Source organism: Streptomyces sp. NPDC088147, from assembly GCF_044741565.1.
GTDB lineage: Bacteria > Actinomycetota > Actinomycetes > Streptomycetales > Streptomycetaceae > Streptomyces.
Map to the genome: position 1 here is coordinate 1 of NZ_JBIUSY010000004.1, position 57,671 is coordinate 57,671.

Annotated in this window: 43 protein-coding genes and 1 tRNA gene (1 of these 44 running past the window's edge); 14 read left to right on the forward strand and 30 right to left on the reverse strand. The window is 69.9% G+C overall.

From position 1 onward, the window contains the following. The first annotated feature begins 223 nt into the window (after positions 1–223). On the forward strand, positions 224–1,303 hold the full coding sequence (locus tag ACIOGX_RS15215) for a C40 family peptidase (RefSeq protein ID WP_401913453.1): 1,080 nt from the start codon (positions 224–226) through the stop codon (positions 1,301–1,303). 330 nt (positions 1,304–1,633) lie between these two features. Further along, positions 1,634–2,740 carry a winged helix DNA-binding domain-containing protein gene (locus tag ACIOGX_RS15220; RefSeq protein ID WP_401913455.1) on the forward strand — a complete coding sequence of 369 codons (1,107 nt, stop codon included), beginning with the start codon at positions 1,634–1,636 and terminating at the stop codon, positions 2,738–2,740. A gap of 466 nt (positions 2,741–3,206) precedes the next feature. Here ACIOGX_RS15220 and ACIOGX_RS15225 read toward each other — a convergent pair whose 3' ends face one another. The 5 genes from ACIOGX_RS15225 to ACIOGX_RS15245 form a co-directional block, all read right to left on the reverse strand. After that, positions 3,207–3,437 carry a hypothetical protein gene (locus ACIOGX_RS15225; protein WP_401913458.1) on the reverse strand — a complete coding sequence of 77 codons (231 nt, stop codon included), beginning with the start codon at positions 3,435–3,437 and terminating at the stop codon, positions 3,207–3,209. A 78-nt stretch (positions 3,438–3,515) separates the two neighbouring features. After that, on the reverse strand, positions 3,516–7,409 hold the full coding sequence (locus ACIOGX_RS15230; protein ID WP_401913461.1) for a hypothetical protein: 3,894 nt from the start codon (positions 7,407–7,409) through the stop codon (positions 3,516–3,518). Then, a complete protein-coding gene (locus ACIOGX_RS15235; RefSeq protein WP_401913464.1) occupies positions 7,406–7,831 on the reverse strand; it encodes a hypothetical protein in 426 nt (141 codons plus the stop codon). Before ACIOGX_RS15235 ends, ACIOGX_RS15230 begins: the two co-directional genes overlap by 4 nt. A gap of 22 nt (positions 7,832–7,853) precedes the next feature. Next, positions 7,854–10,073, reverse strand: a complete 2,220-nt coding sequence (locus tag ACIOGX_RS15240; protein ID WP_401913467.1) for a PQQ-binding-like beta-propeller repeat protein — start codon at positions 10,071–10,073, stop codon at positions 7,854–7,856. A gap of 10 nt (positions 10,074–10,083) precedes the next feature. Then, positions 10,084–10,686, reverse strand: coding sequence for a toll/interleukin-1 receptor domain-containing protein (locus tag ACIOGX_RS15245; RefSeq protein ID WP_401913470.1), 603 nt, complete (start codon positions 10,684–10,686; stop codon positions 10,084–10,086). A gap of 124 nt (positions 10,687–10,810) precedes the next feature. Between ACIOGX_RS15245 and ACIOGX_RS15250 the strand changes: the two genes are divergently transcribed. Further along, a complete protein-coding gene (locus ACIOGX_RS15250; protein ID WP_401913473.1) occupies positions 10,811–11,983 on the forward strand; it encodes a multiprotein-bridging factor 1 family protein in 1,173 nt (390 codons plus the stop codon). A gap of 880 nt (positions 11,984–12,863) precedes the next feature. Here ACIOGX_RS15250 and ACIOGX_RS15255 read toward each other — a convergent pair. The 6 genes from ACIOGX_RS15255 to sucC form a co-directional block, all read right to left on the reverse strand. Further along, positions 12,864–13,013: a hypothetical protein gene (locus tag ACIOGX_RS15255; protein ID WP_401913476.1), complete on the reverse strand. Its 150-nt coding sequence runs from the start codon at positions 13,011–13,013 to the stop codon at positions 12,864–12,866. Between the two features lie 19 nt (positions 13,014–13,032). Further along, positions 13,033–13,197, reverse strand: a complete 165-nt coding sequence (locus ACIOGX_RS15260; RefSeq protein WP_401913479.1) for a hypothetical protein — start codon at positions 13,195–13,197, stop codon at positions 13,033–13,035. A gap of 156 nt (positions 13,198–13,353) precedes the next feature. Then, positions 13,354–13,441: transfer RNA gene (locus ACIOGX_RS15265), tRNA-Leu, on the reverse strand. 269 nt (positions 13,442–13,710) lie between these two features. Then, positions 13,711–15,267: an aldehyde dehydrogenase family protein gene (locus tag ACIOGX_RS15270; protein ID WP_401766642.1), complete on the reverse strand. Its 1,557-nt coding sequence runs from the start codon at positions 15,265–15,267 to the stop codon at positions 13,711–13,713. Positions 15,268–15,360: 93 nt separating this feature from the next. Then, positions 15,361–16,296 carry a succinate--CoA ligase subunit alpha gene (gene sucD / locus ACIOGX_RS15275; RefSeq protein WP_356509987.1) on the reverse strand — a complete coding sequence of 312 codons (936 nt, stop codon included), beginning with the start codon at positions 16,294–16,296 and terminating at the stop codon, positions 15,361–15,363. A 36-nt stretch (positions 16,297–16,332) separates the two neighbouring features. Next, a complete protein-coding gene (sucC, locus tag ACIOGX_RS15280; protein ID WP_401913482.1) occupies positions 16,333–17,466 on the reverse strand; it encodes an ADP-forming succinate--CoA ligase subunit beta in 1,134 nt (377 codons plus the stop codon). Positions 17,467–17,682: 216 nt separating this feature from the next. Here sucC and frc point away from each other — a divergent pair, with 216 nt between their 5' ends. From frc to ACIOGX_RS15300, 4 genes are all read left to right on the forward strand, one after another. Beyond that, positions 17,683–18,948: a formyl-CoA transferase gene (gene frc, locus ACIOGX_RS15285; protein ID WP_356509991.1), complete on the forward strand. Its 1,266-nt coding sequence runs from the start codon at positions 17,683–17,685 to the stop codon at positions 18,946–18,948. Between the two features lie 2 nt (positions 18,949–18,950). Further along, a complete protein-coding gene (locus ACIOGX_RS15290; protein WP_401913485.1) occupies positions 18,951–21,089 on the forward strand; it encodes an acetate--CoA ligase family protein in 2,139 nt (712 codons plus the stop codon). A gap of 240 nt (positions 21,090–21,329) precedes the next feature. Beyond that, positions 21,330–22,718, forward strand: coding sequence for an OFA family MFS transporter (locus ACIOGX_RS15295; protein ID WP_356509994.1), 1,389 nt, complete (start codon positions 21,330–21,332; stop codon positions 22,716–22,718). Continuing rightward, positions 22,718–24,118: an OFA family MFS transporter gene (locus ACIOGX_RS15300; RefSeq protein ID WP_356509995.1), complete on the forward strand. Its 1,401-nt coding sequence runs from the start codon at positions 22,718–22,720 to the stop codon at positions 24,116–24,118. Before ACIOGX_RS15295 ends, ACIOGX_RS15300 begins: the two co-directional genes overlap by 1 nt. 129 nt (positions 24,119–24,247) lie before the next feature. On the opposite strand, the gene ACIOGX_RS15305 is transcribed toward ACIOGX_RS15300, so the two are convergent. The 18 genes from ACIOGX_RS15305 to ACIOGX_RS15390 all read right to left on the reverse strand — a co-directional run bounded on the left by ACIOGX_RS15305 (position 24,248) and on the right by ACIOGX_RS15390 (position 47,817). Next, complete coding sequence (locus tag ACIOGX_RS15305) at positions 24,248–25,297, reverse strand: sugar phosphate isomerase/epimerase family protein (RefSeq protein ID WP_401766630.1); 1,050 nt, start codon at positions 25,295–25,297, stop codon at positions 24,248–24,250. Between the two features lie 16 nt (positions 25,298–25,313). Next, complete coding sequence (locus ACIOGX_RS15310; protein WP_356509999.1) at positions 25,314–26,720, reverse strand: nucleotide pyrophosphatase/phosphodiesterase family protein; 1,407 nt, start codon at positions 26,718–26,720, stop codon at positions 25,314–25,316. Continuing rightward, complete coding sequence (gene eboE, locus ACIOGX_RS15315) at positions 26,717–27,886, reverse strand: metabolite traffic protein EboE (protein ID WP_356510001.1); 1,170 nt, start codon at positions 27,884–27,886, stop codon at positions 26,717–26,719. The genes ACIOGX_RS15310 and eboE overlap by 4 nt, the downstream gene beginning before the upstream one ends. Positions 27,887–27,890: 4 nt before the next feature. Then, positions 27,891–28,739, reverse strand: a complete 849-nt coding sequence (locus tag ACIOGX_RS15320) for a TatD family hydrolase (protein ID WP_356510003.1) — start codon at positions 28,737–28,739, stop codon at positions 27,891–27,893. Then, positions 28,739–29,338, reverse strand: coding sequence for an EboA domain-containing protein (locus ACIOGX_RS15325; RefSeq protein WP_356510005.1), 600 nt, complete (start codon positions 29,336–29,338; stop codon positions 28,739–28,741). The genes ACIOGX_RS15320 and ACIOGX_RS15325 overlap by 1 nt, the downstream gene beginning before the upstream one ends. Then, positions 29,338–30,180: a sugar phosphate isomerase/epimerase family protein gene (locus tag ACIOGX_RS15330; protein ID WP_356510007.1), complete on the reverse strand. Its 843-nt coding sequence runs from the start codon at positions 30,178–30,180 to the stop codon at positions 29,338–29,340. The genes ACIOGX_RS15325 and ACIOGX_RS15330 overlap by 1 nt, the downstream gene beginning before the upstream one ends. Further along, complete coding sequence (locus tag ACIOGX_RS15335) at positions 30,177–31,331, reverse strand: SCO3242 family prenyltransferase (protein ID WP_401914200.1); 1,155 nt, start codon at positions 31,329–31,331, stop codon at positions 30,177–30,179. The genes ACIOGX_RS15330 and ACIOGX_RS15335 overlap by 4 nt, the downstream gene beginning before the upstream one ends. 14 nt (positions 31,332–31,345) lie before the next feature. Then, the gene (locus ACIOGX_RS15340; protein ID WP_356510009.1) at positions 31,346–32,497 is read right to left on the reverse strand and encodes an inositol-3-phosphate synthase; all 1,152 of its coding nucleotides are present in this window, start codon (positions 32,495–32,497) and stop codon (positions 31,346–31,348) included. A 123-nt stretch (positions 32,498–32,620) separates the two neighbouring features. Beyond that, complete coding sequence (locus ACIOGX_RS15345) at positions 32,621–36,307, reverse strand: ThuA domain-containing protein (protein WP_356510011.1); 3,687 nt, start codon at positions 36,305–36,307, stop codon at positions 32,621–32,623. Between the two features lie 366 nt (positions 36,308–36,673). Next, entirely contained in the window at positions 36,674–37,678 is a 1,005-nt protein-coding gene (locus ACIOGX_RS15350) for a sugar phosphate isomerase/epimerase family protein (protein WP_356510013.1), read from the reverse strand. Positions 37,679–37,703: 25 nt separating this feature from the next. Beyond that, a complete protein-coding gene (locus tag ACIOGX_RS15355; RefSeq protein ID WP_356510015.1) occupies positions 37,704–38,915 on the reverse strand; it encodes a Gfo/Idh/MocA family oxidoreductase in 1,212 nt (403 codons plus the stop codon). Positions 38,916–38,965: 50 nt separating this feature from the next. Continuing rightward, complete coding sequence (locus ACIOGX_RS15360; RefSeq protein ID WP_356510017.1) at positions 38,966–40,003, reverse strand: substrate-binding domain-containing protein; 1,038 nt, start codon at positions 40,001–40,003, stop codon at positions 38,966–38,968. A gap of 56 nt (positions 40,004–40,059) precedes the next feature. Beyond that, a complete protein-coding gene (locus ACIOGX_RS15365) occupies positions 40,060–41,136 on the reverse strand; it encodes an ABC transporter permease (RefSeq protein WP_356510019.1) in 1,077 nt (358 codons plus the stop codon). Then, entirely contained in the window at positions 41,133–42,674 is a 1,542-nt protein-coding gene (locus ACIOGX_RS15370; RefSeq protein WP_356510021.1) for a sugar ABC transporter ATP-binding protein, read from the reverse strand. The genes ACIOGX_RS15365 and ACIOGX_RS15370 overlap by 4 nt, the downstream gene beginning before the upstream one ends. Before the next feature lie 414 nt (positions 42,675–43,088). Continuing rightward, on the reverse strand, positions 43,089–44,270 hold the full coding sequence (locus ACIOGX_RS15375) for an ROK family transcriptional regulator (protein ID WP_356510023.1): 1,182 nt from the start codon (positions 44,268–44,270) through the stop codon (positions 43,089–43,091). A gap of 207 nt (positions 44,271–44,477) precedes the next feature. Next, complete coding sequence (locus tag ACIOGX_RS15380) at positions 44,478–45,155, reverse strand: GntR family transcriptional regulator (protein ID WP_030350461.1); 678 nt, start codon at positions 45,153–45,155, stop codon at positions 44,478–44,480. Positions 45,156–45,270: 115 nt separating this feature from the next. Next, entirely contained in the window at positions 45,271–46,218 is a 948-nt protein-coding gene (locus ACIOGX_RS15385; protein WP_356510025.1) for a beta-ketoacyl-ACP synthase III, read from the reverse strand. 219 nt (positions 46,219–46,437) lie between these two features. Further along, positions 46,438–47,817 (reverse strand): OFA family MFS transporter, encoded by a 1,380-nt coding sequence (locus ACIOGX_RS15390; protein ID WP_401913499.1) that lies wholly within the window; start codon positions 47,815–47,817, stop codon positions 46,438–46,440. Between the two features lie 207 nt (positions 47,818–48,024). Between ACIOGX_RS15390 and ACIOGX_RS15395 the strand changes: the two genes are divergently transcribed. From ACIOGX_RS15395 to fdhD, 5 genes are all read left to right on the forward strand, one after another. Continuing rightward, the gene (locus tag ACIOGX_RS15395) at positions 48,025–49,002 is read left to right on the forward strand and encodes a 2-dehydropantoate 2-reductase (protein ID WP_356510029.1); all 978 of its coding nucleotides are present in this window, start codon (positions 48,025–48,027) and stop codon (positions 49,000–49,002) included. A 128-nt stretch (positions 49,003–49,130) separates the two neighbouring features. Further along, positions 49,131–51,056, forward strand: a complete 1,926-nt coding sequence (locus ACIOGX_RS15400; RefSeq protein ID WP_401913502.1) for a molybdopterin oxidoreductase family protein — start codon at positions 49,131–49,133, stop codon at positions 51,054–51,056. Between the two features lie 6 nt (positions 51,057–51,062). Then, positions 51,063–52,952, forward strand: coding sequence for an NAD(P)H-dependent oxidoreductase subunit E (locus ACIOGX_RS15405; RefSeq protein WP_356510033.1), 1,890 nt, complete (start codon positions 51,063–51,065; stop codon positions 52,950–52,952). Further along, a complete protein-coding gene (locus ACIOGX_RS15410; RefSeq protein WP_129768049.1) occupies positions 52,949–53,806 on the forward strand; it encodes a 2Fe-2S iron-sulfur cluster-binding protein in 858 nt (285 codons plus the stop codon). Before ACIOGX_RS15405 ends, ACIOGX_RS15410 begins: the two co-directional genes overlap by 4 nt. Before the next feature lie 42 nt (positions 53,807–53,848). Beyond that, positions 53,849–54,688, forward strand: coding sequence for a formate dehydrogenase accessory sulfurtransferase FdhD (gene fdhD, locus ACIOGX_RS15415; protein ID WP_356510035.1), 840 nt, complete (start codon positions 53,849–53,851; stop codon positions 54,686–54,688). A 198-nt stretch (positions 54,689–54,886) separates the two neighbouring features. Here the strand turns inward: fdhD and ACIOGX_RS15420 are convergent, their stop codons facing one another. Next, positions 54,887–55,954, reverse strand: a complete 1,068-nt coding sequence (locus ACIOGX_RS15420; RefSeq protein WP_401913507.1) for a bile acid:sodium symporter family protein — start codon at positions 55,952–55,954, stop codon at positions 54,887–54,889. A 126-nt stretch (positions 55,955–56,080) separates the two neighbouring features. Between ACIOGX_RS15420 and ACIOGX_RS15425 the strand changes: the two genes are divergently transcribed. Then, a complete protein-coding gene (locus ACIOGX_RS15425) occupies positions 56,081–56,962 on the forward strand; it encodes a LysR substrate-binding domain-containing protein (protein ID WP_129768052.1) in 882 nt (293 codons plus the stop codon). Positions 56,963–57,250: 288 nt separating this feature from the next. After that, positions 57,251–57,671, forward strand: the start of a protein-coding gene (locus tag ACIOGX_RS15430) for an AMP-binding protein (RefSeq protein ID WP_356510041.1). 1,403 nt of this gene lie beyond the right edge of the window; the window shows 421 of its 1,824 coding nt (coding positions 1–421); the start codon lies at positions 57,251–57,253; the stop codon falls past the right edge of the window.

The following is a 57,671-nucleotide window of genomic DNA, read 5'->3' on the forward strand; positions in this document are numbered from 1 at the left end:
TACCCGCGCCACCACGACGAGGTCGGGGCCATCGCACGCTCCCTGGAACTGCTGCGCCAGCAGCTCCAGGAGCAGCGCAGGCGCGAAGGCGCGCCACCGGCCCTCGCCGACAGCACACCAGGGCCACCGGCGCTGTTGCACGCACGGCCCGTGCCGTCCTGACCGCGGGCATCCCGCTCGGCGCCCCTCCGCCTGAACCCCCCACACACGGAGCAGAATCCTCATGAGTGCCAAGTCCAAGCGCGGCCGTCCCGTCCTGCACGGCGTGACCGTACTGGCGCTGCTGGCCGGCAGCGCGTATCTCACCGTCGAACTCCGCGAGGACGAACAGGCGAAGCTGCCCGCCGTCCAGGCCATCACCGACATCCCCCACCTGAGGTCGGGGTCCGCCAGGACCGCCGGGGAGCAGCACTGGGAGCGGCTGAGGAACCCGGACCGCTCGGTGCTGCGGATCGGCATCGGCGGCATACTCGCCACCTTCACCGACGGCGCCCGTACGGCCACGCTCACCGGCCCCAGCCGTACCTTCGACGAGCCGGCCAACACATCGTCCCGGGTGGTCACCGAGAACTGGGTACGGCTGATGCCGGAGGCGTGGGCGAAGGGCGCCGAGAAGGAACAGTGGTTCAAGGACTGGTTCAAGGAGTACTACGGCAGCGAGCGGGACGACCTCTTCGCGATCGCGTTCCAGTACGTCGAGGGCGCGCCGGTCAGGAAGGACGACGAGGACGTCCCGTACGCGGGCGACGCCCACTACGGTCCGCTCGCCCCGGACGTCGGCCCCGGCGAGGGCGCGCGGCTCGAAGAGTCCGACTTCTACGACTACTTGGGCATCCCGTACACCTTCCCCGACGGCACCACCGGGAAGCCGGAGGCCGCGCGCTACCGCGCGATCGACTGCTCGGGCTTCGTCCGGACCGTGTTCGGCTACCGGGGCCGCTACCCGCTGGCGGCGGCCGACGGCACCGGCGACGGCATGGCGCGCACCGCCAACGGCATGGCGCGCTCCGCGGTGGGCGTGGACATCATCAACGTGTCGGGCCCCGCGCCGCGTTACGAGCGCCCGGAGTCCATCAGTGAGCTCCAACCCGGCGACCTGGTCTTCTTCAAGACCGACGCGCGGACGGCGTCCCGCCTGGACCACACCGGCATATACCTGGGCCCGGACACCGACGGGAACCAGATGTTCCTGTCGAGCAGGAAGGAGGTGAACGGTCCGACGATGGGCGACGAGGGAGGCACCTCCCGTCTGAACGGCCACGGCTACTACGCGAGCGCGCTCCGCAGCGCGAAACGCCTCTGATCCGGCCGGCGTTCCAGGACGTGGAGGGGGTCCGGGCGGCCCGGCCGGGCTCGCCGCGCGCTGCTCGCCGCGCGCTGCTCGCTGGGCGCCGGACTGCCGGGGCGGAACCTGCCCGCAGTACAGGACACACCCTGTCCGCTACCGCTGCCATGGTGGTACGCGAGCCGTTCGGGTGGCATCGCCTCTGGTCGCTGGGCGCCTGGCACGCCCGTGCCGTCCGGACCGCCGCGCTCACACGGGCGGCCCCGGACGGCGCGGGCACCCGGCACGTACAGAAACAGAAACGGAAGGAAACGGGTCACCGTGCGCATGCGGAAGCCGGGACGGACCATGACGGTGCTTGACGCGCGTGCCCTCAACCGCGCCACCCTCGCCCGCCAGCACCTGCTCGAGCGCGGCGATATCTCCGTGGCGGAGGCGGTGGCCCACCTGTGCGGCCTACAGGCGCAGGAGCCTCAGGAACCCTTCACCGGGCTGTGGTCCCGCCTGTCCGGCTTCAAGCCCGGACAACTGGACGACGCACTGACCGGCCGCACGGTGGTGCGCACCCACCTGATGCGCCGTACCGTCCACCTCGTCACCGCTGACGACGCGCTCGCCTGGCGCGCCCGCCACGACACCATGCTGCGCGGGCGAGTCCGGGGAACCTACCGGCGCGAACTGGCCGGCATCGACGTGGACGAGGTCGCCGCCGCCGGCCGCGCGGTCATGGCCGACCAGCGGCCCCGCACCATGGCCGAGCTCGTACAGGCCCTCGAAGACCGCTGGCCCGGCCCACCGCGCCGCGCCCTGGGCGAGCTGCTCGTCGCGGCGCTCATCCCCATGGCCCAACTCCCGCCGCGCGGCCTGTGGCACCGGACCGCCGGCGTACGCAACCTGCCGTTGGGCACCTGGCTGGAACGGGACATCGACCCCCTGCCCGCCGACGACACCGATCCGGTCGGGCAGCAGTTGCTGCGCCGCTACCTCGCCGCCTACGGCCCCGCCGCCACCGCGGACCTCCGCGCCTGGTGCGGCCTCGCCGGACTTCCCGCCGCCATCAAAGCCGCCAGGGAGGAACTCGTCGTCTTCCGCGACGAACGCGGCCGGGAACTGCTCGACCTGCCCGACGCACCCCGCCCCCACCCCGACACCCCCGCCCCCGTCCGGTTCCTCCCGGCCTTCGACAACGCCATCCTCGGCTACCACGACCGCAGCCGGATCATCGACGCCGCCCATCTCGGTCTGTCCGTCGCGGGCCACCGCACCGTCCTGGTCGACGGACGCGTCACCGCCACCTGGACCACGCGCGACCACCACCTCCGCATCAGCCCCCTGCGCCCTCTCACCGCCCCGGAACAGGAAGCCGTTCACACCGAGGCCCAGGACCTGATCTCCTTTCTGGACAAGGACATCGAGCACATCCACCTCGACCTCGACCTCGACACCGAGAACTGACGATCGCGAGTTCGCCGCTCCCACAAGGGAAGTCGATGCGGATCGTTCGGGGTTTCGAGGCGATCTCGTGCACGAGCTCTGCCGTGGGAACCAGACGCCCGAAGGGCCGGCCCACTCGCCGTACCCAGCCGTGATACCGCGCCCACTCGGCCGGTTCCCCCGTTCTCGGCGAGGTACTGGGCGTCTGGGGTCGTCGGTCCCGAACTCCGCGGTCCTGTCCGCTTCCGCGACGTCGGCTGCCTCCAGTTACGGAAGCGCCGGCCGCGCCCGCCAGGTACCGAGGGCACGCCGCGGCCGGCTCATACCCCGCCACCGCAGCCGCCTCCGCATGAACTGGACGCGCCGACGCCGCCGTCGTTGGCCCAGCCGGTGGCAGGGGCACGGTCCGTACCGGCAGCCCGCTCCGCCCGAGGGACGCGGACCTGCGCCCGGGTGACGCAGCGCTCGCGTGGCGTCCGTGACCAGCTCACTGCGAGGTTTCCTCAACTCGTCGGCGAGATGGGGGTGTTCGTGGACCGAACCCCTGGATCTGGGTGGTCCGACCCGGACTCCGCTCCACCTCCGTAGGCACGTGGTCGATCTGGGTCAGCAGTGCATCGAAGGTCAGCACCGCGTCGGCCAGGTCCAGCGGGTCCAGCAGCGGGCGGAACGCGGTGATTTCGTTGCTCTTGGCATCGACCTCACGCTGGGCAAGCACGATGCCGTCGGCGCGCAGTGCGGACAGCAGGTGGACGGTTCCGTGGGAGCCCGGGGTGAGATTCCCCGGGCGACCCGACTACTCGGTGGTCATACAGGGTGGAGCGTACGGCAGTTGGAGAACGTATCGGCTCCATTGCGGCCGGCTCAGGGCGCCGGAGCTCGCGGCGCAGATACGGCTGATGGCGGTCTCGACGTTCAGATCCCAGAGCGTGGCCACGCCGTCGTCGGTGGTGGCGGCCAGGGTGCGACTGTCCGGGCTGAACGCCAGAACGGCGACGAATCCGGTCTCCACGGTCAGCGGCCGGCCGATGGGGGTGGGGTGGTCAGGATCGGTGACGTTCCACAGATTGATGGTGCCGTTGTCGGTGTGGCCGGCCGCTGCGAGGGTGCGCCCGTCCGGACTGAACGCCACCGACCACAGGCTGCCGCCGGGCACGGTCAGGGGACTGCCCCTGCGCGTGAGGTTGTTGGGGTCCGTGGCATCCCACAGGGTGACTGTGCCGCGGTCGTTCCCGGTGACGAGCGTGCGGCCGTCCGGGCTGAACGCCACCCAGGTGCTGGTGGCGGTCGGCTGGTCGATCGGCTTCCCGATGCGCACCCCGGGGTCGGTCGTACTCCACAGGCCGACCTCGCCGTTGCTGCCGTCGCCGCCGGCCGCCAGGATCGTGCCGTCGCGGCTGAACGCCAGGGACTGGACTGACCTCGTGTGGTCATTGGAGATGTCGGACTGGGCGACGGGGTTCGCGGGGTCGCTCACATCCCACAGAGCGATGCTGCCATCCTCGTCGTCACCGGCCGCGGCCAGGGTGTGGCCGTCCGGGATGAACGCTAGGGAGAAGATGAGCCCGTCCGCCCCTGTGAGGGTCTCACGGAGGCGTACGGGATGGCTCGGGTCGACGGTGCTCCACAACGTGACGATGCCGCCGCTGTCGCCTGCGGCCAGGGTGCGCCCGTCCGGGCTGAACGCCACGGCGTTGACCGGGTCCTTTGGGCCGGTGAGCGGATCACCGCGGGGAGCGGGGCTGTTGGGGTCGGCGGTGTTCCACAGCGAGACAGTGTTGTTCTGGTTTCCGGCGGCCAGGGTGCGTCCGTCGGGGCTGAACACCACGGATGCCACATTGCCGCCGGCGCCGATGATCCGGGTCGGCGGCAGACTCCACAGATCGACGTTGCCGTCGGCGTTCCCGGCGGCGAGGGTGCGGCTGTCGGGGCTGAACACCACGTCGGTCACCGCGTCGCCGGGACCGGTCAGCGGCCGGCCCAGAGGGCCGATTTTCTTGGGGTGGGTGACGTTCCACAGATGGATGGTCCGGTCGGCGCTGCCGGCCGCCAGGGTGTGACCGTCCGGGCTGAACGCCACCGACATGACGGGCTGGGCGGGACCCGTCAGCGGCTTGCCCAGGGGGGCGGGGTGGCCGGGGTCCGTGACCTTCCACAGATGGACCGTGCCGGGGCTGGATCCGGCGGCCAGGGTGTGGCCGTCGGGACTGAACGCCAGGGAGTTGACGGGATGCCCGGCCTTCAGGGAACGGCCGCGGACGGGGTGGGCCGGGTCGGTGGTGTTCCACAGGCGGATGGTGCCGGCGTCGTCGTCGCATGCAGCGGCCAGGGTGTGACCGTCGGGGCTGAACGCGACCCGATGGGAGAAGACGTCGGGGCAGTCGAGGTTCAGGGGCGCTTTCGCGGGCTTGACGTCGTCGGGGTGGGTGACGTCCCACAGGCTGACGAGTCCGGTGTGCCGTCCGGCGGCCAGGGTGTGACCGTCGGGACTGAACGCCAGCGATTCGATGGAGCCCAAGGCGTCAAATCCCTGAACGGCGGGACTCTCCGGCCGGCCGAGCAGGACGGGGTGGCTGGGACTGGTCAGGCTCCACAAGTCGACGAATCCGCCGGAACCGGCATCGCCTTTGTCACTGGTGTGGCCGCCGACGGCCAGCACCTGGCCGTCCGGGCTGAACTCGAGCGACAGGATCGAGTTCACGGAACGGTCCACGGGCACGGGCTTGCCCAGCGCCACCGGACGGCCCGGATCGGAGACGTCCCACAGACGGACGAGGTTCTGGTGGACGTTCCCGGCCGCCAGCATGTGCCCGTCGGGGCTGTAGGCCACGGTGTACACCGCGCCGCGCGGGCCGGGAAGCCGGGTGGCAAGCGGGGTGTTCTGGGTCGTGATGAGCCGGGACGCCGCCTCCGGGTTCGGGTCCATGCGATAGGCGGTCAGCGCAAGCTGGGCGGACAGCGAGGGATCGGTCGGGCCCAGTTGCACGGACGCGGAGGTGACGGCGGCGTTGATGGCCTGGTCGCGGGAGTGCAGGGCCTTGGTGGCGGCGTCCCGGGCGCGGGCCTCCTGCCGGAAGGCGAACACCGCGGCCAGCGAGGCGACCACGGCCAGGGCGGTGATGGTGGCGACCGCGCCGCGCCGGAGCCGTTGCCCGCGCCGCTGGTGGTGACGGGCGGCCGTCAGAAAGGCCCGTGCGACGCTGCTGAGTTCCTGCTCGTGCGTTTCGGCCCAGACGAGGGCGGCTTCCAGGCGGTTGCCGCGGTACAGCGCGGCTGCCTCCCGGCTTGCCTGTTCCCAGAGGGCGGCCGCCTCTTCCAGATCCTGTCGTACGAGGTTCCCGTTGCGGTCGTGCTCGATCCAGTCCCGCAGCCGGGGCCAGGCGCGGATGAGCACCTCATGTGTCATCACCACCGTGTCCTGATCCCGGGTCAGCAGCCGGCCACGAGTGAAGTCGTCCAGGACTCTTACGGCCGCTTCCCGGTCCGGCGCGTGACGCAGCAGCTCGTCGTACCGGACGCGCCGACGGGTGTCGTCGGCGTCGCGGCCCACGATGACGAGCCGCAGGAACAGCCACCGTGCGGCCTCGTGGCAGGGCGGCGGCAGGGTGTCGTAGAGCCTGTTCGCCGTCATGGCGATGGCGCCCTGGATGCCGCCGGTGACGCGGTACCCGTCCACGGTGAGCGTGTAGCCGTGGCGCTGCTGCCAGGTGGCCCGCAGCGCGTGTGCGAGCAGCGGCAGCCGGCCCGTGGTGCTCGCCCCGACGGGTCCGCCGACCGTGCCCAGCTCCGTCAGCAGCACCTCGACCAGGCCGTCTTCGACGTCGAGTCCCACGCTGCCTGCCGGGCGGCGGATCGCGTCCTTGAGTTCGCTCTCCGTCATCGGCTCCAGCAGGACCGGTCCGGCCCGGAGCGCCGCCCGGAGCTGCGGATGGGCCGTGCACGCGGCATAGAAGTCCGCGCGTACTCCCAGTACCACGACCGCCCCGCCCGTGGGCTTGGCCAGACGGTCGAGCAGTTCGATGAGCCACTGCCGGTCGGTCTCGTCGCCGCAGGCCGTGAAGATCTCCTCGAACTGGTCGACCACGACGACCAGGCCCGCGGAGGGGGACTCCCCGGTGGGCGCCGGATCGCCGGCTCCGGTGATCTCACGCAGCTCGGCCAGGCACCGCGCGGGATCGGCCCGCCACGCCGGTGCCGTTCGCCGGGCGGTCTCGGCGTCGAGCCCGGCGGCAACCGCCAGTGCCAGGGGCGGGGATGCCGTCGGGGTGAACAGCAGCCGCGGCCAGGTGCTGGACCCCGCCACGGGAAGCCGGCCGTCGTCCAGGGCCGGCAGTACCCCGGCCGCGAGCAGGGACGACTTCCCGGCCCCCGAGGGGCCGATCAGCACCAGCGGGCCGCCCTCACGCATCCGGGCGTCCATCCGCTCGCACACGAGGTGGACCATGCGCTCACGGCCGTAGAACCACTGCTTGTGCTCCTCGTCGAACGGGACCAAGCCCGGGTACGGGCACGGCACGTCGTCGGCGCCGGGGCCGGGCACGGTTCTGCGCCCTTCGTCGCCCAGGCGAACGTGGATGTCGCGGCCGGCCATGAAGGCGCTGCCGCCGCCGGTTACGTTCGCCTCCTGACTCTTCGGCCGCCAGAGGGGCGGCCTGTCCGGAGGCGAGGCACCGGTACTGCGTTCCGTCACGCCTCTCCGCCCCTGGTGACGTTCATGTCCCGGCCGGCCATGAACGCGTCGCCGCCGGAGACGTGTGCCTCCAACGCCATCGAGCCCGTGATCTGCTGTTCCGGGGTTCCGGCAGCGCGCAGTTCTCCGCCGAACAGCGCGCGCAGCTCATCGACGGCATCCGGCCGCGTGGCCACGAGCCGGATGATGCGGGCCTGCCACTCGGCGACCAGCAGCCCCTGGAGCTCCTCGCCGTCGCCCGTCTGCCGTGCCTGAAGCAACTCGCCGCGTGCATCGGCGAGTTCTTCCTCGACGCGCTCCGGGTGCGCGGACCGCCACAGCGACAGCACCGAGGACTTGACCGCGGCCCAGCCGTCCGTCGCGAGCAGATCGATCAGGCGCGCCGCGGCCACCGACGCCAGGCCGGCAAGTTCCACACTCATCTCCATGTCTTCTCCTTGTCCCTTACCGTCCGTGGGCCGCGATCGCGGTCATGGTCAGGTGGGAGGCGATGAACACGTGGTCGCCGCCCACCGTCCACATGAACCCCACGTCCGGCTGCCCGGGGTCCCTGTATTTCCACCGGGCCCTGCCCGTGGCCGCGTCGATGGCCCACAGCGTCTTGGCGCTGTCAGTGGCGAAGACGGTGTCGGCCGAACACTGCGCGTTCTTGCCGCCCAGATTGAGAGAGGCGTTGAACAGGTTGGAACCGCCCATGTCGTTGGCGCCGTCGAGCCTCGCGACCCACTTGAGAGTGCCGTCGGCCGTGTCCAGGGCGGCCAGGTCGCTGCCGACCGGTACGTAGACGGTCGCGCCGTCCTGGCTGGAGAACGGGGTGCCGATCTTGACCTGGTCCCCGTTCTTCGCATCGAAGCGCTGATGCCATTTCTCGCGGCCCGTGGCCGCGTCGACGGCGAACAGCGTGTTGCCGTTGCCGCCGGCGAACAGGAACAGCCCGGCGGCGTAGCACGTCAGCGGCCAGCCCATGGTGAAGTAGAACGAGGCGTGCGGGACGGACACCTTCCAGCCGCGGGCGCCTTTCCTGTCGGCGTCGATCATCTGGACGCGGCCGGGTTTCTTGCCTGGGACGGCCGAGGTGGCCAGCAGGTGAGAACCGGAGGACGGCACGAGCACGTTGTTGATGTCCGTGCCCTTGACCTGCCACAGCAACTTGCCAGTAGCGGTGTTGAACGCACGGATGTAGCCGGTGGTCGGAGACTTGGCCGAGAACTTCCCGTCGAGCTTACGCACCTGCCCGCACACATAGACCGTGTCCCCCGCGACTGCCACATAGTTGCTCGGGTACATCGACACAATCGTGGCGCCGCCAGGATCGTAGGCCGAAAGGTTGGTCGCCCACTTCGCCTTCCCGCCGACGGTGTCGAACGCCGCCAGCACGCCTGACTGACTCGGTGTGTCGCAGAGCAGGTAGAACACTCCGTCCGCGTACGCCGTCGGGTACTTGCCGCTGCCCGCGCGGAAGGCGTTGGTCGTGTTCAGGGGATCGAACGCGGTCTTCCCGGTTTCGGCGTCCAGGAAGGACGTGGCCGTGTCCGTGACCACCATGACCACCTTGTCGGACGCTTCCAGGCAGGTAGGGGCGTTCTTTCCGGCTCCCGACCATGCTTTGACGGCGTCGGGTCCGGCCAGAACGACCGGTTCCGGTCCGTCCGTCGAGGACGGTGACGCGGAGGACGTGGATCGCCCGCCTGACGGAGGGGCCGGCCGTGCGGTGGACCCGGGCCCGCCGGCCCGGCCGTCGGCTGCCGGTGACGAGTCGCCGGAAAAGGCGAGTGCCGCCGCGGTTCCGCCGAGTACGGCCACGCCCCCGGCCAGACCGATGATCAGCTTCCGGCGGCTGACTCCCGTGCCGGCGGCGATCACCGGCTGCGGAGGAAACGGGGCCCGGTCGTCGCCCCCTGAGGACGCCGATCCCACCGCCACGGTCATGGCGGCCATGTCGGAAGTCACCGCCGGCGGCAGCCAACTGCCCCCCAGGGCCGGCAGGTTCTGATGCCTCAGGTAGTCGACGAGTTGCTCCGCGGTGGGACGCTCCGGCGGTTCCGGGTACCGACAGCCGCCGATCACCTCGCGCAGCGACACGGGGAGGGCGCCCGTGTCCGGCTCACCTCCGGAAGCTGCGAACAGCACGGTCGACCCGAGGTCGAACATGTCGTCCGTCGGCGAGGGCGCCGGACCGCCGGTGGCTCCCGCACACCCCACGGCGGTGATGCGGGGCCCGTCCATGGTCAGCAGCACCGAGTCCGGGCTCACCCCGCCGTGGATCGTCCCGGCCGCGTGGACTGCGGCCAGCGCCCGGGCGAGGCCGTCGGCGAGCACCCGCAGAGCCGGTTCGGACAGCGGGCCGTGCCGGTCCACCACCTGCCGGAGCGGCAGTCCGGCGGTGAACTCGGTCGCCAGCCAAGGAACCGGCGCGTCGGCGTCGGCATCCACCACCGGTACGAGGTAGGCACTGGACAGCGTCCGTGCCGCCTCGACGGCAGCTCGGAACCGGTCCCGGAACCCCGGTTCCGCGGCGAGTTCGGGCCCCACGACCGTGACCGTGACGAGCAGCCCCTCGTCCGTGCGGGCCGCGAACACTTCGCTCCCGCCGACCGTGCTCTGCCTTCCGAGCAGTGCGTACGGCCCGATCCGATAAGCACCGTCTACTCCGGAATGATCCATCGTCCGCCCCTCACGCCAGCCTGATCGTCTGATCACGCGCCGCCTGGTAGGCGCTGCCGCCGCCGGACACATGGGCCGTCATGGTCGTTGACGGCTCAGGATCTGCGGCCGGCGCCGTGCCGCGCCCAGGGTCGACAGCGGTATCGGTATCGGACAGGAGAGCGGTCACCGCGTCGCCCAAGTGCTTTAGCCCGTCCGGCAGATGGGTCTCCGGAACGCGGAGGAACTGCAGGCGCGCCAGCTCCGCGATCTCGGTCGGCAGCGCAGAGGCGTCGGGCAGCATCGTCGCGTCTCCCAGAAGGACCGGGACGATACGGTTTCCCGCCCGTAGAGCCGTCGCGATCTCCAGGCGGACCCAGTCGTGAGCCCGGTCCAGGAGCCGCACACCGTCCTCGCCTCGCGCGTCGAGCCACCCTGGCCCGATCAGTACGCACATGAGCTCGCACTCGGCGGCCTGCCGCCGCAGGATCTCGGCGAAATCGGCCCCGGGCGGTATCGACTGGCCCGACTTGAAGATCTCGTTGGCACCTAAGCGGTCGGACAGCGCGCGGTAGACGCGGTCTCGTATCCACCGGGAGTCCGGTTTACGAAAGCTGAGGAAGATGCGCGGCACAATTGCCCCCTTTACGGCAAGCCTTGACGTCAGGAATCGTGCTCACCCTAGGGGTGGAGTACGCGCTCGGTGGCTATTCGCCGGGGATTGAATAGCGGCCACAAGGCTCCGTACGCTGGCGGGTATGGATCCGGCGGACAGCACGGCAGAGAGATCGACCAGCACGCGCCTGCCGCCGGGCGACTTCGGCGTCGTCCTGGCCACACTCCGCGCGCGTCGGGGGTGGAGCGTGCGCGAGTTCGCCCGGCGTGCGAACGTGTCCGAAGGGCAGATCTGCAATCTGGAAAGCGGGTTACGCAACCCGACGCCCGCTGTGGCCACGGCATGCGACGCGGCCCTCGGCACCGGCGGAGAACTCGTCGAGCTGGCCGGGGCAGGCCGCTGCGGCGCCCGGCCCGAGGGCGTCGTCGAGGCCGGCCCCGTGGTCACCGGCTACGAGCGGGTCCTGTTGGAGCTGAAGGACATCGGCAGATCCACCGGACCGAGGTTCGTCACCGCTTCGATGAAGTCGATCTCGCGGACCCTGACGGACGCCGGACCGCACGCCGTTGGCGAGCAGCGTGCCGAGATCTGGCTGCTGGCCTCGAGGTTCGCCGAATACGCGGGGTGGATGGCACAAGAGGCGGGAAATCCCGCGGAGGCGTTGCGCTGGACGAATCTCGCTGTTCGCTGGGGCGCACACGGCGGGGACGAAACGGTGGCCGCGTACGCCCTGGTCCGCAAGGCGTTCATCGCCCAGCACCGCGGTGACACCTGTGCGGCGATCGGATTCGCTGACCAGGCGGCCGGGCACCCGGCGGCCAACCCGGTGATCCGCGCGCACGCCGCGCGACGTGCCGCCCAGGGGCATGCGCGCCGTGGCGATGCGGAGGCCTGCCAGGAGGCACTGGAGCGGTTCAGAAGCCACGCCGTCGAGGCCATCGGCGACCGGACCCCTCACTGGGGCCCGCGCATCGAGAACGGCAACCCTCGGCTCATCGAGGCGTCCTGCATGCTCAGCCTCCGTCGATTCGAGCTGGCCGCCGACCTTTTCGCCGCCGAGCACCGGCAAGCCGTCCCGGCGGACAGCAACTCCCAGGCCCGCTTCTCGGTTCGGCAGGCGACAGCCCTGGCCGGTGCCGGCCACCTCGACGACGCCTGTCAGATCGTCGAGGCCACGCTGCCCGTGATCAAATGCATCGACTCGGCCACCGTCCGCGCGGAACTCGGCCGTTTCGTGGAACAGGCCCGAACCAGGAGAGCCAGCCCGGGCCAACTCGCCCTCATCGACGCATCGGCCGCCCTATCGATCGGCTGACAGTCGCGATCGGCTGGCGGTACGGACAGATCTAGTAGTCGGGTCGCCCGGGGGTATCTCACTCCGGGCTCTCACGGCGCTGCGCGGCGACGGCATCGTGCTTGCCCAGCGCGAGGTCGATGCGGCTGGACCCGCTGGACCTGGCCGACGCGGTGGTGACCTTCTTAACGCGAAGGGGGTCTCCTCAAACCGTTCCCCCTCGCCGCCTGATGCGAGATCTCCAACCATGCTGCCACTAAGACTTACTGCCTGGACAGCCCAGTGCGCCACGCGGCACTGACACCTCGCCACGGCCTTCCTCGGAAGGGTGGCATCGCCCATGGGAGGGGGCAAGGTTCGTCGACGCGGCTACCAGGCAACGTCTGAAGTCCGAAGCTCTCGGTGAGCTCCAGGTCGATGCCCTCCGGTCAGGAGCCTCCGGCTCCGGTCCGCGCTGCTCAGGCACACTGGAGGAATTCCACAACTCACGCGGCGCGTCCTGGAGCTGGGACACCTCGGGTGGGTCCGTCAATACGCCATCAGCTCGAAAACGCTGTCGGGGCACAGGACACACCGCAACCAGATCCTCGGCCCTTTCCCCCCGGACCCGGCCCCCGGCCTGAGGTATGGCTCCACTGGGACCACAGAACCGTTCAGCAGTGCGGCCCGGAGGCATTGCTGCGCTCCCGCATGGGCTTTCTCACTCGTGCGCCCGGCAACTGCTTCTGCACCCACCTTTCGCGGGAACGCCAGCTCCCTCGCTCGGCGTACGGCGGTTCGAGCAAGCTCCGATACACGAGAAGATCACCGGTCGGGGACCCACCGCCCCTGCCTGCCTGACAGCAGTCGGTCAACGTACGTCGGACGACGGAGACCTCCGCGAGCTCCTGCTTCGGCAGTGTCAACTGCTGTTCACCCTGAAGCGGCGAAACAGATCCGGCAGGAACTGCTGCAGCAGGGTCCGGGCGTCATCGATCAGCTTGAGTTCATCGTGGCCGAAGCGGAACACCTCGTACTCCCGCAGCTTTAGCTCCCTGTCGGCGCCGACCATTGCCGCGTACTTGGCGGTATCAGGGGGTACGGCCGCAGTCGCGGGTGAAGTGCTGTGATCCGTCGACCTCCAGCACGACCCGCTGTCCGTGGGGCAGCAGCAGGAGGAAGTCCATGCGGGAGCGCAGCAGCGCTTCCGGGCCGCGCTGGTGAACCGTTTTGTGGTCCCAGTGAAGCCGTCCCACCAACACCAATGGGATGAACCGGTCAAACGACGCCGCCGGGCTTCGTCAGCTGACCCCTGCGGAACAAGATCCCGAACAAACGAAGAACTCCCAGCCCGGACGAATCCGTACTGGGAGTTCTGTGAAACCAAACGGGGTAATTACGTGAATTACCCCTGGTGTCCGAGGGGGGACTTGAACCCCCACGCCCGATAAAGGGCACTAGCACCTCAAGCTAGCGCGTCTGCCATTCCGCCACCCGGACGAGTGGTCTGACCGCGGTGCGTACCCGCGGCGACAGGGACAACGATACCAGGGGATCGAGGTGGCTCTCACCCGTATATCCGGTGGTCAGGGCTCCATGGCCGGCCACCCTCCGGAGCTCCGGACCCCCTGCGCGGGGTGCCCCGAGGGGGTCGGTACGGTACGTCGCCGGACCGGCACGGAACGTCGTCACGACGGGGAGCCGCGCGAGGATGTGGGGTGCCGAGCGCTCCCCGCCGGGGGGACCGGGAGCGCTCGGCACCGGAGGGGTTATGGCATCAGGTGGTAATCCGGGAAGTTGCCCGGCGGGCGCTCTCCCGAGGGGCCGTCCGTCACCGCTCGTACGAGCAGCTCACCGCCGACGAACGCGCCGCGCCAGGAGTGGCCGAAGCCGCCGAAGAGCTCGTCGCGGTCCCCGCGGGAGCGGGGTTTGCCGTGGCCGGTCTTGAAGGCGCGGATCTGCGGGGAGAGCCGCGCGTAGGTGGCCGGGTCGTCGGTGGAGAGGGTCGCGACGAGGGCGCCGTTCGAGGCGTTCATCGCGGCCAGCAGTTCCGCCTCCGTGTCGACCAGGACGATGGTGTCGACCGGGCCGAAGGGTTCCGCGTGGTGCAGCGGGGAGGACGGGGGCGGGTTGAGCAGTGTGACGGGCGGGAGATAGGCGCTGGTGTCCTGGCCGGGCAGGAACAGTCCCTCCTCCAGTGCTCCCTGGTGCAGCGGGACGGCGCCGCGGCTGATCGCCTCGGACACCTGGTCGTTCAGTTCCTTGGCCTTGGCCGCGTTGATGAGCGGTCCGAAGTCCAGCTCCGGGAGCGGGTCGCCGGGGCGCTCGACCGCGAGGGGGTGACCCAGGCGGATGGAGCGTACGGCGGGAAGATACGCGGCCAGGAAGTCCGCGAAGAGCGAGCGCTGGACCACGAAGCGTGGGTACGCCGTGCAGCGCTGCTTGCCGTAGTCGAAGAGTTTGGGGATGACTCCGGTCAGTGAGGGCCAGTCGCTGAAGTTCCAGATGCCCCAGGTGTTCAGGCCCTCCTGTTCGAGGATATGCCGTTTGCCCAGGTCAGCGACTGCGGTGGCGATCCTGGCGCCGGTGTCGCGGCCTCCGACGAAGGAGACGCAGCCGATCTCGGGCGCGCGCACGAGCGCCTCGGAGAGTTCGCCGCCGCTGCCGCTGACCAGCGTGAGGGGGATGCCCTCGCGGACGGCGAGCGCGCAGGCCAGGGTCAGACAGGCCACTCCCCCGTCGGTCGGCGCCTTGGCGATCACCGCGTTGCCGGCCAGGGCCTGCACCAGCATCGCGTGGATCAGTACGGACATCGGATAGTTCCAGCTGGCGATGTTGGAGACGGGGCCCGCCAGCGGGGTCCTGTCCGCCAGCATCGGTTCGACACCGTCCACGTACCAGCGCACACCGTCGATCGCGCGATCGACGTCGGCCTGGGCGAGCCGCCACGGCTTGCCGATCTCCCAGACGAGGAGGAGGGCGAGCAGTTCACGGTGTTCGGTGAGCGCGTCGAGCGTGGCCGTCACACGGGCCTTGCGCTCGGCCAGCGGGACATCGCGCCAGGCGCGGTGGGCGTCCAGGCAGGCGCGCACCGCCCGCTGGGCGGTTTCGGAGTCGAGTCGGGGCGGGCCCGCGATGGGGCTGCCGTCGACCGGGCTGGTGGCGGGCACCGCACGGCCGTCGGACTGCCAGGCGGCGGCCCAGAGGTTGCGCACACGGTCGTCCTCGAACGCCTCGGGGGCCACCGCGAGGCAGCGCTCCCAGGCGTCCGACCAGGCTGTGCCCGGCTTGAGTATCAGTTGGGGTGTGGTGAGGGTGGGTGCCATTGAGGGTCTCCGCTCTAGAGGGGCGGGAGTTGCATGGCTCGGCTCTCGTCCGAAGTGAATCGTGAACCGGATGGGGGGAGGCACACACTCCCTTCAATTATGAGCGACGTCACGTGACGTCGCGAGGTGGTCGAGCACCAGCCGCGCGGTCTCCGAGGGGGTCGAGCCGACCCGCACGCCGACCGCCTCCAATGCCTTCTTCTTGGCCTCCGCGGTGCCGGAGGAACCGGAGACGATCGCGCCGGCGTGTCCCATCGTCTTGCCTTCCGGCGCGGTGAATCCGGCGATGTAGCCGATGACCGGCTTGGTGACGTGCTCGGCGATGTAGGCCGCCGCGCGTTCCTCCGCGTCGCCGCCGATCTCCCCGATGAGAACGATCAGTTCTGTGTCCGGGTCGTCCTCGAAGGCGGCGAGGCAGTCGATATGGGTGGTGCCCACGACGGGGTCGCCGCCGATGCCGACCGCCGAGGAGAAGCCGGTCTCCCGCAGCTCGTACATGAGCTGGTAGGTCAGGGTGCCGGACTTGGAGACGAGTCCGATCCGGCCGGGCTTGGCGGCGATGTCCGCCGGGATGATGCCGGCGTTGGACTGCCCGGGGCTGATCAGTCCGGGACAGTTGGGGCCGACGATCCTGGTGCCGCGCTCCCTGGCGTACGCCTGGAAGGCGACGGCGTCGTGGACGGGGATGCCCTCGGTGATCACGACCGCGAGCCCGATCCCGGCGTCCGCGGCCTCGATGACCGCGGCCTTGGCGAACGGCGGCGGTACGAAGACGACGGTGACGTCCGCGCCCGTCGCCGCCATGCCCTCGCCCACCGAGCCGAAGACGGGGACGGTCCGGGGGATACCTCCCCGGCCCCCGGGACCGTCGGAGACGTCGAACTCGACGGTGCGGCCCGCCTTGCGCGGGTTGACGCCGCCGACGATGTCGGTCCCGGCGGCGAGCATCCGCCGGGTGTGTTTCATGCCCTCGCCGCCGGTCATGCCCTGGACGAGGACCTTGCTCTCCTTGGTCAGGAAGATCGCCATGGTCTGTCGCTCCCTTGTCCGGCGTCGGTCCGACGCCTATCCGACATTCGCCAGTACGGCGGCCTGCCGGGCCGCCCCGTCCATGGTGGTGACCTGTTCCACGAGTGGATGCGCGCGGTCCGCGAGGATCGCGCGGCCACGGGCCGCGTTGTTGCCGTCGAGGCGCACCACGAGCGGCTTGGTCAGCCGCACGGAGTCCAGGGCCTGGACGATGCCCTCGGCGACGGCGTCGCAGGCCGTGATGCCGCCGAAGACGTTCACGAACACGGAGGTGACCGCCGGGTCGGAGAGGATGACGGACAGGCCGTCCGCCATCACCTGGGCGGACGCCCCTCCCCCGATGTCGAGGAAGTTGGCGGGGCGCGCGCCGCAGCCGGCGACCACGTCGAGGGTGGACATGACGAGGCCGGCGCCGTTGCCGATGACGCCCACCTCGCCGTCGAGCTTCACGTAGTTGAGCCCCTTGGCCGCCGCGGCGGCTTCCAGCGGGTCGGCGTGTTCGTCGTTCTCACGGTCGCCCCAACGCGATTGGCGGAAGCGAGCGTTGTCGTCAAGTGTGATTTTGCCGTCGAGGGCGAGAATCAGCCCATCTTCGGTACGGACCAATGGGTTGACTTCGACCAGAAGGGCGTCCTCCCGGACCATCACCCGCCACAGAGCCCGGAGTACGGGGATGGTCTCGGGCGGTAGCTGAGCGGCCTTCGCGATCTCCGCCGCCTTTGCTTCCGTGACCCCTTCCGCGGGGTCCACGGGGATCCGCGCCACCGCCTCCGGGCGGCTGCGCGCGATCTCCTCGATCTCCATGCCGCCCTCGGCCGAGGCGATCGCGAGGAAGGTGCCCGCGGCCCGGTCGAGGACGTAGGAGACGTAGAACTCCGATGCAATATGCACTGGTTGAGCGAGCATCACCTTCCTGACGACGTGGTCCTTGATGGTCATGCCAAGGATCTGACGGGCTGTCAATTCGGCTGCCGCCGGGTCGGTCGCGAGCTTCACTCCGCCCGCCTTGCCCCGGCCTCCGGTCTTCACCTGGGCCTTGACGACCACCCGGCCACCGAGCCGTTCCGCGGCGAACCGGGCCTCCCTCGCCAGCTCCACCACTTCGGCCTCCGGCACCGCGATGCCATGGTCCGCGAAGAGTTCCCTTGCTTGGTGCTCGTACAGATCCATGTCGGCTCCCTTTTGACGAAAGTGCCGCACGCCCCCTGGACACCATCCACTGGATGCGGGATAACAAGCTTCATACAGTATTCGTCGACTGTATGCAATGTACCGAGAGGGCGACAGCCCTCCCCTATGCGAAGGGACAGGGGCCTCCTCATGCCGACCGAAGCGCACGCCCCCGTACCCATGGACCAGACCAGGTACAAGAAGAGGAGCCCCTCCATGCCCCAGGCTCTTGAGACCCCTCGGACCACCGCGTCGGCCAAGGCACTGTCCGGCGTGCGGGTACTGGACATGACGCATGTTCAGTCCGGCCCCTCCGCGACCCAGTTGCTCGGCTGGCTCGGCGCGGACGTGCTGAAGGTCGAGGCTCCGACCGGCGACATCACCCGTAAGCAGCTGCGCGACATCCCCGATGTCGACTCGCTGTACTTCACGATGCTCAACTGCAACAAGCGGTCCGTCACCCTCAACACCAAGACCGAGCGCGGCAAGGAGATCCTCACCGAGCTGATCCGCCGCTCCGATGTCATGGTGGAGAACTTCGGCCCCGGCGCCGTGGACCGTATGGGGTTCACCTGGGAACGCATCCAGGAGATCAACCCGCGGATCGTCTACGCCTCCATCAAGGGCTTCGGCGAGGGTCCGTACACCAACTTCAAGGCGTACGAGGTCGTCGCGCAGGCCATGGGCGGCTCGATGACCACCACGGGTTTCGAGGACGGGCCCCCGCTCGCCACCGGCGCGCAGATAGGCGACTCGGGCACCGGCATCCACGCCGTCGCCGGCATACTCGCCGCGCTCTTCCAGCGTGAGCACACCGGACGCGGCCAGCGTGTCAATGTCGCGATGCAGCACGCCGTGCTCAACCTCTGCCGCGTCAAGCTCCGCGACCAGCAGCGGCTGGCGCACGGACCGCTCGCGGAGTACCCCAACGAGGACTTCGGCGACGACGTGCCGCGCAGCGGCAACGCGAGCGGCGGCGGACAGCCCGGCTGGGCCGTCAGATGCGCGCCGGGCGGCCCCAACGACTATGTGTACGTGATCGTCCAGCCGGTCGGCTGGCGGCCGGTCACCGAGCTGATGGGCCGGCCCGAGCTGGCGGACGACCCCGAGTGGGCGACCCCGGAGGCCCGGCTGCCCAAGCTCGGCAAGATGTTCCAGCTCATCGAGGAGTGGACGAGCACGATCCCCAAGTGGGAGGTGCTGGAGAAGCTCAACGCCCACAACATCCCGTGCGGCCCGATCCTCTCCACCAAGGAGATCATCGAGGACGCCTCCCTGGCGGCCAACGAGATGGTCGTCGAGGTCCCGCACCCCCAGCGCGGCACGTTCACCACGGTCGGCAATCCGCTGAAGCTCTCCGACTCCCCTGTCGACGTGGTCACTTCACCCCTTCTCGGTGAGCACAACGAAGAGGTGTACGTCGGCGAGCTGGGGCTCGACGCCGAGGAACTGCGCCTGCTCAAAACGGACGGAGTCATCTAGCGGTGGACACCACTGAGGAGTGTCAGAAGGCCGTACGCGCCGTCCTGGACGCCGCGCTGGCCGAGGGACGTACGGCACTGACCGCGCCCGAGGGCAAGACCGTCACCGACGCGTACGCCATCCCCACCCCGGCGGAGGGGCTGGCCGAGTGCGCCGACGAGGCGGTGGCCCTCGCCGACCGGATCGGTTTCCCGGTCGCGCTGAAGATCGTCTCGCCGCAGATCACGCATAAGACGGAGGCGGGCGGCGTACGGACCGGTCTGCGCTCGACCGCGGAGGTGCGCGGGGCGTTCACCGGGATCGTCTCCAACGCACGGGCGTACGACCCGCAGGCACGGATCCTCGGCGTACAGGTGCAGCAGATGGTGCCGTCCGGCACCGAAGTGCTCGTCGGGACGGTCACCGACCCGACCTTCGGTCCGATCGTGGCGTTCGGTCTCGGCGGCATCCTGGTGGAGGTCCTCAAGGACGTCACGTTCCGGCTCGCGCCGGCGTCCAGGGACGAGGCGCTGTCGATGCTCGACGGGATCCGCGCGGCGGAGATCCTGCGCGGGGTGCGCGGCGGCGCGGCCGTGGACCGGGACGCGCTGGCCGATCTGGTGGTCAAGGTGTCACGGCTCGCGGCCGATTTCCCGGAGATCGCGGAGGTCGACCTCAATCCGGTGTTCGCCTCGGCGAGCGGGGTGATGGCGGCGGACGTGCGGATCCTGCTGGCGGACGAGGCACCGGTCAGGCGTCGTACGTACACCCGCGAGGAGATCCTCGTCTCGATGCGGCGGCTGATGAAGCCCGCCTCGGTGACGGTGATCGGGGCCTCGGGCGAGCCGGGCAAGATCGGCAACTCGGTCATGCGGAATCTGATCGACGGGGGATTCCCGGGAGAGATCCATCCGGTGAACCCCAAGGCCGATGACATACTCGGCCGTAAGGCGTACAAGAGCGTGATGGACGTTCCGGGCCAGCCCGATGTGGCGGTCTTCGCGATCCCCGCGGAGTCGGTGCCGGCGGCTCTGGAAGAGGCCGGCCGCCGGGGCATCCCGAACGCCGTCCTGATCCCCTCCGGCTTCGCCGAGACCGGCGAGCACGAACTCCAGGCGCGGATCGTGGCGATCGGCGAGGAGTACGGCGTACGGCTGCTCGGGCCGAACATCTACGGCTACTACTCCACCTGGCACGATCTCTGCGCCACCTTCTGCACCCCGTACGACGTTCGCGGCGGCGTGGCGCTGACCTCGCAGTCCGGCGGCATCGGGATGGCCATCCTCGGCTTCGCCAGGAGCACCGGGACGGGTGTCTCGGCGATCGTCGGCCTCGGCAACAAGTCGGACCTCGACGAGGACGATCTGCTGACCTGGTTCGGCGAGGACCCGAACACCGAGTGTGTCGCCATGCACCTGGAGGACCTGAAGGACGGCCGGGCCTTCGTGGCGGCGGCGCGCGCGACCGTGCCGAAGAAGCCGGTCGTGGTCCTCAAGGCGGGGCGTACGGCGGCCGGTGCCAGGGCGGCGGGCTCGCACACCGGCGCGCTCGCCGGTGACGACGCCGTGTACGACGATGTGCTGCGGCAGGCGGGCGTCATCCGGGCGCCGGGCCTCAACGAGATGCTGGAGTACGCGCGGGCGCTGCCCGTGCTCCCCACACCGCTGGGCGACAACGTCGTCATCATCACCGGCGCGGGCGGCTCGGGCGTACTGCTCTCCGACGCCGTCGTCGACAACGGCATGCGGCTGATGGAGATCCCGCCGGATCTGGACAAGGCGTTCCGCGCGTACATCCCGCCCTTCGGCGCGGCGGGCAATCCGGTGGACATCACCGGGGGCGAGCCGCCGGCCACGTACGAGGCGACGATCAGGCTCGGCCTCCAGGACCCGCGGATCCACGCGCTGGTGCTGGGCTACTGGCACACGATCGTCACTCCGCCGATGGCCTTCGCCGAACTGACGGCCCGGGTGGTCGCGGAGTTCCGGGCGAAGGGCATCCAGAAACCGGTGGTGGCGTCCCTCGCGGGCGACATCAAGGTCGAGGAGGCGTGTCAGTACCTCTTCGAGCGCGGCGTGGTGGCCTATCCGTACACCACCGAGAAGCCGGTCGCGGCGCTCGGCGCGAAGTACACCTGGGCACGGGCGGCGGGGCTGCTGTGACCCACTCACCAGACTTCCACCGGCGGGTCCGCGGGTCGTACCCCGGACATGACACCGCCGTGTGGACCCGAGCGGCGGGGCAGTTGACCGCGGCTCACCCGAAATTAGTGACGCATCGTCAGAATGATGCGGAGTTAACCCCGTTGGGAGGAAGTCGATGACCTGACCAAGTCGGGTGGCGCGAAAGTTTGGACAGGGGGCGCTGGCCAGTTCTTTCGATGCAAGGGGTGTCTACACCGCATGACAACCACTCAAGTCTCCAGCACTGTCGCCTTCAAGGAGGTGACGGACGGCAACGGCCGTGTGTACCGGATCGGCGAGACCGACCGGAGCATCATGGGCCGTCCGCGATGGACGATGGTTCTCTTCCCGTGGATCGGGATGATGGGCATCAGTTCGTCGGAGTACGCGTTCACCTCGGCGGAGGACACTCTGCACGAGGCCCATCTATGGAGCAGCGGGCACATATTCTGGCTGATGGGCGTCTGGATATTCTTCCAGGCGGCCGTGGCCTTCCCCGCGGGGCAGCTCCGAGAGAGCGGCAAGCTGCCCGCCCGGTACGCCATGATGCTCGGCGCGCTGGGTACTCTCCTCGGCTATATCTCACTGGCCTACGCGCCGCATGTGATCGTGGCGTACATCGGCTTCGGCATGTTCAGCGGCATCGGCGCGGGTCTCGTCTATGCCACCTGTGTGAACATGGTCGGCAAGTGGTATCCCGAGCGCAAGGGAGGCAAGACCGGCCTCGTCAACGGCGGTTTCGCCTACGGCTCGGTGCCCTTCGTCTTCCTCTTCACCTCGTACATGGACCTGAGCAACTACCAGACGGTGCTCGTGGCCGTCGGTGTCATCTGCTGTGTCGTGGTCGCGGTCGCGGGCTGGTTCTTCAAGGACCCGCCGAAGTACTGGTGGCCCACCGGCGCGGACCCGCTGAAGGTCTCGGACGACCCGAGGATCCGGCGCGCTCTGGAGAAGAACCCGCCGGCGGTGAAGCAGTACACACCGCGGGAAGCGGCACGGACACCCGTGCTGTGGATGATGTGGTTCTGCCTGCTCTGCACGGCCGGTATCAACATCTTCGGAATCGCCTTCCAGGTGCCCTTCGGCAAGGACATGGGGTTCGCGGGCGGGATCGTGGCCACCGCGATGTCGCTGAAGGCGATCGTGAACGGTACGGGACGCGGTGTCATCGGCTGGATCTCCGACCGGTACGGACGCCGTAACACCCTGATCTTCGTCTGCCTGGTCCTGGGCAGCGCGCAGTTCGGAGTGCTCGTCTCCGGCTCCATGGGCAGTATGCCGTTCTTCCTCTTCTGCTCGATGGTCTCCGGCTTCGGCGGCGGCGCGATCTTCCCGCTGTTCGCGGCGATGACGGCGGACTACTTCGGGGAGAACAACAACGCTTCCAACTACGGAATGGTCTACAGCTCCAAGCTCATCTCCGGCCTGGTCGGATCCGGCATGGGAGCCGTCGTGGTGGCCGCCTGGGACTACGAGGGCGCGTTCATCATCGCCGGCAGCATCGGACTTCTCTCAGCGATCCTGGCCCTCTTCCTCAAGGCGCCAGGACGGCCGGACAGCAAGAAAATCGAACCAAACCCGAACCCGATTGGCCGTGAAATCGCTTAATGTCAGCAGAACCTCTTTCCGGTAGGTCCGCGTCGGCTACGGCCGACGCGGGCTACCGCGAGATCACAGACGAACGTGGCCGTATCTACCGCATCGGCGAGACCGACCGACAGATACTGGGTCACTCCCGAAAGTTCATGGTGTACCTGCCATGGGCGGCCATGATGGCCATCAGCGTCTTCGAGTACGCCTTCGGTTCGGCCGAAAGCGTCCTCTCGGCGGCGCATGGCTGGTCCCAGAGCAACACCTTCTGGATCCTCAGTATCTGGGTCTTCTTCCAGGCGGGTGTCGCTTTCCCGGCAGGCTGGTTGCGGGAGAAGGGGATTCTGACAGCTCGCGCCGCCACGTTGATCGGCGCCGCTCTCTCCTTCGTGGGATTCCTCTCCATCTCACACTTCAACAACGTCTCGGCCGCGGTCCTCGGATTCGGGCTGCTCGGCGGTGTCGGTTCCGGCCTCGTCTACGCCACCTGCATCAATATGGTGGGCAAGTGGTTCCCGGAACGTCGTGGTGGAAAGACGGGCTTCGTCAACGGCGGATTCGCCTATGGCGCGGTGCCGTTCATCTTCATCTTCAACTACGCGTTCAACATCGGTAACTACCGGACGGTGCTGGACCTGATCGGGGTCTACGTCCTGGTCATCGTCGCCGTCTGCGCCCTGTTCTTCCGGGATCCCCCCAAGAACTGGTGGCCGGCGGACATCGATCCGCTGAAGATCCCGGCGGGCAGCAGGAACGCGACGACCCTGGCCAAGAACCCTCCGGCGGCCAAGCAGTACCGGCCCATGGAGGCCATCAGGACCGGCATGCTCCCGCTCATCTGGGTGCTGCTGGTGATCACCGCCGGTGTGTCCATCTTCGGTATCTCCTTCCAGGTGCCGTTCGCCAAGGACGTCGGGTTCGGACCGCTCGTCGCCGCCTCGTCGGCCGGTGTGCTGTCCGTCGTCAACGGCGTCGGGCGAGGAGTCGTCGGCTGGCTCTCCGACCTCTGGGGCCGCAAGATCACACTGATCTTCGTGATCACGGTGCTGGGGCTGGCGCAGTTCGGTGTCCTGTGGGCGGGCAACACGAAGAACGAGATCCTGTTCCTGGTGTTCGCCTTCATCTCCGGCTTCGGCGGCGGGGCGTTCTTCCCGCTGTTCGCGGCGCTCACGCCGGACTACTTCGGGGAGAACTACAACGCCACCAACTACGGTCTCGCCTACAGCGGCAAGCTGATCAGCGGGCTGTTCGGCGGCGGGCTCGGCGCGATGGCGGTCAACTCGTGGGGATACAACGGCGCGTACATCCTCGCCGGCGGACTCTCCCTCGTGGCGGCGGCCATGGCCATGCTGTTGCGGAACCCCGGACAACCGCGGGACGGGAGCACTCCCCCCGTACCGCAGCCTGCCGGGGGATGACCACGGACACGGCCCCGCTGCATTGATCACGAACGCGGCCCTCCCCGCGGCTCATGGCGAGCCGTGGGGAGGGCCGTCTTCGTCCGGTCACACCGCCGTGCCGTCACACCGGCGGATGTTCCCTGTGGACTACCGGCGCTCGCGCAGCGAGTGCAGGTGCGCCGCCGACTTCTTGGCGAAGAGGATGGAGTCCACCGGCTGGTCGTGCTCCACCTGCCAGTGGTGGTCACGGCGCCCGCCGCGGGTCTTGTTCACCGCCGATATGAAGCGCGTGTAGTCGATGTCGCCGTCACCGACGTCCACCATCCGGTAGCCGTCGCGGGCGGCGATGTCCTCGATGCCGTCCTTCACATGGAAGAGCGGGTACCGGTGGGGCTGCTTGAGCACGTACCGCAGCGGGTCGAAGGGCGCGGGCTTGCCCTCGGGGGTCTTGCTGAAGCGGAACTGCCCGGCGAACGCCCAGTAGATGTCCATCTCCAGATAGACCAGGCTGGGGTCCGTCTCGGCCAGCAGGACGTCGTAGAGCCTGACGTTGGGCTGGTCGGTGGCGAAGGAGAACTCCTCCGCGTGGTTGTGCTGGTAGAACTTCATGCCTCGGCGCTTGGCCGCGGCGCCATAGGCGTTGAAGTCCGCGGCGGCCCGCTTCCAGGCGTCCACGGTCGATCCGTAGCGGAACGGGCCGGAGGCCGTGCCGATGTGGTCCAGGCCCAGTTCCTGGGCGTCGTCCAGGACCTTGGTGAGGTTCTGGGCGAAGCTGTAGGCGTTGGGGTTGTTGTCATCGTAGTAATTGACATGGCTGCCGATGCCCTTGAGACCGTGGTCTCTGGCCAGCCGCTTCAGCTGCGGCAGGGTGATCGCGCCCGCCGAACCCTGGGTGTATCCGGCGTACTCGACCTCGTCGTAGCCGAAGCGCTCCAGCTCCTCGAAGACCTTGGCGAAGCCGATCGTGGAGACCTTGTCACGCAGTGAGTAGAGCTGGACACCGAGCCGGCCGGCGGGCAGCACGGGCTGGCCGTGTCCATGGCCGTGGCCGTGCCCGTGTCCCTTCCCGTGGGCGGCGGCGGGGGTCGCCGAGGCGCCGAGAACGGCGGCGGCGGTCGCGCCCGCGGCGACGCCGAGCATATTGCGTCGGCTCAGCTTCTGGGCGAGCTCTGGGTCGGCTGACTTCTTGCGGCTCATTGCGGAACTCCTTCTGTCAGTGCAGTCCGGCGAGCTGGAGGAGCAGGGATTTGACGTCGGTGGCCGCGACCCGGTCACCGACTGCGCGGGGGGTGGAGCACAGGATGAGCGGACCTTCCTCGTCGCTCCGCGGCAGCCGGCCGTGGCTGCCGCGGATGGGCGAGGCGTCCAGCGGGACGACCGCGAGGCGGTAGCGCATGCCGAGCTTCTTGCGGGCGATCGCCTTGGCCGCCTTGAGGCGTACGTACGGGTCGAGGGGGTCCATGAACAACTCGACCGGGTCGTAGCCGGGTTTGCGGTGGATCTCGACCAACTGGGCGAAGTCGGGGGCCCGTTCGTCGTCGAGCCAGTAGTAGTACGTGAACCAGGCGTCGGGCTCGGCGATGGCCACCAGCTCACCCGAGCGGGGGTGGTCCAGGCCGTGCGCCTTCTTGCCCTCGTCGTCCAGGAGTTCGTCGATTCCGGGGAGATCTTTCAGGGCCTCGCGCGTGGCGTCAAGGTCCTCGGGGCGGCGAACGTAGACATGGGCGAGCTGATGGTCCGAGACGGCGAACGCCCGCGAGGCCATCGGGTCGAGATACTCCATGCCGTCCTGCGTGTGCACTTCCAGCAGTCCGGCCCGGCGCAGTGCCCGGTTGATGTCGACGGGCCGCGAGACCCGGGTGATGCCGTACTCGGAGAGCGCGACGACCGTACGGCCCTCCGCCCTGGCGTCGTCCAGCAGCGGGGCCATGGCGGCGTCGAGATCCGTCGCGGCCCGGTGCGAGCGCGGGTCGTCGGGTCCGTAGCGCTGGAGGTCGTAGTCGAGATGCGGCAGATAGCACAGGGCCAGATCGGGCCGCCGGGTGCGGACGATATGGCGGGTGGCGTCCACGATCCACTGCGAGGAGACGAGGTCGGCGCCGGGGCCCCAGAAGTGGAAGAGGGGGAACGTGCCGAGCTTCTCGGTGAGTTCGTCGTGCAGCGCGGGCGGACGGGTGTAGCAGTCGGGTTCCTTGCGGCCGTCCGCGTAGTAGACGGGACGCGGCGTGACCGTGTAGTCGGTGTCCGCGCCCATCGCGTACCACCAGCAGATGTTGGCCACCGTGTAGCCGGGGTGCGCGCGCCGGGCGGCGTCCCACAGCTTGTCGCCGGAGACGAGGCCGTTGTGCTGGCGCCACAGCAGCACATCGCCCAGCTCGCGGAAGTACCAGCCGTTGCCGACGATGCCGTGCTCGGCGGGGAGCGTGCCGGTGAGGAAGGTGGACTGCGCGCTGCAGGTGACGGCGGGCAGCACCGTGGAGAGGGGGGCCTGCGAGCCGGCCGCCGCCAGCTTGCGCAGGTTCGGCATATGGGCGAGCAGCTGGGGTGTGAGCCCGACGACGTCGAGGACCAGCAGCGGGGTCGGGGTCGGGGCCGGGGTCCCGGCCGGGGTCTCGGTCACGGCAGCTCCTTCAGGCCGAGGTCGGTCAGCAGATCCCGGGCCAGGGTGAGTTCGGCGGCGATTCCGTCGGCGAGCTGTCCGCGTGAACGGGGACGCAGCTCCGGCGGGAGCGCCTGCCAGGTGTAGGTCTCGACCTCCAGATGCCGGGTGCGCGGCTGCGCGACGCCGACGAGCCGGGCCAGGGTGTCCCGGAGCACCGGGAGGGTGGAGGTGAGCGGCGGGGCGGGCGGCGCGTGCAGCGGCACGTGGAAGTGCGCGCGCCAGGGGGCTCCGTCGGGCAGCACATCCCCGGCCAGGGCCTCGTCCAGGTCGTCCGTGCCGCGCAGCCCGGCGGCGGTGCGGGTACGGGTCTGGTGCAGGAAGCGGGGCTCGGCGAAGGAGGCGAGCGCGTCCCGTACCTCCGGCAGATGCGGGTGCTCGGCGTGCAGGGCCGCGGAGAGCTGGGCCTTGGGGATGGAGATGTGCGCGGCCTCCAGCGCGCCGAGCGCGGCGCCCGGGTCCTCGAAGGAGGTGGCGAGATGGCAGGTGTCGATACAGATGCCGATCCGGCCGCTGGCGATGTCGGTGAGCGGGCCGATCGCGTCGGCGGTGGTCTCGACGGTGCAGCCGGGCTCCGGTTCCAGCGCGATCCTGATGGACTTGCCGGTCAGCTCCTCCAGCGCGTCGAGCCGTTCGGCGAGCGTGGACAGCGCCTGGTGCGCGGTGCGGGCCGCGGCGGCGTCCCAGGGGGTACGCCAGCCGAGCGGGAGCGTGGAGACGGAGCCCTCGGTGACATCGTCGGGCAGCAGTGCGGCCAGCAGCCGGGCGAGATCGCTGGTGTGGGCGAGCCGCTCGGGGTCGCGCCAGTCCGGCTTGTACACGCGGTACTTGACCTCTTCGGCGCCGAAGCCCTCGTACGGGAAGCCGTTGAGGGTGATGACCTCGAGACCGCGCCGGTCCAGTTCGGCGCGGAGCCCGCGCAGCACCGCCGGGTCGTTGATCAGGGCCTGGGCGGCGTCCTTGGCGAGCCAGAGGCCGATGCCGAGACGGTCCCGGCCGAGGCGCTTGCGTACGGGCTCGCAGTGGTCGCGCAGCTGGGCCATGACGCCGTCGAGGGTCTCGGCGGGGTGGACATTGGTGCAGTACGAGAGGTGGACGGTGGAGCCGTCGGGGTGGCGGAAGCGCATGGGCTCACTCCCCTCCGCGCAGAATGGAGTTGCCCTCGTGCAGGGCCTCCGGCGCGGGTACGTCCAGCTGGAGTCTGCCGCTGAGTCCGTAGAAGGCGACGGGGTTGCGCCACAGGACCTGGTCGACGTCGTCCTCGTCGAACCCGGCGGCGAGCATCGCGTCGCCCACCTTGCGGGTCTTGAGCGGGTCGCTGTTGCCCCAGTCCGCCGCCGAGTTGACGAGCACCCTCTCGGTGCCGTGTTCCTTGAGGACGGCGACCATCCGGTCCTCGTCCATCTTGGTGTCGGGGTAGATCGAGAAGCCGAGCCAACTGCCGCTCTGTGCGGCGTCCTTGACGGTCGTCTCGTTGAGATGGTCGAGCAGCACCCGGTCCGGGGCGAGCGCCGACTCCCGTACGACGTCGATGGTGCGGCGCAGTCCGGACAGCTTGTCGCGGTGGGGGGTGTGGACGAGCGCGGGCAGGCCGTGGTCGGCGGCGAGCTGGAGCTGCGCGGCCAGGGCGGTGTCCTCGGCCGGGGTCATCGAGTCGTATCCGATCTCGCCGACGGCGACGACACCGTCCTTGACCAGATAGCGCGGCAGTTCGTCCAGGACGGGGGTGCAGCGCGGGTCGTTCGCCTCTTTGGGGTTGAGGGCGAGCGTGCAGTGGTGGGCGATGCCGTACTGGGCGGCCCGGAACGGTTCCCAGCCGAGGAGCGCGTCGAAGTAGTCGAAGAAGCTCTCGGGTGAGGTGCGGGGCTGTCCGAGCCAGAACGACGGCTCGACCAGGGCGCGGACTCCGGAGTCGTACATCGCCCGGTAGTCGTCCGTGGTGCGGGAGGTCATATGGATGTGGGGGTCGAAGATGCGCATCAGGACTCCTCGCCGGTCAGGGTCAACGCACGGTGCAGGTCGGCGGGTACGGGACGGCCGGCGGCGGTGCGCTCCGCCGCGAAGTCGGCGAGCATCCTCGCCAGTTCGGTGTCTCCGTGGGCGCGTGCGGCCAGGCTGTCGACGGCGTCGACCGGCACGCCGGTGAAGAGGCACTTGAGGACGGCGTGCCGCCAGGCGTGGGGGTCGAGATGGGCGGCGGCGTACGGGCCGACGGCGGCGGCGACCAGCCGGGTGTCGTTGGTCCGCAGGGCGTCCTCGACCAGCGGCAGCGCGCCGGGTCCCGTGACGCGGTCGGGCAGGGCGAGCAGGACGGCGCGTCGCTCGGCGGCGGCGCCCCGCTGGTAGAGCCGGGTCAGGGTGGTGAGCCCGGCGCCGGCTTCCCGGAGCAGGAGGGTGCGTACGGCGTCGGCGTGCTCCTGTCCGCAGTGGCGGCCGGCGGCGGCGAAGCGCAGCTCCCAGCGGGCGGCGGCAACGTTGTCGTCGGCACGGCCGGCGGTGGCCTCGGCCAGGGCGTCGTCGAGCCAGGACGCGGCGGGCGCGTCGAGCCTGAGGAGGAGTTCCTCGCGGGTCGGGGTCATCAGGACACCCCCTGGGCGCGGAGGAAGTCGAGGGACGTGCGGGCCAGTTCGGGCCCGGCGTGGGAGTGGCGGGGCAGTTCCACGACGGTCAGGCCCTCGTACCCGGTCGCCGCCAGCGCGGCGAGCACGGGCGGGAAGTCGATCTCGCCTTCTCCGAACGGGAGATGCTCATGGACGCCGCGCCGCATGTCCTCGATCTGCACATGCCGCAGCCAGGGGGCGGCGTCCCGTACGCAGTCGGCGGGCGACGCGTCCTCCAGGCACTGGCAGTGGCCGATGTCGAGGGTGAGCCCGAGCGCGTCCGGGTCGCCGAGCAGATGTCTGAGCCGGTGGAATCCGGCGATGTCCGAGACGAGATGGCCGGGTTCGGGCTCGACGGCGAGGGGGATGTCGGCGGCCTCCGCCGCGTCGAGGACGGGGCCCATCGCCTCTTCGAGCCGCTTCCAGGCGGTGTCGGTGTCGGTGGGTCCTGGGACGATGCCGCTGAAGCAGTGGACGGCGTGCGCGCCGAGGTCGGCGGCGACCTGAACGGCCTTGACCAGCAGCCGCGTCCGGGCGGCGCGGTCGTCGGGGTCCGGGTCGAGCAGCGTGGGTCCGTGCTTGCGGCGCGGGTCGAGTACGTAACGGGCACCGGTCTCGACGGTGACCCCGAGGCCCAGCTCGGCCAGCCGGCGGGCGACCCGCTGGGTGCGGGCGGTGAGATCGGGGGCCATGGGGTCGAGATGCATATGGTCGAGGGTCAGCCCGACGCCGTCGTAGCCGAGGTCGGCGAGCAGCCCGAGGGCGTCGTCGAGGCGCAGATCGGTGAGCCCGTTGGTGCCGTAACCGAAACGCAGACTCATGTGGGGCTCACTTTCCGTGCGAACGTGCGGGCCAGCGGTACGAGCCCCATGACGCCGAGCGCGATCCCGGCGGCCCCGCCGCGCGCGGCCAGCGCGGCCTGGAGCGGGATCATCGCCCGGATGCCGCCGCCGACGGCGCGCTGGGTGAGCGGGGGCGACGGATTGAGCGCGGCGTGCAGGAGGGGGCGCCCCGCGGTCCCCGTGTAGACGAGGGCGAGCGCCCCGGCGAGCGCGGGTCCGGCGGTGGCGAGCGCGGGGACGGCCGACCGGAGCGCACCGGTTCCCCGGCGTGGGGCGGCGCGCAAGCCGCCGGGCGCCACGGCCCCGTCCGTCGGCCGGCCCGCCAGCGTGCCCAGCACGCCGGTGGCCACGAGCGCGGCGAGTGGCGCGGCCGTCGAACCGCCCTGCGCCTCGCGGCGCGAGACGGTGGTGACGGCGACGGTGTGCGCGCCGAGGAGTGTGGCCGAGGGCAGTGCGGTACGGAGACCGTCCCAGGGGCCGGTGACGCGTACGGCTCCAGCGCCCGTGACGGTGCCCGGCGACGGCGTACGGGGCGAGGTGCGCGCGGCGGCACCGCCGCCTCCGGCCGACGCGGACGAGGTGTTCCCGGAACCCCGGGTCACCACTGCCGCGGGGCCGGCCGCGCCGGTCCCGGCCGACGCCGATGTGGCGCGATCGCGCAGCACATTCCCCGTCGCCGTCGCTGTCGCTGTCGCTGTCGCTGTCGCGCCCAGCAGTACGTCCAGTGCCCTGGCCGCGCCCATCGCCGCCGGGCCCGCCGCCGTGTGTTTCAGACGCAGGTCGTACGCCCAGACCGTGGCCGCCAGGGCCGTGCCCACGGCCAGCGACGTCCGGCCCGCGCGGGCCGCGAGGGCGAGGCCCGCGGCCGTCAGCGCGCCCGCCGCGGCGAGGGCCGCCGGCGGGGAGATCCGGCCCGACGGGATGGGGCGGTGCGGGCGGTCGATCGCGTCCTCCTCGCGGTCCGCCCAGTCGTTGAGCGCCATGCCCGCCTCGTACAGGCAGAGCGAGGCGCCCACGGCGAGCGCGGTGGAGCGGTTGGGGCGTGCGCCGAGGGCCGCGGCCCCGGCCAGCGCGTCGCCCGGGACCGTGAACAGGGCGGAGACGCGGAGCAGTTCGGCCCAGGCCCGCATACGTCCGCGCAGGCTCACCTGGTCTCCTTCAGCCGCTCGGCGAAGGCGAGCAGCTCGTCGAACTGTTCGGCGAGCGCGGCGGGGCCGCCGTCCGGATCCTTGAAGTAGAAGCCGAGACCGGGCAGGGGCCCGCTCAGTCCTGCCTCGTGCGCGCGGGCCACCAGCCGGGCGAGGTCGAGTACGAGCGGCGCGGCGAGCGCCGAGTCGCACCCCTGCCAGATGGTCTGGAGGATCATCCGCGAGCCGAGGAAGCCGTCGAACGCGATGTGGTCCCAGGCGGTCTTCCAGTCGCCGAGCGCGGGGACGTCGTCGATGTGGACCTCGCCCTCGGGGGCCGTGCCGAGGGTGTCGGCCAGTACGCGTTCCTTGCCCGCGTTCTTGGCCGCCGCGGCGGCCGGGTCGGCCAGCGCCGCTCCGTCCCCGCCGCCCAGCAGGTTCGTGCCCGACCAGGCCCGGACGGTCAGCGCGCGCTGGACGAACATCGGGGCGAGCACGGAACGGAGCAGCGTCTGGCCTGTCTTGCCGTCGCGGCCGGCGTGGGGAAGTCCGCCGGCCTCGGCGGCCGCCGTGAGGGCCTCGGTGCGCAGCCCGGTGGAGGGCGTGAAGTTGACGTACGAGCAGCCGGCCCGGATCGCGGCCGCCGCGTAGAGCGAGCTGGCGGGCAGGCGCGGATCGTCCGGCGCGGGCTGGGGTTCGGTGGAGGAGACGTTGACGACGACGGTGCGGGCGACGCCGGTGCGGCGCGCGAAGTCCCTGAGGTCGTCGGCGAACGAGGCGATGAGCTCCTCGTCGCTCCTGGTGTCGCCCGGCTGGGGGCCGCCGGCCCGTATCTCCTGGTCGGCGGCGGCCAGTTCGGCGTGGATCGCGGCGGGCAGGCCGTGCGGCAGCACACCCGCCGCGGTCAGCGCCTCCGCGCGCTTGGGCAGCGGACAGCTCGCCGTGTCGTGTCCGCCGAAGACGAGCGAGGAGAGTGCGGGGAGGCCCGTGTCCGCGAAGGGCGCGGTCTCGGTGACCATGCCCGTCGCGGGATGGAGCCCGGCGGTGACCGCCGCGCATCCGGCGACGGCCGTCGTGGCGACGGAGCCGCGCGCTCCGACGAACCAGACGCCGGTGCGTGCTGCAGTCGATTCTGTACGGGTCGTCGTCGCGGGACTGGTCGTCGTCACGGGGCTGCCTCCCTGCCGGTGGTGTGGTGGTTGGTGGACGGCGGGCGGGGGGTACGGCGCCTCCCCGCCCGCCGCCGGCTTACGGGCCGCCCCGTCCCGGAGACCTCTGGCTACGAGAGGTCTCTAGGCGGAGGGCAGTTCCTTGAGCTGGACGTCACGGAAGGACACCTGGTCGTCCGCGCCGTGGTTCTGGAGGCCGATGTAGCCGTCCTTCAGACTGCGCTCGGGGTCCTTGTTGGTGAAGTCGTTGATCTTCACGCCGTTGAGGAAGATCTGCAGACGCTCACCCTGGACCTTGATCTCGTAGTTGTTCCACTGGCCCGGGGGCCGCAGAACCTGGTCCCTGGCCTTGATGTTGGCCGACTTGAAGCCGTAGACGGAGCCGGTGGTGCGGTCGGCCGCGTCGGTGGCGTCGATCTGGATCTCATACCCCTTGTCGACCGCGGACCACGGGTCGTCGGAGGCCGGGAAGCCCACGAAGACACCGGAGTTGTCGTCCCCGTCCATCTTCCAGTCGAGCTTCAGGGAGTAGGAGCCCAGCTGCTTGGCCTGGTACCACAGCAGGCCCATGCCGCCCTCGGAGCGCAGTTCACCGTCCACGACGTTGAACTTGCCCGGTCCCGCCTGCTTCCAGCCCTCCAGCGTCTTGCCGTTGAAGAGGTCCCGGTAGCCGGTCTGCGGCTTGCAGTCCGCCTTCACCTGGCCGGCCGCGTAGCGCAGCCCGCCGAGCAGGTGCTGGCGGAAGGCGTCGTCCGCGTACGACTCCTTGGTGTGGCCGCCGCCGGTGTAGAAGGCACGGCCGCCCTCGTACGTCTGGCACCAGGCGATCGGGTGGTCGCCCTTCATGTTGCCGCCCTGGTAGGTGGTCTCGTCCAGGGTGGCGAGGACGCGGGCCTGATCCCGCGGGTTGGTGCGGTAGTTGTACCACTCGTCGGTGCGCTGCCACTCGTCGCCCAGGTGGGCGGTCGACGGGTGGTCGTGGTCCTCGACGCGTACGGTGGCCGGCTGGATCTGCGGGTGGGAGTCGAAGTAGGCCCCCACCAGACCGCCGTAGAAGGACCAGTCGTACTCGGTGTCCGCCGCGGCGTGGACGCCCATGTAGCCGCCGCCGGTGGCGACGTAGTTCTCGAACGCCTTCTGCTGGTCGGCGTTGAGGACGTCACCGGTGGTGGAGAGGAAGACCACCGCGTCGTACCTGGCCAGGTTGTTGGTGGTGAACTGGCCGGCCGCCTCGGTGGCGTCGACGGTGATCCCGGTGGTCTTGCCGAGCTCCTTGAGCGCGGCGACGCCCGCGGGGATCGAGTCGTGGCGGAAGCCGCCGGTCTTGGAGAAGACCAGGACCCGCTTCTCGGTCTTGCCGGGCACGGCCGTGGAGAGCTGGAAGTCGTCCAGGTCGTACAGCGCGCCGCCGCCGGCACCGCCCTTGAAGACCAGGAACAGCTCGGTGGTCTGCTTGGGTACGGCACGGAGCGGTACGTCGATGTCCTGGAAGGTCTCCCAGCCGCCCGTGACCGGGATCGGCGCGGAGCCGAGCAGGTTGCCGGTGGCCGAGCCGGTGCGCACTTCGAGGAATCCGCCGGCGCCGCCGGAGGAGATCCGCGCGGTGAGCGTCTTGGACCCGGTCAGGTTGTACGGCGAGAAGGAGATCCAGTCGCCGTTGTCGATGTCGCCGACGGTCTTGCCGCCGTTGGCCGGTGCCTTGTCGTAGACCTTGATACCGGAGGAGTTGTTGAAGTGCTCGGCCTGCCGGTGGCGCGGCTGGAGCTGCGACTGGTCGTGCGTGGTGAGCGCCGCCTGGCCGCCGCCTCCGCCGTCGGTGTACTCGGCGTCGATCACACCGAAGATGTTGGCGTTGGGGTCGTGCTCGGTGTCGGCGGGCGCGGTGATGGTGCCCTCACAGCCGTTGGCCGAGGTGATCGGGTGGCCGTGGCTGTCGTGGCCGAGGATGTAGCGGACGACGACCTTGGAGCAGTCGATCGCCCCGTCCTCCGGGTCGGTGACCTTCACCTTGAAGGGGACGGTGTCCCCGAAGTTGAAGAGGTGCCCGTCGTTGGGGAGTTCGAGTGTCACCTTGGGCGCGGTGTTGCCGACGACGATCCGCACGGACGCGCTCGCGGTGCGCTCGGTCGGGTCGGTGACGGTGAGCCGCGCGGTGTAGGTGCCGTTCTTCTTGTACGTGTACGAGGGGTTGGTCTCGGTCGAGGTGCCGCCGTCGCCGAAGTCCCACGCGTAGGTGAGGGCGTCGCCGTCGGGGTCCTCGGTGCCCGCGGAGGAGAAGCCGACCTTCAGCGGGGACTTGCCGGACGTCTTGGTCGCGGTCGCCTCGGCGATCGGTGACTTGCCGCCCGTGGAGTTCTCGATGCGGTAGAGCGCGGAGTGCTCGTCGCCACCGAACCAGGACAGGCCGTAGTCGAGGACGTAGAGCGCGCCGTCGGGGCCGAACTCCATGTCCATGGGCTGGGTGCCGGACCACGGGAACGGGTTGATCTTGCTGACGGTGCCGTCCTCGCCCTGCTCGATCCGCTTGATCCACTGGCGGCCGAACTCACCGGCGAAGAAGTCCCCGTCGTACTCCTCGGGGAACTTGACCGGGGAGTCGAGGTCGGCGTCGTACCGGTAGACCGGTCCGCCCATCGGGGACTCGGAGCCGCTGCCGAACTCGGGCAGGCTGCCGCCGTCGTACGGGATCCAGGCCGGCTGGGCCGGCGGGAGGTCCGTCAGACCCGTGTTGTGCGGCGAGGTGTTCTTGGGCGCGGCGCAGTCGAAGGCCGCGCCGGACGCCTTGGTGGCGAAGTCGTAGTCGATGAAGGGGTCGTTGTCCCCCGTGCAGTACGGCCATCCGAAGTTGCCCGCCTGGGTGACCCGGGCGAACTCCACCTGGCCGGCCGGGCCGCGGGTCGGGGACGCGGCGCCGGCGTCGGGACCGTAGTCACCGACGTAGACGATGCCCGTCTTCTTGTCGACGGAGATACGGAAGGGGTTGCGGAACCCCATGGCGTAGATCTCGGGCCGGGTCTTCTCGGTGCCCGGGGCGAAGAGGTTGCCCTCGGGGATGGTGTACGAGCCGTCCTCGGCGACCTTGATGCGCAGGACCTTGCCGCGCAGGTCGTTGGTGTTGCCGGAGGAACGCTGGGCGTCGAACGCCGGGTTGCGGTCGGCGCGCTCGTCGATCGGCGTGTAGCCGTCGGAGGCGAACGGGTTGGTGTCGTCGCCGGTCGACAGATACAGGTTGCCGTCCGCGTCGAAGGCGATGTCGCCGCCCACGTGGCAGCAGGTGCCGCGCGAGGTGGTGACGTCGAGGACCTTCTTCTCGCTCGCCTTGTCGAGCGTGCCGTCCTCGTTGAGTGTGAACCGCGAGAGCCGGTTGTATCCGTCGAACGGGGCGAAGTCGGCCGCCGTGCCGTTCTCGGGGGCGTCGCCGGACGGGGTGTCCAGCTTGGGCGCGTAGAAGAGGTAAATGGCCCGGTTCTCCGCGAAGTCGGGGTCGACCCCGACGCCCTGGAGGCCCTCCTCGTCGTGGTTGTAGACATCCAGCGTGCCGGAGACGGTGGTGTCGCCGCCCGCGTCGGTGATGCGCAGTGTGCCGTCACGCGAGGTGTGCAGCACCCGGCGGTCGGGCAGGACGGCGAGCGACATGGGCTCGCCGACCGCGTCGGCACCCTTCGCGAGGGTCACCTGCTGGAAGCTCTCCTCCGCGGCCGGCTCGTCCGGATGCGCGGCGGCGGGTACGGCGCTGAGGCTCGATCCTGCGAGCAGAGCGCCCGTCAGGAGTGCGAGGAGGGTTCTGGCTCTGGGGCGTTTTCTGTGCACGAAAGTCCTCCACAATGGGCTGTTCGTACGTGCGGGTTGCCAAGGGAGCGCGGAGGAGCGCTCTCGCCTCCCGGGGAACGGTGCTCGTCCTGCACCGGATCCCCGGAGAGAGGTGGCTGCGTCGCCGACGTGCGCCGTCACATCGGAGACCACCTGTGTCCTGTACGTATGCCGTGTACCTATGTCCTGTACATCTCAGTGGACGGTAGCTGTGTTCGTCCGTGTCCGAAAGACCTTGCGCAGAGGAGAAGTTGCCTTTTTCCTTCCTCAGGACAAAGCACTTTCCGGGCAGGCCTGACCGCCCGGCGGCGTTTCCACCGCCGGGCTGCCAGTCCTCTCCCCGGAGCCCGATCCGGGGAGAAGCCGCTACTCGCCGCCGCCGAAGGCCGCGTCGAAGGACGCGGTCGGCGGGTCGAAGTCGAAGCGCTTCAGGTCCGCGAGGGCCTCGGGGGCGCCGGCCAGCCGGTCCATGCCCGCGTCCTCCCACTCCACCGAGATGGGACCCTCGTACGCGATCGACCGCAGCATCCGGAAGACGTCCTCCCACGGGACATCGCCGTGGCCCGCCGAGACGAAGTCCCAGCCGCGCCGCGGGTCGCCCCAGGGCAGATGCGAACCGAGCCGCCCGTTGCGGCCGTCGAGGCGCTTTCGGGCCTCTTTGCAGTCGACGTGGTAGATCCGGTCCCGGAAGTCGTAGAGGAAGTTGACCGGGTCCAGGTCCTGCCAGACGAAGTGGCTCGGGTCGAAGTTCAGCCCGAACGCGGGCCGGTGGCCGACCGCCTCCAGGGCCTGGTGCGTGGTCCAGTAGTCGTACGCGATCTCGCCCGGGTGCACCTCGTGGGCGTAGCGCACGCCCTCGGCGTCGAAGACGTCGAGGATCGGGTTCCAGCGCTCCGCGAAGTCCTCGTACCCGCGCTCGATCATGCCGGGCGGCACCGGCGGGAACATCGCCAGCAGGTGCCAGATGGACGAGCCGGTGAAACCGATGACCGTATTGACCCCGAAGGCCGCGGCGGCCCGCGCGGTGTCCTTGATCTCGGCGGCGGCGCGCTGCCTGACGCCCTCGGGATCGCCGTCGCCGAAGATCCGGGACGGCAGGATGCCCTGGTGGCGTTCGTCGATGATGCTGTCGCAGACGGCCTGGCTCACCAAGTGGTTGGAGATCGCCCAGCACTTGAGCCCGTACTTGTCGAGTAGCTGGTGGCGACCGTCCAGGTAGCCGGGATCCGCGAGTGCTTTGTCTACTTCGAAGTGATCTCCCCAGCAGGCGAGTTCCAGCCCGTCGTAACCGAAGTCACGGGCGAGCCGGCACACCTCCTCCAGGGGCAGATCGGCCCACTGGCCGGTGAACAGCGTGAACGGACGTGGCATTCGGACCTCCTCCTCGATGTGATGGCTAGGGCTGCGGCACGGGCGTGTACACGGCGTTCTTCGCCGCGCTGTCCTCCACCGCGGCGAGCACCCGCTGCACCTGGAGCCCGTCGGCGAAGGACGGCGCCGGATCGGTCCCGGCGGCGACCGCCTCGACCAGATCGCGGGCCTGGTGCACGAAGGTGTGCTCGTAGCCGAGCGCGTGGCCGGGCGGCCACCACGCTTCCAGATAGGGATGCTCCGGCTCCGTGACCAGGATCCGGCGGAAGCCGGAGGAGGGAGCGGGCTCGGTGTGGTCGTGGAACGACAGCTCGTTGAGGCGCTCCAGATCGAAGGCGAGCGAGCCGCGCTCGCCGTTGATCTCCAGATGGAGCGCGTTCTTGCGCCCCGAGGCCATCCGGGTGGCCTCGAAGGAGGCCAGGGCGCCCGAGGCGAGCCGTCCGGTGAACAGCGCCGCGTCGTCCACGGTCACCGGGCCCGTCTCGGTGCCCGCGGTCCCCGAGAGGCCGGCGGTCGCCCCGCTGAGTACGGGCCGTTCCTTGACGAAGGTCTCCGCGAGCGCGGAGACCCCGACCAGCGGCTCCCCCGTCAGGAACTGCGCCAGGTCGACGATGTGCGCTCCCAGGTCGCCGAGCGCCCCCGACCCCGCGCGCTCGCGCTTGAGCCGCCAGGTGAGCGGGGCCGCGGGATCGGCCAGCCAGTCCTGGAGATAGGTGACCCGGACATGGCGCAGGGTGCCGAGCCTGCCCTCCGCGATCAGCTTCCTGGCGTACGAGATCGCGGGCACCCGGCGGTAGTTGAAGCCGACCATGGCCAGCTGACCGCGCGACCTGGCGTCGGCCGCGGCCCTGACCATGGCCTCGGCCTCGGCCACCGAGTTGGCGAGGGGCTTCTCGCACAGGACGTGCTTGCCCGCCTCCAGCGCGGCGATGGCGATCTCCGCGTGGCTGTCCCCCGGGGTGCAGATGTCCACGACCTGCACGTCGTCGCGCGCGATGAGCCGCCGCCAGTCGGTCTCGGCCGCTGCCCAGCCGTGCCGGTCCGCCGCGGCGCGGACCGCGTCCGCGTCACGGCCGCAGACAGCGGCGAGCACGGGGCGCATCGGCAGGTCGAAGACGTGTCCCGCCGTGCGCCACCCCTGTGAGTGTGCGGCGCCCATGAACGCGTATCCGACCATGCCGATACCGAGTGTCGGTGGTGCACCGGCTTCTTTCTCCGACGCTTCCCTGAGGGTCATACGGAGTACTCCTCGTCTCTCGCTGGTGGGGGCGGCCTTGACTGGACCGGTCAGCTGAAGCCCTGAGGCAGGTAGTCATCGATGTTCGTCTTGTCGACCACGGCCGAGAAGAGCGTGACCTGGGCCGGGATCTCCAGCCCGGACAGGCCGCTGACGCCCTTGCTCTGTCCGAGAGCGCGGGCCAGGTCGATGGCGGACGCGGCCATGATCGGCGGGTAGAGGACGGTGGCCTTGAGCACACCGTTGTCCGCCTTGATCGCGTCCATCGCGGCCTTGGCGCCGGCCCCGCCGACCATCAGGAAGCCGTCCCGGCCCGCCTGGTCGATGGCGCGCAGGGCGCCGACGCCCTGGTCGTCGTCGTGGTTCCAGAGCGCGTCGAAGCTGGACTGCGCCTGGAGCAGCTGGGCCATCTTGGCCTGGCCGGACTCCACGGTGAAGTCGGCGGCCTGGCGCGCGACCTTCTTGATGTTCGGGTAGTTCTTGAGGGCGTCGTCGAAGCCCTGGGTGCGCTGCTGGGTCAGCTCCAGGCTGTCGGGCCCGGACAGCTCGATGACCTTCGCGTCGGGCTTGTCCTTGAGCTTCTCGCCGATGTAGTTGCCGGCGTTGAGGCCCATGCCGTAGTTGTCGCCGCCGACCCAGCAGCGGTACGCCTGCGGCGAGGCGAAGATCCGGTCCAGGTTGATGACCGGGATCCCGGCGCGCATGGCTTTCAGCCCGACCTGGGTGAGCGCCTTGCCGTCGGCCGGCAGGATCACCAGGACGTCGACCTTCTTGTTGATGAGGGTCTCGACCTGGCCGATCTGGGCGGCGGTGTCGTTGGAGCCCTCGGTGATGTCGAGCGTCACATCGGAGTAGGTCTCCGCCCGCGACTTGGCGTTCTCGTTGATGGCGTTGAGCCATCCGTGGTCGGCCTGGGGGCCGGCGAAGCCGATGGTGACGGGCTTGCCCGGCTTGTCGTCGGAGGCGGGCTGGTCGTTGGCCGCGGGCTCCTTGTTCGCCGGCTCGTTGCTGGTGCAGGCGGTGAGGAAAGCACCCGCGCCGATGGCGGCGGTGCCGAAGAGCATTCCTCTGCGGCTGGTTTCTGGCATGACGGTTCAACCCTTCAGGTAGGGCGGTACGACAGGAGGCGGGTGCGAGACCGGAACTAGGACTCGCCGTTGCGCGCGGTGCGGCGCTGGACCAGTACGGCGGCGACGATGATCGCGCCCTTGGCGATCTGCTGGACGTCGCTCTGGAGGTTGTTGAGGGCGAAGATGTTGGTGATCGTGGTGAAGACCAGAACACCGAGTACGGAACCGACGATCGTGCCGCGTCCGCCGCTGAGGAGGGTGCCGCCGATGATCGCCGCGGCGATGGCGTCCAGCTCGTACAGATTCCCGTTGGTGTTCTGTCCCGAGCCGGCCAGGACGACCAGCAGGAACGCCGCGATACCGCAGCAGAGGCCGGAGAGCAGGTACAGGTAGAGCCGCTGCCTGCGTACGTCGATGCCGGCGAGCCTGGCGGCCTCCGCGTTGCCGCCGACGGCGACGGTGCGCCGGCCGAAGGTCGTCCGGTTGAGGATCAGCCAGCCGATGACCGTGACGGCCGCGAAGACCAGCACGAGCGGCGGGATGCCCAGGATGTACGAGTCACGGACCCCGAGGTCGAGGACCGAGTCCACGGTGACGATCTGGGTCTTGCCGTCGGTGATCTGGAGGGCCAGACCACGGGCGGAGGCGAGCATCGCGAGGGTGGCGATGAACGGCACCATCCCGCCGTAGGCGATCAGTACGCCGTTGACCAGTCCGCAGGCCAGCCCCACGATCACCGCGGTGAAGAGGATGCCGGCGAACCCGTATTCCTGGGTGGCCAGTGTGGTCGCCCAGACCGACGCCAGCGCCACGATCGCGCCGACCGACAGATCGATCCCGCCGCTGGTGATCACGAACGTCATACCGACGGTGACCACACCGATGACGGACGCCTGGGTGAGCACCAGTTGCAGGTTGTTGGTGTCCAGGAACTGATCGGGCTTGGTGATGCCGCCGACGATGATCAGGGCGGCGAGCACCCCGAGCAGGGAGAGGTTGCGGACGTCGAGACGCAGCCCGAGGGCGCGCCAACCGCCCTTCTCCTCCGTGGACTTGGCGGACGCGTGGGACGTGGCGGGCGGCGTGGGCGGCTCGGGCACGGCCGCCGCGTCGGGCCCGCCCTGCTGCGCCTCGGAGGCAGGCTGTTTCATGACGTCGGGCTCCCTTCCATCACAAGGTCGAGTACACGGTGCTCGTCGAGCTCCTGGGCGGGCGCCCGGTGGACGACCTGGCCCTCGCGGAGCACCAGCACCCGGTCGGCGAGGCCCAGGACTTCGGGGACCTCGCTGGAGACGAGCAGTACGGCGAGGCCCTCGTCGGCCAGCCGGCGGATCACGGCGTACAGCTCGGCGCGGGCGCCGACATCGACTCCGCGTGTCGGCTCGTCGAGCAGCAGCACCCGGCAGCCGCGCAGCAGCCAGCGGGCGAGGACCGCCTTCTGCTGGTTGCCGCCGGAGAGGGTACGGATGCGGGCGTCCGGGTTGTCGGGGCGCAGGGAGAGTTCCCTGGTGGCCTCCCTGGCCGCGGTCCGCTCCGCCGTGTGGTCGAGCCAGCCGGCCCGTGCGAAGCGGGACAGCGAGGACACCGACACGTTGCGGGTGACGGATTCGAGCATCAGCAGGCCCTGGGCCTTGCGCTCCTCGGGGGCGAGGCCCAGCCCCGCGCGGACGGCGGCGCGTACGCTGCCGGGCCGCAGCGGGGTGCCGTTGACGAGCACCCGGCCCGCGGTGGCCTTGCGCGCCCCGTAGATGGTCTCCAGGATCTCGGAGCGGCCGGAGCCGACGAGTCCCGCGAGTCCGACGATCTCGCCGGGCCGCAGTTCGAGGTCGACGGGGGCGAACTCGCCGTCCCTGGCCAGCCCTTCGACCTTCAGCACGGGCTCGGCGCGGGACGCGCCGGCCGGGGCCGGGGGCCGCTCGGGGAAGACGTACTCGACGTTCCGGCCGGTCATCAGCGCGACGACCTCGCGGGTCGGGGTCTCCTTCGCGGGCAGGGCGACGGCCACGGTCCTGCCGTCCTTGATGACGGTGACGCGGTCGCCGATGCGCCGGATCTCCTCCAGCCGGTGGGAGATGTAGATGACGGCCACGCCGTCGGCGGTGAGAGTGGCGACGACACGGAAGAGGTTGTCGACCTCGTCGGGGTCGAGGGCAGCTGACGGCTCGTCCATCACGATGAGCCGTACGTCGTGCGAGAGGGCGCGGGCCATCGACACGATCTGCTGCTGGGCGGCGGAGAGCGAACCGACGGGCCGGTGCGCCTGGATCTCGGGGTGGCCGAGCCGCTTGAGCAGCGCGGTCGCGCGGGTCCTCGCCTCCCGGCCCTTGACCACGAAGCCGGCGGTGGTGGGCTCGTGTCCGAGGAAGATGTTCTCGGCGACCGTGAGCCCTTCGACCAGGTCGAGTTCCTGGTAAATGGTCGCGATGCCGAGCCGCATGGCGGCGATGGGTGATTTCAGTGTGACGGCCTCGCCGCGCCAGGTGATCACACCGCCGTCGGGCTGATGGGCCCCGGCGAGCACCTTGATGAGGGTGGATTTGCCGGCGCCGTTCTGGCCGAGCAGGCAGTGGACCTCGCCCGCCTCGACCTCCAGGTCCACACCGTCGAGGGCGCGGACACCGGGGAACAGCTTGGTGATGCCGGACATGGTGAGCAGAAGTTTTTCCGGTGGTGCGGGTGTTGGTGCCATGGCGTATCCCCTCGGCGGATGCAGCCGTAGAGCGGGCAGGGCAGAAAAGGGGCAAAAGGAAGAAGACGAAACGGAGTTGGGCAGGGCGGAACCAGGTGCGGCGGAGCGGTGTCGGTACGTCGTGCGGATACGGCTCGTGCGGGTGACGCGGCTCGTACGGGTACTGCGGCTCGCGCCTGCTGCGGTGTTGACGGGCGGTGCGGCTCGTGCGTGGTGCTGGTGTGACGGGTACTGCGGCTCGTGCGTACTGCCGGTGTGACGGTGGTGCGGCTCGTGCGTGGTGCCGGTGTGACGGGTACAGCGGTTGTCCGTGGTGCCGGTGTTACCGATGGAGCGGTGGTGTTTCGGATGGAGCGGTGGTGTTTCGGATGGAGCGGTGGTGTCCGGTGGTGCGCTGCCGGCCCCGGACGGGCGTCAGGCCGGCGAGAACAGGTGGTCGCTGATGAGCCGGGCCGCGCCGGTGACTCCGGCGGTCGGGCCCAACTCCCCCAGGACTATGGGGAGATTGCCGGTGGCCAGCGGCAGGGACTGCCGGTAGACCTGGGTACGTACGCTGGCCAGCAGCGTGTGACCGAGACCGGTCACCCCGCCGCCGATCACCACGAGGCCCGGGTTGAAGAAGCTGACGAGCCCGGCGATGACCTGGCCGACGCGGTTGCCGCCGGTCCGGATGAGATCGAGTGCGGCGGGGTCACCGGCGGCGGCCGCCGCGGCGACATCCACGGCGGAGAGCCGGTCCGTGGCCTCCAGCCGGGCGGCCAGCTCGGGCGAGCGGCCGGAGCGCGCGGCTTCCTCGGCGTCCCGGGCGAGGGCGGCGCCGCTGAAGTAGGCCTCCAGGCAGCCCTTGTTGCCACAGGCGCAGGCGCGGCCGTCCAGCTCGACCTGGATGTGTCCGATGTCGCCGGCGCTGCCGGTCGTACCGCGGTAGACCTCGCCGCCGACGACGATCCCGCAGCCGATACCGGTACCGATCTTGACGCAGAGGAAGTCACCGACCGAGCGTGCGACGCCCGCGTGCTGCTCCCCCATCGCCATCAGGTTCACATCGTTGTCGACCATGACCGGGCAGCCGAGTTCCTGGCTGAGCGCCTCCCGTACGGGGAAGCCGTCCCAGCCCGGCATGATCGGCGGCGCGACCGGGACACCCTCGGGGAAGCGGACGGGTCCCGGCACGCCGATCCCGGCGCCGTCGAACTCGTCGGCGAGTCCGGAGACCTTGAGCTTGGCCGCCATGACGAGCACCTGCTCGAAGACGGCGACGGGGCCCTCGCGGACATCCATCGGGTGGTTGAGATGTCCCAGCACCTCCAGCTCCGCGTTGGTCACGGCGACATCGATGGAGGTGGCGCCGATGTCGACACCGAGGAAGCGCAGAGCGGGCGCCAGCCGGATGTTGTGGGAGCGCCGGCCGCCACGCGAGGCGGCGAGTCCGTCGGCGACCACCAGGCCGGTCTCCAGCAGCCGGTCCACCTCGACGGCGAGCTTGGAGCGCGAGAGATCGACCTGGTCACCCAGTTGCGCACGGGAGTTGGGGCCACCGTCGCGCAACAGCCTCAGCAGTCGCGCCTGATGCGCGTTCGCGGGTCGTGCGGTCATACGTCTCACGCGCCCCTCCCCGCCTTCTCGGCCTATGCGTCGGGCTTTCGAGGGAACGTAGCAGCGCTTGCCCGCAGGGGGAAGAAGTTGAGCGGGAATCAGTCCCAACTTTCTCCACACCGAGGACAAAGCCGCTTCGGGGCGTCGCTTTTGGAGTCCTTCGCACCTGCTTTTCGGGTCGGCGAGGAATGGTGGGACTTGAGGGGATCAGGACTCTTGCCTGTGGTGATACGTGTTGCGCGTGTGCTCCGTGTGCGCCTTCATGACTTCCGTCGCGCGCCGCTCGTCGCGCGTAGAAATCGCGGCGATCAGCTCCCGGTGCTCGATCCAGGACTGCTTGCCGCGCTGCCGGGCGACCGGCGTGTAGTACCAGCGCACCCGGCGGTCCACCTGCGCGGCCAGCTCGGCCAGAACGACGTTGCCCGCCAGCTCCATGACCTTGGCGTGGAAGGCGGCGTTGGTGGCGACGGTCAGATCCCTGTCATCATCGGCGACGGACTGCTCACCCTTGGCGCACAGCGCCTCCAGCTCGGCGATCCCCGCAGCGCCGGAGTTGGCCGCGGCCAGCCGGGCGGCCTCCGCCTCCAGGAGCGTACGGACCGACAGCAGCTGGTCCGCCTCGTCCTCGGTCGGCTCATGGACGAAGGCGCCCTGCGCCGGGCGCAGATCGACCCAGCCCTCGGTGTTGAGGCGCTGGAGGGCCTCGCGCACCGGCTGCCTGGACACCCCCAGATGACGCGCGAGTTCGCTCTCGACGAGGTGCTGACCGGGCTGGAGCGCCCGGGTCGTGATCAGTTCGAGCAGAGCCTCGTACACACGTTCACGCAGTGGTCCCGGTCGTTCGAGTTTAGGCACGGCACCTTGCGCCAACTTCGCGGACAACATCGCGTCCCCCTCCTGGCCGGCAGTGTCATTGACTGTAGCGATGGACCGATGTCACCAGGGGTGATGAGCATCAAGACATTGGCTATCGTCTACAGTCTACCGAGAACACCGGGATTCAGGGGCAGCGGATGACCTGACCCGCATAGGAGAGGTTTCCCCCGAAACCGAAGAGCAGTGCGGGCGCACCCGACGGAATCTCTCCGCGGTCCACGATTTTGGACAGGGCCATCGGGATCGACGCCGCGGACGTATTGCCCGAATCCACCACATCACGGGCGATGACCGCGTTGACCGCACCGATCTTCTGGGCCACGGGCTCGATGATCCGCAGATTCGCCTGATGCAGCACGACCGCGGCCAGCTCCTCGGGGGTGACGCCCGCCCGTTCGCAGACCCGCCGGGCGATCGGCGGCAGCTGGGTGGTCGCCCAGCGGTAGACGGACTGCCCCTCCTGGGCGAAGACCGGCGGGCTGCCCTCGATCCGTACCGCGTGGCCCATCTCCGGCACCGAGCCCCAGAGGACCGGGCCGATCCCCGGCTCCTCGTCCTCGCCCGCCGCCACGACGACCGCCGCGCCCGCGCCGTCACCGACCAATACGCAGGTCGAGCGATCGGTCCAGTCGGTGATCGCGGTCATTTTGTCCGCCCCGATCACCAGGACGCGGGAGGCGGAGCCCGCCCGTACGGCGTGGTCGGCGGTGGCGAGCGCGTGGGTGAAGCCCGCGCAGACGACATTGAGGTCCATGACGGCGGGCGAGCCCATGGAGAGCCGGGCGGCGACCCGGGCCGCGGTGTTCGGCGAGCGGTCGATGGCGGTGGAGGTGGCGACCAGCACCAGATCGATGTCCGCCGGGGTGAGCCCGGCCGAGGCGAGGGCCTTGGCGCCCGCGTGCGCGGCCAGTTCGTCCACCGGCTCGTCGGGCCCCGCCATATGGCGGGTTCTGATCCCCACCCGGCTGGTGATCCACGCGTCACTGGTGTCGACCATGCCCGCCAGGTCGTGATTGGTGAGCACCTTGGCGGGCTGATAGTGCCCGAGCGCGGCGATACGAGTGCCGGTCATGCCCGGGACCCCCTCTGGTTCGACGTCAGGAGTGCTCCAGTCTCGTCAGCGACTCACCGGTAGGGGTGCAGGTGAACCAACAGGATTCAGCCGCGCCGCTTGGAGACTCCATATCATCCGGTGAAAAGCTGGGCTGCCTTCAGTACCAGCTCATACACACCGTACGCGAGGGGGATCCCGACCCAAAGCCAGGCGAAGACGATCAGACCGGTACGCGGTTCAGGCCGCACGGTGTTCTTCGCTGGGGACGTGGTCATCTGCGGCCTCCCTGGGGGCGGGGACGTGGTGGCGCGGGTGGACGGGCCTGACCAGTTCATTGGCGACGAAGCCGATGACCAGCAGCCCGATCATGATGGTGAACGAGAGACCGTACAGCCCCGATCCGCTTCTGCCCGCCTCTTCCTGACTGTCCGCCACCCGGTTGACGATCAGCGGGCCGAGCACACCGGCGGTGGACCAGGCGGTGAGCAGCCGGCCGTGGATGGCACCCACCTGATAGGTGCCGAAGAGATCCTTGAGATAGGCGGGGATCGTGGCGAACCCGCCTCCGTAGAAGGACAGGATCACCAGCGCGCAGAGGACGAACAGCGGCTTGGAGGAGTCGCCGAACTGTGAGATCAGCAGATACATCACCGCGCCGACGCCGAGATAGACGCGGTACATGTTCTTCCGGCCGATCAGGTCCGAGGTGGAGGACCAGCCGATCCGGCCCGCCATGTTGGCGGCGGAGAGCAGCGCCACGAAACCGGCGGCGGCCGAGACACTGACGGGCGCGCCGGTCTCCGCGAAGAAGTCGGTGATCATCGGGGCGGCCTTCTCCAGGATCCCGATCCCCGCGGTGACGTTCATGCACAGGACGACCCACAGGCACCAGAACTGCGGGGTGCGCACGGCGGATCTGGCGGACACCTGCGCGGTGGAGATCAGCGCGCCCGCCGCGGGCTTCGCGGTCCCGGCGGCCGGCTTCGCCCCGCCGTCCCCGCCCTGCCGGTAGCCGGGTGGCGGTACGCGGACGAGCAGCACGCCGAGGGCCATGAACACCGCGTACACCAGCCCGTGCACCAGGAAGGCGAGCGCGATCCCCTTGCTCCCCGCACCGAACGAGTCCAGCATCTGCGCGGACCACGGTGAGGCGATGAGCGCGCCGCCGCCGAAGCCCATGATGGCGATGCCGGTGGCCATGCCGGGCCGGTCGGGGAACCACTTGATCAGGGTGGAGACGGGTGAGATGTAGCCGATGCCGAGGCCGATACCGCCGACGAAGCCATAGCCGAAGACGATCAGCCAGTACTGCTCGGTGACGGCACCGAGCGCGGAGATCAGAAAGCCCGACGAGAAACAGCAGAGAGCGACCGTCATCGCCCAGCGCGGCCCCTTGCGTTCGACGAGCGTGCCGCCGAAGGCCGCCGACAGGCCGAGCATGACGATGCCCAGCTGGAACGGGAGGGCGCTGGCGGTGCCGGAGAGGCCGAGCGCCGATTCGAGCGGCGGTTTGAACACGCTCCAGGCGTAGGCCTGGCCGATCGACAGGTGCACCGACAGCGCGGCGGGGGGCACCAGCCAGCGGCTCCAGCCGGCGGGCGCGAGTGGTGGCGTCATGGTCGGGAACTCTAGGAACCGACCGACCGGTAGGGAAGATCTCCGGCCGAGTTTGCCGACTGCATACCTTTCCGGAGCCTTGTCGACCAGAAGTACATACTGTAGACAATATATCGTCAACACGGAGTGTGATCAACAGCACAGCGAACAGACAGCGGAGTGTGACCCTTCCCTCGGTCTCCCTCAAACCGAACGGAGAGCCCCACAGTGAAAGTCGCAGTTGTCGGCGCCGGAGCGATCGGCGCCTATGTCGGAGCCGCTCTCGACCGAGCGGGTGCCGACGTCCACCTCATCGCCCGCGGACCGCATTTGTCCGCCATGCGGCAGCACGGAGTCAGAGTGCTCAGCCCACGCGGCGATTTCACCGCGCGGGTGCACGCCACCGACCGGCCGGAGGACATCGGTCCGGTCGACTATGTGTTCCTCGGACTGAAGGCCAACTCCTATGCGGCGTGCGGGCCGCTGGTGACGCCTCTACTCAAGGACAGTACGGCGGTCATCGCCGCCCAGAACGGCATTCCCTGGTGGTACTTCCACGGCCACGGCGGCCCGCACGACGGCCGGCGGGTCGAGAGCGTCGACCCGGGCGGCTCGGTCAGCGCCGTACTCCCACCCGAACGTGCGATCGGGTGTGTGGTGTACGCGGCGACGGAGCTGGAGGGACCGGGCATCGTCCGGCATCTCGAAGGCACCCGGTTCTCGATCGGCGAACCTGACCGCTCGGTGTCCGCGAGGTGTCTGGAATTCAGCGATGCCATGCGCACCGGAGGTCTCAAATGTCCGGTCGAGGCCGAGTTGCGCGAGGACATCTGGATCAAGCTCCTCGGCAATATCTCGTTCAATCCGATCAGCGCCCTCACCCGCGCCACCATGCGGGAGATGTGTCTGCACCGCTCCACCCGCGAGGTCATCGAGCTGATGATGTCGGAGGCCCTGCGGGTCGCCGAGGCGCTGGGCTGCCGCCCCGACATATCCGTCGAACGGCGGCTGGCCGGGGCGGAACGGGTCGGTGACCACCGGACCTCCACTCTCCAGGACCTGGAGAAGGGCAAGCCCCTGGAGCTGGATGTCCTGCTCGCCGCTGTCGTGGAACTCGCCACGATCAGTGATGTCCAGGTGCCGACGCTCCGCACGGTGGACGCGATCTCCGATCTGCTGGCCCGCGGTGTGACCGCCGCCGCCTGACGGTCCGTCACCGATTCCCGGAGAGGCGGGTACGCGTCAAATCCCCGCACTGGGGTTCCCTCGCGTACCCGCCACCGGGATACTGTATGCAATGGGGCGCGGCCATCACTCCCAAAGGAGAGCGCAGCGTGAAGAAGCGAGATCGCACGCCGAAGACGTATGCCCGCATCACCCACCCCCTGGTGCGGGACCACAAGGGCGGCCCCCTCCGCAGGGCGACCTGGGACGAGGCGCTGGACCGCGCGGCCGAGGGCCTGGGCGCCGCACGCGGCGCGTTCGGGATGTTCTCCTGCGCCCGCGCCACCAACGAAATGAACTATGTGGCCCAGAAGTTCGCCCGTGTGGTGATGGGCACCAACAACGTGGACTCCTGCAACAGGACCTGTCACGCGCCGAGTGTGGCCGGACTCTCCGCCGTCTTCGGATCCGGCGGCGGCACCTCCTCGTACGGGGAGGTCGACCACACGGATCTGATCGTGATGTGGGGCTCCAACGCCCGCTTCGCCCACCCGATCTTCTTCCAGCACGTACTGCGGGGCATCAGGAACGGCGCGCGGATGTACGCCGTCGACCCCCGCCGTACCTCCACCGCCGAATGGGCCGAGAGCTGGCTGGGACTGAACGTCGGTACGGACATCCCGCTGGCCCACGCGGTCGGCCGCGAGATCATCCACGCGGGGCTGCACAACCGCTCGTTCATCGAGCGCGCCACCACCGGGTTCGAGGAGTACGCCGCCGAGGTCGAGCCGTGGACGCTGTCGGTGGCCGAGCAGGTGACCGGCGTACCGGCCGAGGCGATCCGCGAGCTCGCCCACGCCTACGCCCGCGCCGAACGGGCCCAGTTGTGCTGGACGCTGGGCATCACCGAACACCACAACGGCACCGACAACGTACGGGCGCTGATCAATCTCTCCCTCCTCACCGGGCACGTCGGCCGGTACGGCTCGGGCGTGCAGCCGCTGCGCGGCCAGAACAACGTGCAGGGCGGCGGCGACATGGGCGCCATCCCCAACCGGCTGCCCGGCTTCCAGGACATCCTGGAGCCCGGTGTCCGGCGGAAGTTCGAGACCGCGTGGGACACCGTCATCCAGCCGCACTACGGACTGAATCTGACGGACATGTTCGAGGCGATGGAGACCGGCGAGCTGAAGGCCGTCTACTGCATCGGCGAGAACCCCGCCCAGTCCGAGGCCGACAGCGAGCAGGCCGTGGAGCGGATGAAGCGGCTCGACTGTCTCGTGGTGCAGGACATCTTCCTCACCAAGACCGCCGAACTCGCCGATGTGGTGCTGCCCGCCACCGCCGCCTGGGCGGAGACGGACGGCACCACCACCAACAGCGAGCGCCGGGTACAGCGGGTGCGCAAGGCCGTCGAGCCGCCCGGCGAGGCGCGCGAGGACATCGACATCATCTGCGACCTGGCGGGCCGGCTCGGGCACGCCTGGAAGTACGCGGACGCCGAGTCGGTGTGGAACGAGCTGCGTTCGGTCTCCCCCGACCACTACGGCATGACCTACGAGCGGCTGGCGGAGCATCAGGGCATCCAGTGGCCCTGCCCGGACACGGACAAGCTCGAACCGACCTATCTGCACGGCAGGTTGTGGGAGCCGGACCCGGCCAGGCGCGGCAGGCTCGCGCCCTTCGGCATCGTCAAGCATGACCCCCCGGTCGATCTGACGGACGATCAGTACCCGATCAGGCTCACCACGGGACGCCGGCTCGACTCGTACAACACCGGGGTGCAGAGCGGGAGTTTCGCCTCCCCGCTGCGGCGCGGCGAGTACGTCGAGCTGTGCCCGGAGGACGCCGAGCGGTACGGGGTGACGGTGGGCGAGGAGGTCCGTATCTCGTCGCGGCGCGGCACCGTACAGGCACCGGTCTGGGTCGACCCGGGGCTCCGTCCCGGTCTGGCCTTCATGACCATGCACTTCCCGGACGAGGTGGACACCAACCAGCTGACCATCGAGGCCAATTGCCCGATCGCGGGCACCGCCGAGTTCAAGGCCTCGGCGATCCGGATCGAGAAGCTGCCCGCAGCGGCGTCGAGGAGCTGAGACTCAGTGGATCTGCACTTCGGTGACAGCAAACCGACCGACGAGGAGCGGGCGGCGGTCGACGCGCTGCTCGGCCCGCCGGCCTCGGCCTGGGAAGGCGCGGAGGACCGTACGGACACGGATCTGCGCTGGGCACGGGGCGGTCGCGAGGCCCGAGCGCGAAGAGACCTGCTGTTGCCGGGGTTGCACGCGGTCAACGACCGCGTCGGCTGGATCAGCGAGGGCGCGCTGGACTACCTCTGCCGACGGCTCACGGTACCGCCGGCGGAGGCGTACGGCGTCGCCACGTTCTACGCGATGTTCGCGGTCACACCGCGCCCCGCGAAGGTGCTGCACGTCTGCACCGACCTGGCCTGCGCCGCCCATGGCTCCCAGGCGCTCTGCGCGAGCCTGGAAGAGCGGCTGGGCGCCGCGGGCACGCCCACGGGCGGCGCCGTCTGGCAGCCGAGCCCCTGTCTCGGCCTCTGCGAACGCGCCCCGGCGGCGCTGCTCATCCAGGCGGGGCCGGAGGAGGACGCCGGGGCGACGGAGCCGCCGTCCCGGCCGTACGCCACGGCCGTCGTCGCCCCCGCCACCGCCGAGGCGCTCGTCCTGGCCACGGCCGCGCCCGAGGCCGCGCCCGCGGAACCCGGCGCCGCGATGGCCGTACCGCAGGCCGGGCAGCCGGGGCTGACACTGCTCCGCCGCGTCGGGGTCGTCGATCCGTACAGCCTCGACGACTACCGGGCGCACGGCGGCTACGCGGCGCTGCGGCGGGCCTTCGACATCGGGCCCGCCGGAGTCATCAGAGAGGTCACCGACGCCGGTCTGGTCGGCCGCGGCGGCGCGGCCTTCCCCACCGGCCGCAAGTGGCAGGCCACCGCCTCGCAGCCGGCCCATCCGCACTATCTGGTCTGCAACGCCGACGAGTCGGAGCCCGGCACCTTCAAGGACCGTGTGGTCATGGAGGGCGATCCGTACTCCCTGATCGAGTCGATGACCATCGCCGGATACGCGGTCGGCGCGCACCACGGCTATCTCTATCTGCGCGGCGAGTATCCACGCGCCCTGCGCCTCCTCCGGAACGCGATCGACCAGGCGCGCGCCCGCGGCCTGCTCGGGGACGACATCCTCGGCCAGGGATTCGCCTTCGACATCGAGATCCGGCGCGGTGCGGGCGCGTACATCTGCGGCGAGGAGACCGCGCTGTTCAACTCCATCGAGGGCTACCGCGGCGAGCCGCGCTCCAAGCCGCCCTTCCCGGTGGAACAGGGCCTGTTCGGCAAGCCGACCGCCGAGAACAACGTCGAGACCCTGATCAACGTGCTGCCGATCCTGACCGGCGGCGCCCAGGCGTACGCGGCGATCGGCACAGCCCAGTCCACCGGGCCCAAGCTGTTCTGTGTCTCCGGCAGTGTGTCGCGCCCCGGAATCTACGAACTGCCCTTCGGCGCCACCCTGGGCGAACTGCTCGATCTGGCGGGCACACCGGGCGAGGTGCGCGCGATCCTGCTCGGCGGCGCCGCGGGCGGGTTCGTACGGCCCGACGAGCGGGACATCCCGCTGACCTTCGAGGGGACGAGAGCGGCCGGCACCACACTCGGATCCGGTGTGGTGCTGGTGATGGACGACACCGTGCGACTGCCGCGGATGCTGCTGCGCATCGCCGAGTTCTTCCGCGACGAGTCCTGCGGGCAGTGTGTGCCCTGCCGGGTCGGCACGGTACGGCAGGAGGAAGCCCTGCACCGGATCCTGGACCGCACGGGCGCCGAGGCCGCCGGGGACGTCGCGCTGCTGCGCGAGGTCGGCCGGGCCATGAAGGACGCGTCCATCTGCGGTCTCGGACAGACCGCGTGGAACGCCGTCGAGTCCGCCATCGACCGTCTGGACGTCTTCGAGTCAAGGGGTGCCGAGTGACCGCGATACCGCTTCAACCACCGCGCCGGCTCATCGAGTTCACCCTGGACGGCCAGGAGACCCGGGTACCGGAGGGGTCCACACTGCTCGACGCCTGCCGGGCCGCGGGCAAGGACATCCCGACGCTCTGCGAGGGCGACACACTCACCCCCAAGAACGCCTGCCGGGTGTGCGTCGTCGAGGTCGAGGGCGCCCGTACACTGGCGCCCGCCTGCTCGCGCCGCGCGGAGGCGGGCATGGACGTCCGTACGGACACCGAGCGCGCCCGGCACAGCCGGAAGATCGTCCTCGAACTCCTCGCCTCGTCGACCGATCTCTCCACCACCCCGAGGGCCGCGGAGTGGCTCAAGGAGTACGACGCGAAGCCCGAGCGCTTCGGGCCCGACGCGGCCAGGCTGAACGAGGAACCGAAGATCGACAATGATCTGTACGTCCGCGACTACGACAAGTGCATCCAGTGCTACAAGTGTGTCGACGCATGCGGCGAGCAGTGGCAGAATTCCTTCGCGATCTCCGTTGCGGGCCGCGGCTTCGACGCCCGTATCTCCACCGAGCACGACACACCGCTCACCGATTCGGCCTGTGTCTACTGCGGTAACTGCATCGAGGTCTGCCCGACCGGAGCACTCAGCTTCAAGTCGGAATTCGACATGCGGGAGGCCGGCACCTGGAACGAACCGGCCCAGACGGAGACCACCACGATCTGCGCCTACTGCGGCGTCGGCTGCAATCTGACACTGCACGTGCAGGACAATGAGATCGTGAAGGTCACCTCGCCGCACGACAACCCGGTGACCCACGGAAACCTCTGCATCAAGGGCCGTTTCGGCTACCAGCACGTACAGCAGCACTGACAGCAGCACTGACTTCGGCACCGACGAGTAGGACTGGATCACATGGGACGGGTCACCGAGCGCCGCCGCACCATCCGTATCCGGGACGGAGCTGTCTCGACCCGCCCCGACACCCTGGTGGCGGAAGAGCCGCTGGAAATCCGGCTGAACGGCAAGCCCCTCGCCATCACCATGCGCACGCCGGGCGACGACTTCGCGCTCGCGGCGGGCTTCCTGGTCAGCGAAGGGGTCCTGGCGGCGGGGTCCGACGTCCAGTCCATCGTGTACTGCGCCGGAGCGAAGGACGACGGCTCGAACACGTACAACGTGGTCGACGTACGGCTGGCGCCGGGAGTACCCGTGCCGGACATCACGCTGGAGCGCAATGTCTACACGACCTCGTCGTGCGGGCTGTGCGGCAAGGCCAGCCTGGACGCCGTACGGACCACCGCCCGGTTCCCGATCAGTGACACTCCCCCGGTCCGCGTCGAACCCGCGCTGCTCTCCGGTCTCCCCGACCGGCTGCGAGCGGCACAGCAGGTCTTCGACAGGACCGGGGGCCTCCACGCGGCGGCGCTGTTCTCCGAGGACGGCGAGATGCTCGACATCCGGGAGGACGTCGGCCGCCACAACGCCGTCGACAAGCTCGTCGGCCGGGCACTGCGGCAGGACCTGCTGCCGCTCTCCCGGGCGATCCTGCTCGTCTCCGGCCGCGCTTCTTTCGAACTCGCACAGAAAGCCGTGATGGCGGGCATTCCTGTGCTGGCGGCGGTGTCGGCGCCTTCGTCGCTCGCCGTCGACCTCGCCGCGGAGACCGGGCTCACGCTCGTCGGCTTCCTCCGCGGCACCTCCATGAACGTGTACGCGGGGGACGGGAGGATCGCCCTTCACACCGGGGTCTGACCACCCCCGCTGCACGGAACAGGGCCCGGCCGGCGGGGAGCGCCCCCTGCGTCGGCCGGGTCCTTTCTTCTTTTCTGTGAGGCTCGGTTCGCCTCCGGGGCGCTTCGAGCCGACGCCGTGAGGCCCACCGTGCTCGATTCGCTCGTTCCTCACGAACCTCCGCGCGCTCGGCCTCACGGCGTCGGCGCGCCCTTCGGCTCACTCGCCGGCGGACGTGGAGACGGGCGTACGGATCGAGGCGGGCCGCTTCCGGGGCCCTGGGACATCCGGTCGCCGCGGCGGCTCGGAAGCCTTCGCCCGGCGCTTCGCGATCACCGCGCACACCATCAACTGCATCTGGTGGAACAGCATCAGCGGCAGCACGGCCAGGCTCGCCTGCGCGCCGAACAGCACGCTCGCCATGGGCAGCCCCGCCGCCAGGCTCTTCTTCGATCCGGCGAACTGGATCGCGATCCGGTCCGCGCGGCCGAAGCCCAGGCGCTTGCCGCCGTACCAGCTCAGCGAGAGCATCACGGCGAGCAGCACCGCCTCGACGCCCAGCAGCACCGCCAGCCTGGCGGGGGTCACCTGGTGCCAGATGCCCGCGGCCATGCCCTGGCTGAACGCGGTGTAGACGACCAGCAGGACCGAGCCCCGGTCGACCAGGCCGAGCAGTGTGCGGTGGCGGGTGAGGAAGCCGACGATCCAGCGGCGCAGCAACTGGCCCGCGAGGAACGGCAGCAGCAGTTGCGCGACGATCTTGAACAGCGAGTCGGCGGAGAAGCCGGTCGTCCCGCCGCCGATCAGCAGCGCCGCGAGCAGGGGGGTGATCACGATGCCGACGAGGCTGGAGAACGATCCGGCGCAGATCGCGGCGGCCACATTGCCGCGGGCGATGGAGGTGAAGGCGATGGACGACTGGACCGTGGAGGGCACCAGGCAGAGGAAGAGCAGTCCGCTGTAGAGCTCGGGGGTCAGGGCGAACGGTACGAGCCCCCGCGCCGCCAGCCCCAGCAGCGGGAAGAGCAGGAACGTACAGGCGAGGACGGTCAGATGGAGCCGCCAGTGCTTCAGCCCGTCGACCATCTCGCGGGTGGAGAGCCGTGCCCCGTAGAGGAAGAACAGCAGCGCCACCGCGCCCGTCGAGGCCCCGCCCGCGACCTCGGCGACCGTGCCGGAGGCCGGCAGCAGCGCGGCGAGGGCGACGGTTCCGATGAGCGCCAGGATGTAGGGGTCGACAGGCAGCCAGGAGGGGATCCGGATGCGCGGGGAAGGACGGCGGTTCATGTGCTCCACTACTGGCTGTCGGTACAGTGCGTGCCTCCCCATGCTCCCCCTGTTCTCCATGATCGGGAATCCCGCATACCACTCTCACTGTCATCGCGGCCCGTGATAACGCTCTAACCTGGCGGTATGTACGACCCACGACAGCTGCGCACCTTCCTTGCCGTGGCCCAGACCCTGAGTTTCACGCAGGCCGCGCACCGGCTCGGGCTGCGGCAGTCCACGGTGAGCCAGCACATCCGCCGTCTTGAGGAGGCGACGGGGCGGCTGCTGTTCACCCGGGACACGCACAGCGTGGAGCTGACCGAGGACGGCGAGGCCATGCTCGGCTTCGCCCGGACGATCCTGGCGGCCCACGACCGGGCGGCGGCCTACTTCACCGGGACCCGGCTGCGCGGCCGGCTCAGGTTCGGCGCCTCGGAGGACTTCGTCCTCACCCGGCTCCCGGAGATCCTGGAGACCTTCCGGCGCGACCATCCCGAGGTCGACCTGGAGCTGACCGTGGAGCTCTCCGGCATCCTGCACGAACAGCTGGCGGACGGCCGGCTCGATCTGGTGCTGGCCAAACGCCGCACGGGCGACCGCCACGGCGAACTGGTCTGGCAGTCCACCCTGGCCTGGATCGGGGCGCCACAGCTGCGTCTGGACCCGGAGCGTCCGGTCCCGCTGATCGCCTTTCCGCCGCCCGCCCTCACCCGCGCCCGCGCGCTGGAGGTGCTGGAGGCGCACGACCGGCGCTGGCGCATCGCGTGTACGAGCGGCAGCCTGAGCGGGCTGATCGCGGCGGCCCGCGCGGGGCTCGGCGTCATGGCGCACACCAGGGGGCTGATACCGCCGGGCCTGGTGCCGGTCCCGGCGAAGGCCGGGCTGCCCGAGCTGGGCGGCGTGGACTTCGTCCTGCTGCACGGCCGGCGGCGCGGCCGCCCGGAGACCCAGGAGGCGGCGGACGCGCTGGCGGCGGCGATCCTGGCGGGCGGCGACCGGCTGCACCGTCCGGCGGCGGACAGCTGACGGTCGCCGGGCCCGTGGCGGGCCGCGCACGGACGACACCACAGGTACAGACCAAGGCCCCCGCTCGGTAGAGCGCGCGTGACAGCGGCGTACGGATTCGGTGGAGATTCCCCCGCCGGCCACTTACTCCACGGTCAGATGTCTGGCACATGCCTGCGAAAGCGGGCTCGAATCGGGCGCTGACCTGTGGCGATACGGCTTCGCTCCGGTTCGCGGACGCTCTCCCCCCGGAACGCCCGTTGGGGTACCGTCACCCGCGCTGTGCGGAGCGCCACAAGGAGCAGGTCATTGCGCGAGTTCACCGTCCCCCCTCTGCCGGCCGCCCCCCACGTCGGTGGGCTCGCGGACGCCGTGTTCGATCATGCCGTCGACGATCCGCGACGGATCGCGCTCGGCCGCAAGGACGAGCGCGGCCAGTGGTGGGACATGACCTCGGCCGCGTTCCGCGACGAGGTGCTGGCGCTGGCCAAGGGGCTGCTGGCACACGGCGTACGGTTCGGCGACCGGGTCGCGATCATGTCCCGTACCCGCTACGAGTGGACGCTCTTCGACTTCGCGCTCTGGGCGGTCGGCGCGCAGTCCGTACCGGTCTATCCCACGTCCTCGGCCGAACAGGTCTACTGGATGCTGTACGACGCCGAGGTCTCGGCCTGCATGGTCGAACACGAGGACCACGCCATGACCATCGGTTCGGTCATCGACCGGCTGC

Coding starts and splice junctions, on each gene's coding strand:
- ACIOGX_RS15425 (WP_129768052.1), top strand. CDS start 56,081: ATGTACGACCCACGACAGCTGCGCACCTTCCTTGCCGTGGCCCAGACC.
- ACIOGX_RS15390 (WP_401913499.1), bottom strand. CDS start 47,817: ATGACGCCACCACTCGCGCCCGCCGGCTGGAGCCGCTGGCTGGTGCCC.
- sucC (WP_401913482.1), bottom strand. CDS start 17,466: ATGGATCTGTACGAGCACCAAGCAAGGGAACTCTTCGCGGACCATGGC.
- ACIOGX_RS15365 (WP_356510019.1), bottom strand. CDS start 41,136: ATGAAACAGCCTGCCTCCGAGGCGCAGCAGGGCGGGCCCGACGCGGCG.
- ACIOGX_RS15360 (WP_356510017.1), bottom strand. CDS start 40,003: ATGCCAGAAACCAGCCGCAGAGGAATGCTCTTCGGCACCGCCGCCATC.
- frc (WP_356509991.1), top strand. CDS start 17,683: ATGCCCCAGGCTCTTGAGACCCCTCGGACCACCGCGTCGGCCAAGGCA.
- ACIOGX_RS15255 (WP_401913476.1), bottom strand. CDS start 13,013: ATGGTCGGCGCCGACAGGGAGCTAAAGCTGCGGGAGTACGAGGTGTTC.
- ACIOGX_RS15350 (WP_356510013.1), bottom strand. CDS start 37,678: ATGCCACGTCCGTTCACGCTGTTCACCGGCCAGTGGGCCGATCTGCCC.
- ACIOGX_RS15270 (WP_401766642.1), bottom strand. CDS start 15,267: ATGGCACCCACCCTCACCACACCCCAACTGATACTCAAGCCGGGCACA.
- ACIOGX_RS15295 (WP_356509994.1), top strand. CDS start 21,330: ATGACAACCACTCAAGTCTCCAGCACTGTCGCCTTCAAGGAGGTGACG.
- sucD (WP_356509987.1), bottom strand. CDS start 16,296: ATGGCGATCTTCCTGACCAAGGAGAGCAAGGTCCTCGTCCAGGGCATG.
- ACIOGX_RS15215 (WP_401913453.1), top strand. CDS start 224: ATGAGTGCCAAGTCCAAGCGCGGCCGTCCCGTCCTGCACGGCGTGACC.
- ACIOGX_RS15300 (WP_356509995.1), top strand. CDS start 22,718: ATGTCAGCAGAACCTCTTTCCGGTAGGTCCGCGTCGGCTACGGCCGAC.
- ACIOGX_RS15325 (WP_356510005.1), bottom strand. CDS start 29,338: ATGACCCCGACCCGCGAGGAACTCCTCCTCAGGCTCGACGCGCCCGCC.
- ACIOGX_RS15330 (WP_356510007.1), bottom strand. CDS start 30,180: ATGAGTCTGCGTTTCGGTTACGGCACCAACGGGCTCACCGATCTGCGC.
- ACIOGX_RS15375 (WP_356510023.1), bottom strand. CDS start 44,270: ATGACCGCACGACCCGCGAACGCGCATCAGGCGCGACTGCTGAGGCTG.
- ACIOGX_RS15385 (WP_356510025.1), bottom strand. CDS start 46,218: ATGACCGGCACTCGTATCGCCGCGCTCGGGCACTATCAGCCCGCCAAG.
- fdhD (WP_356510035.1), top strand. CDS start 53,849: ATGGGACGGGTCACCGAGCGCCGCCGCACCATCCGTATCCGGGACGGA.
- ACIOGX_RS15240 (WP_401913467.1), bottom strand. CDS start 10,073: ATGGATCATTCCGGAGTAGACGGTGCTTATCGGATCGGGCCGTACGCA.
- ACIOGX_RS15370 (WP_356510021.1), bottom strand. CDS start 42,674: ATGGCACCAACACCCGCACCACCGGAAAAACTTCTGCTCACCATGTCC.
- ACIOGX_RS15420 (WP_401913507.1), bottom strand. CDS start 55,954: ATGAACCGCCGTCCTTCCCCGCGCATCCGGATCCCCTCCTGGCTGCCT.
- ACIOGX_RS15220 (WP_401913455.1), top strand. CDS start 1,634: ATGACGGTGCTTGACGCGCGTGCCCTCAACCGCGCCACCCTCGCCCGC.
- ACIOGX_RS15380 (WP_030350461.1), bottom strand. CDS start 45,155: ATGTTGTCCGCGAAGTTGGCGCAAGGTGCCGTGCCTAAACTCGAACGA.
- eboE (WP_356510001.1), bottom strand. CDS start 27,886: ATGCGCTTCCGCCACCCCGACGGCTCCACCGTCCACCTCTCGTACTGC.
- ACIOGX_RS15335 (WP_401914200.1), bottom strand. CDS start 31,331: ATGCGGGCCTGGGCCGAACTGCTCCGCGTCTCCGCCCTGTTCACGGTC.
- ACIOGX_RS15305 (WP_401766630.1), bottom strand. CDS start 25,297: ATGAGCCGCAAGAAGTCAGCCGACCCAGAGCTCGCCCAGAAGCTGAGC.
- ACIOGX_RS15320 (WP_356510003.1), bottom strand. CDS start 28,739: ATGCGCATCTTCGACCCCCACATCCATATGACCTCCCGCACCACGGAC.
- ACIOGX_RS15355 (WP_356510015.1), bottom strand. CDS start 38,915: ATGACCCTCAGGGAAGCGTCGGAGAAAGAAGCCGGTGCACCACCGACA.
- ACIOGX_RS15250 (WP_401913473.1), top strand. CDS start 10,811: ATGGATCCGGCGGACAGCACGGCAGAGAGATCGACCAGCACGCGCCTG.
- ACIOGX_RS15235 (WP_401913464.1), bottom strand. CDS start 7,831: ATGAGTGTGGAACTTGCCGGCCTGGCGTCGGTGGCCGCGGCGCGCCTG.